The following is a 42,935-nucleotide window of genomic DNA, read 5'->3' as shown; positions in this document are numbered from 1 at the left end:
CGAGGCGGTGGTAAACATGAAAACTCTGACAGCCAGGCAATTGGCCACTGAAAAAATCCGCATCTGCCCGTACTCTAGGGGCCTTTGTTACCAGCGCCGGATTGTTCATGTCTTCTGTTGCCGATGGGTTGCCCTTCAATAAACGCCTGCCGGCCGTGATCGCTCTTTCTTTAGGGATCGGCATGGCGACCCTCGACACGGCCATCGTCAACACCGCGCTGCCCACATTGGCCGAAGGCATCGGCACCGACTCGGCCTCGGTGATCTGGGTGGTCAACGCCTACCAACTGGCGATTATCGCCACGGTGCTGCCATTCGCTTCGTTGAGTGATGTGTGGGGGCACCGTCGGGTATACCTCGGTGGGTTGCTGCTGTTTATTGTCTCGTCGCTGTTGTGCGGGCTGGCCGGGTCGTTGCTGACCCTGACGGCCGCGCGTGTGGCGCAAGGCCTGGGCGCGGCGGCGGTCATGAGCGTGAATACCGCGTTGCTGCGGCATATCTACCCGGCAAAAATGCTCGGGCGCGGCCTTGGCTATAACTCGCTGGTGGTGGGGCTGGCGTTCACCCTCGGGCCGACTGCCGCGTCGGCGATTCTGTCGGTGGCCAGCTGGCACTGGCTGTACCTGATCAACGTGCCGCTGGGCCTTTTGGCCCTGGGGCTGGGCCTGCGGTCATTGCCGACACTGCCCATGACCGGTCACGCGTTCGACCGCCTCGCCGCGCTGCTGTGTGCCGGATTGTTCGCCTTGCTGGTGCTTGGCCTGGGCACGGCGGTGCACGGCGTTCAGGGCGCATTGACCCTGGGCCTGATCGCCGTGGCGCTGGTCTGCGGTGCGTTACTGTTACGCCGCCAGGCTGGGCACCCGGCGCCGATGCTGGCCCTGGATCTGTTCAAGCGCCCGGTGTTTGCGCTGTCTTCCCTTACGGCGATCTGTGCGTTCAGCGCTCAAGGCCTGGCCTTTGTGTCATTGCCGTTTCTGCTGCAGGCGGTGCTTGGTCATAGCCAGGTGGAAACCGGTTTTCTGATGACGCCGTGGCCGGCCGTTGTTGCGGTCATGGCCCTGGTCGCAGGGCGCCTGGCAGACCGTGTGTCGCTGGGCGTGTTGTGCGGCATCGGCCTGTTGCTGCTCAGTGCGGGGATGGCGGCGCTGGCCACCCTGAGCAGCGGCGCGTCGGCCTTTGATATCGGCTGGCGCATGGCGCTGTGCGGCGCCGGGTTTGGCTTTTTTCAATCGCCCAACCTCAAGGCGATCATGACCAGCGCACCCTTGGCCCGCAGCGGCGGGGCCAGCGGCATCGTGGCGATCTCGCGGTTGCTGGGGCAAACGCTGGGGGCGTCATTGGTGGCGTTGTGTTTTCACCTGTCCCTGGGCAGTGGCCCGCAATACGCGCTGTGGCTGGGTTGCGTGTTTGCGTTGGTGGGCAGTGTGGCCAGCGGTTTGCGTTTGTTGCCCTATGGGAAAAAGGCGTGATTGGGCGTTGTAAAGTCCGCCATGGGAAGGCTAACGTGGCGGCCTGAATATTTCAGGATGTTTCAGATTTATGTCCAGCCTGGCCCAACGCACTGCCGATACCACGTCCCGACGCGCCGCGCTGACCCTCGCGTTATGCCTGCCCAGCGACGTGTTGCTGTACTTGCTGTTGCCGATGGAGTCCCAGGCCTTTGGCATCACGCTGGCGCAGGCCGGGGTGTTGTTGGCAGCCAACCGCCTGGTGCGGATTTTTGGCTATCGGCATGTGCTCAATTTCTATGCGCGCAACGGTGACCGGCTGACGTGCATGATTGCTGCCGGGGCGGCGACGGTGTGCGCCCTGGGCAATTCGCTGCTGTCGGGGTTCGCTGCGCTGCTGGGCCTGCGGCTGATCTGGGGCCTGTGTTTTGCCGCGCTGAACCTGTCGACCCAAGTGTTGGCAACGTCCGAGCCCGTTGGCGCAGCCCGCCGCGCGGGGCGTTCACGCGCGATGATCGCCCTCGGCCCGATGCTGGCGCTGCCGCTGGGTGGCTGGTTGACCTTATGGGCCGGCCCACGTCCGATCTTTGTGATGCTTGCCGGCTGCTGCCTGGCGGGCTTGTGGGTGGCGCGTGGCTTGCCCACTGCCGGGCATGATTTGCACAGCACCGGGCGGCGCTTCAAGTGGCCCGACAGTGTGGCGACCTGGTCGTTTATCGAGGGCGTGGCGCTGGACGGGCTGTTTATTTTTGGCCTGTCGATCCAGGCACAAAAGATTCTCGGCGGCGATGCGGTGCTGATCGCCGGCGGCTTGATGGCCCTGCGGTATGCCTCGGAAATGCTCCTGAGCCCCCTGGGCGGCCGGGCGGCGCAACGCTTTGGCGCCACGTCGATGCTGTTGCTGTTTTCATTCTTGAGTGCCCTGGCCCTGACGGCGTTCGGCAGTTATTGGGTGATTGTCGGCGCGGCGGCGGTATTGGTGCTGCGCGCGCTGCAACTGCCGCTGGTGACCACCCTGGTGGCCGAGCGCAACCCGGGCTCGATGCGCGTCTCGGCACTGGCCTCGAATGCGGTGTGGCGCGATGTCGGCGCGGGCCTCGGGCCGTTGCTGGCGGGCCTGTTGCTGCCGGTGGCGTCAGCGCCTTGGGTGTTCGGCCTGGCGGGCGCGGCCATCGCGGTGAGCGCGGTATTTTGCTGGCGCACCCAGGTTTCCAACTGACGCGGTGAGGGAGTGTGTGTCCCTTCAAGAAGCTTTCGTGCGGGGGCTGGATGAACAGCGCATCGGCGTGCTGGCTTAGGCGCTTTTAAGGCTGTCCAGCCATGCGGGGTCCAGGCGTGTTTGCTCGGTGTCGATGCCCAGTGCCTGCATCTTCGCCTGGTGGGCGTCGATCTCGCCGAGCAATTGCGCCTGGGCACTGGAGTTGGCGTCCAGCGCATGCATCTGCGTGAGCCCCAAGTGGTAAAAACGCAGCAGCTTGATCGCCGTCGGGTCGTTGGCTTGCACGCCTTCGGTGACCTTGTGCATCACGTTGGTGACGCTCATCAAACTGCGCTTGAGCTGCCAGCCATACACCGCCGGCGCGAGCCAGGGTTGGGTCCAGAACGGCCCGCGCACCAACGCGACGGTGATCAACACCCCGGCAAACACGCCGCCGACATTGAAGCGAAAGTTGTCACCGCCAGGTTCACCGAACAGCATGACTGCCAGGCTCGACAGCAGCATTGCCAGGGCCACGAACAGCACGGCAATGATCAGGGTGCTGCGGCGGGTCTGCTGGCGGAAGGTGGCGGGGTCGCAGGGTTTGAGCTCGAACATCCGGGTCTGGTCTCAAGAAGGGCGGGGTGGCATCTTCGCATGCTTTGCGCAATCAAGTTGAACGATGGCTTGCCGCGGTTTCTCTACATCTGTGTAGCCCCCGTGAGGTAAACCATCATGCCCGAATACAAACAGCCGCCGCCCGGCACCCCTGACCCTGATCGCACACCCGGTGAAGAGGAGCGCGATAACGATGCGTTACGCCCCAACGACCCGGCGCAGCGTCAGGACGACGATGTGGAACAGGTCGAGCAAGACCTCGAACACCTTCACGACAAAGCCCGCCCGCTTTAAAACCAGGAGGTCGCCGTGAGTAATCCCCCGAAAGGCCCGCGTTCAGACGAGCATGGCAGTGGCAAGGACGAGCTGGGTTTTGACCCGGATTCCCCGGATGTAGCCGACCCGCAAGTCGACCCCATCGGCCCTGCGATCGCGCCGTTGGACAAGGAAAAACAGCCGAAAAAAAAGCCGCCCTATGATCCGCTGGGCGACTTGAAAACTAACTAAAGAAACACAAAAAGCCCCGCCATTGCGGGGCTTTTGCTTATTTGGGCGGCACCCAGGTGACGTCGGTAATACCGAACTTTTCCGCCCAGGGCCGAGTGGTTTTTTTCACCTGTTCGTGACCCACACGCCCAATGCGGCTGACATGGGCGATGTCGGCATCCACCGCTGCCCAATGCCACGCCTCGGCGTTGTTCATCACCTCCGCGCGCACCACAAAGGACTTCGGTTGGCCGTGCAGTTGGTAATTAATGGTGTAGATTTTTGCGGTACTCATGTTGCCTCCCTGTCTTGTTATAGATGGATCGGTGAGTGTTCAAAAAGGTTCAGTCAAAATGACAAGTCGCACACTGGCCCTGCATAGTGAGCGCTTCGCCCCGCGCTCAAGGATCGCGCCATGCCCCGCTTGACTCATCGCCAGCTTTATCTGCAACGCCTGGGCTACGACACGCCGCCGCCGCCGACCCTGCAAACCCTGCAGCAATTGCAGCTGCGCCATGTGTGCACGTTCGCCTTTGAAAGCCTGTCGACGTTGCTGCGCTGCCCGGTGCCGATCGACTTGCCGAGCATCGAGCAAAAGGTTCTGCTCGATGGGCGTGGCGGGTATTGCTTCGAGTTGAACCACTTGTTTCTCGCGCTCTTGCAGGATTTGGGTTTCGAGGCGCGCGGTCTCACCGGCTGGGTAGTGATGGGCGGGCCGGTAGATGCGCGCACCGGGCGCACCCATCGCCTGAGCCTGGTCACCCTGGAAGGCGTGCGCTATGTCACCGACGTCGGCTTCGGCGGCATGGTGCCAAGCAGCCCCTTGCAGCTGGACACCGAGGCGACCCAGGCCACTGCCCATGAACCCTATCGGCTGACGTGCAATGGCGCCGATTACACCCTGTGGGCCAAGGTGGGCGAGGAGTGGCGAGGCTTGTATGTGTTTGACCTGCAGGTGCAGGCGGATAGGGACTATGAAATCGGCAACTGGTACGTGTCGACGCACCCGGATTCGGTGTTTGTCGGGCAATTGAAAGCTGCGCTGCTCGCGCCGGGTAAACGCTACACATTGAATAACGCCCACTACGCGGTCCACTGCCTGGATCAGCCCAGTGAAAAGCGCGCAATCGAGAGTGTCGATGAGCTGCTGGCAGTGCTGCATGGCACCTTGGGTATTCGTCTGCCGGCGCATCCACTTCTTCGCGAGAGCCTTAATGGCCTAGTGATAGCAGCTTCCAAAGAAGCTTGAGATAGAGCCTGCGCTGAACCGTTTTTTCTCCAAATCGACGCAAATTAATTCGAACCTTTCGCGAAAGCCGAGGTTCGAAGCGATTCCTGAATAATTTGCTCACCAGACAAGGAGATGTAAAACGATGTCCAAGCTATTCGGAAAATTCCTCAAGGGCTCCTCGCTGTTGGCGCTGGTCGCTGCGCCTGCCGTGGTGTTCGCCGCTGCACCGACGGGCCCGATTTCCGTTTTCGGTCTGCAGGGCAGCTACAACGACTTCAAGCTCGAAGGCGGCAGCGACAGCGACAAGGACCACATGCCTGAAGCGGGCCTGTTCTACAACTTCGGCAACAAGCTCACCGCTGAATCCGGCTTTATCTACCAGGCCGGGATCGAAGCCAAGTACGGCGAAAAGAGCGACAACAAACTCAAGGAAGGCCAGGCTGACCTGGACCTCGGCTGGCGTGCCGCGCTCGACGCGCGCAACTTTGTCGACGTGATTGTGGGTGGCGGCTACAGCTGGACCCGCTACGAGCCGGACACCAATGACTACGACGTCAAGCTCACCAACAAGTCGCCATTCGCCAAAGCTGCCCTGGGTTACAACCACCAGTTCGATGACATGACTCTGCGCGTCGAAGCCGGTGCCCGTCGTACCATCGACGGCCGTGCCAAGCTCAAAGTCGATGGCGTGGGCAGCGACACCGTGGACCTCAAGGACCGCACCAACCCTTACGCTGAAGTCAGCCTGCTGATGAACCAGAAAGGCGACCTGCCAGTGATGGCGGGCCTGTACTACACCCGTACCGAATACAAGCTTGACGACGACTCCTATGTCGCCGACAACACCAAGCTCAAGCGTGACGAATACGGTTTCAAGGTCGGTATCGCGTTCTAAGCGAACCGCTGGATGCGGGGTGGCCAACGCCCCGCATTCGACTGTCCCACCAAGCCCCCTTTGTGTCCGTCAAAACCCTCAACGCCGTGGCGTTGCTGCCTTAGTGTGCAAGCAGCTTCCACAGCCTAAAAAGAGAGGGTGGCCATGCGCTGCGTTGCTTTATTGCTGGCCGTCCTCGGCCTGCTGACCGCCTGTGACGACACGCCCAAACATCCCCCCCGAACGCGCCACTGCGGCCCACGCAGAGTGAGTATGTGCTGTTGCAGTTTGGGGACTTGCTGGCGGTGCGCGGCGCAAAGATAGTTGAGACTTGGCCAGTTCATGGCTGACTCAGGTGGCAGGCTTGCGCTGAGTACGGGTGCGTTGCTGCCCTGAGACAGGCACTCAAGCGCTCCCGACTGACGGCTATTGTCAGAGATTTCCTACAAGAGTACAAATGTACTCCATGACGACCCTGACCCCCCGCCGCACTGCCATCCTGACCTTCATCCGCGACCGTATCGCGCAGCAAGGCCAGCCCCCCAGCCTCGCCGAGATCGCCGAGGCGTTCGGTTTTGCCTCCCGCAGCGTTGCGCGCAAGCACGTGGTGGCCCTCACGGAAGCCGGTTACATCGAGGTCAACCCTAACCAGGCCCGGGGCATCCGCCTGCTCAACCAGCCGGCACGCCCCGAATGGCTGGATGTGCCCGTGCTCGGTCGCGTCGCCGCCGGTTTGCCGATTGGCGCCGACGCCGAAGTGCACAACCGCCTGCAACTGGACCCCGCCACCTTTGCGAAAACCCCGGATTACCTGTTGCGGGTGCAGGGCGATTCAATGATCGAAGACGGCATTCTCGACGGCGACCTGGTCGGCGTACGTCGCAGCGCCGAAGCCTTGAACGGCCAGATTGTGGTGGCGCGTCTGGACGGCGAGGTCACCATCAAACGCTTCGAGCGCCATGGCGAACATGTGCGCCTGCTGCCGCGTAACCCCGCGTATCAACCCATCGAGGTAGGCCCCGACCAGGACCTGGCCATCGAAGGAGTGTTCTGCGGCCTGGTGAGGCAAGGCTGATGGGCGCCGTCGTTGCTCTGGACTCGCTGTTCAATGGCGGCCGAGTCTGGAAGGGCCGACCGGTTGCGCCGCCGGCCAGCGTGCACCCCACCGGGCTGGCGGCGCTGGACGCGGTGCTGCCCAGCGGCGGCTGGCCGGAGGCGGCCCTGAGCGAAATCCTGATGGCCAAGGAAGGGGTCGGCGAGTTGCAATTGGTGTTGCCGACCCTGGCGCGCTTATCAACGGCAGGGGAGCGCATCGTGCTGGTCGCGCCGCCTTACACGCCGTACCCGCACGCCTGGCAGAACGCCGGGGTGGATTTGCGCCAGCTTTCGGTGATCCAGGCCGAGGAGCGCGATACCTTGTGGGCCGTCGAACAATGCCTGCGTTCCGGCAGTTGCGGCGCCGTGCTGTGCTGGCCGCGCAAGGCTGATGACCGCGCCTTGCGCCGTTTGCAGGTGGCGGCCGAAACCGGGCAGACCCTGGCGTTTGCCTGGCGCTCTTTACACGAGGCAATCAATGCCTCGCCCGCCGCCTTGCGCCTTGCCATTGAGGCAAAACCTGCGCAAGTGCGGGTGCTCAAATGCCGGGGCGGGCTGGCCCATCCGGCGCCGATTGCGCTGGCGGGGCACTGAGGTTGCCATGCGCTGGGTGTGTATTGTCTTCCCGCAATTGGCGCTGGACGGGGTGCAGCGTGTGCATCCCGAGCCCGATCAACCGCTGGTGCTGCTGGCCGGCACACCGCAGCGCCGCGTGTTGCAAACCGTCAATGCCGCCGCCCGCGCGCTGGGCCTGCGCCCCGGGCAATCGCTGACGGCTGCGCATGCGCTGGCCAAGACCTTCGCCAGCGCCGAATACGACCCCGCAGAAATCGAGCGCTGGCAGCAGTTTCTGGCGGCCTGGGCTTACCGTTTCAGTTCTCAGGTCAGTGTGTATTACCCGCGCGCCTTGCTGTTCGAGATCGAATCGAGCCTGGGCCTGTTCGGGCCGTGGCCGCAGTTCGAGGCGCGGTTGCGCAACGAGCTGACCGCGTTGGGGTTTCGCCACCGTATCGTCGCCGCGCCCAATCCGGCGGCGGCGCGGGTGCTGGCCAATATCTACGATGGCCTGGCCGTGGCCGATGATCACGCGCTGCACCAAGCCCTGGCGCCACTGCCTGTCGACCGTTCAGGCCTCGACCCGCAAGCCGCCACCGCCTTGTCACGCATGGGCCTGCGCACGCTGGCCCAGGTGCAGGCGTTGCCCCGCCACACGCTGGCGCGGCGCTTTGATGCCGGCTTGCTCAAGCACCTGGATGCGCTGAGCGGGCAGCGGCCGCTGCCACTGGCGTTCTATCAGCCACCGGAGCAGTTCGATGCACGCATCGAGCTGAATTTCGATGTGCAATCCCACCAGGCCTTACTGTTTCCGTTGCGCCGCCTGACCGGTGACCTGTCGGCCTTCCTCTGCGGTCGCGACAGCGGCGTGCAGCGTTTCGACCTGCACCTGGAACACGCCCAGGCGCCTGACAGCGTGATCAAGGTCGGCCTGCTCAGCGCCGAGCGCGAACCGGCGATGCTGTTCGAACTGGCCCGTGGCCGTCTGGAACAGGTGCAAGTCACCTCGCCGGTACGCGGCTTTCGCCTGGTGGCCCAGGACCTGCCGGTGTTCGTGCCGCAGCGCCAGGACTTGTTCGACGACCGCCCGCAACAGACGTTGCCCTGGGAACAACTGCGCGAACGCCTGCGCGCACGCCTGGGCGATGAAGCTGTGCAAGGCCTGCGCTTTCATGCCGACCACCGCCCCGAATGCGCCTGGCAAGCCGCCGCCGATAGCCGCGCGTGCCCCACCTTGAACAAGGTGCAACGCCCGGGCTGGTTGCTGCACGAGCCGACCTTGCTGGCCGAGCAGGGTGTACAGATTCTGATGGGCCCGGAACGCATCGAATCCGGTTGGTGGGATGGCGCCGATATTCGCCGCGACTATTACCTGATCCAGACCCGCGCCGGGCAGCAAGGCTGGGCCTATCGCACCGTCGGGCAAAGCGATGGGTTGTGGCTGCAAGGCTGGTTTGCATGAGCTACGCCGAGCTGCATTGCCTGTCCAATTTCAGTTTCCAGCGCGGCGCGTCGAGTGCGCTGGAGTTGTTCGAGCGCGCCAAGCGCCAAGGCTACAGCGCCTTGGCGATCACCGACGAATGCACCTTGTCGGGCATCGTGCGCGCCTGGCAGGCGGCGAAGGCGGTGGACATGCCGCTGATTATCGGCAGCGAGGTGCGCATCGAGAACGGCCCCAAACTGGTGTTGCTGGTAGAAGACCTCAGTGGCTACCAGCACTTGTGCCGGCTGATCACCCTGGCCCGACGCCGTGCCGAAAAAGGTCGTTATCGCCTGCTGCAGGAAGACTTCGACCAGCCTCTGCCTGGCCTGCTGGCGCTGTGGGTTGCCGAAGACAGCGACACCCAGGCCTCGATCCAGTGGCTGCGGCGTACCTTCGCCGATCGCCTGTGGCTGGCGGTGCACCTGCATTGCGGCCAGAACGATGCGCGCCACCTGGAGCAGCGCCTGGCCCTGGCCGCCAGCCTGCACATCAAGGCGGTGGCCTGCGGCGATGTGCACATGCATGCGCGCGGTCGCCGCGCCCTGCAAGACACCATGACCGCCATCCGCCATCACGTCACGGTGGCCGACGCCGGCACACGCCTGCACCCCAATGGCGAGCGGCACCTGCGCAGCCTCGACGCCCTCGGCGCGCTGTACCCGCAGGCCTTGCTCGATGAAACCCTGGCCATCGCGCGGCGCTGCACGTTCGACCTCAGCCAATTGCGTTACCACTACCCGCGCGAGCTGGTGCCCGCCGGCCAGAACGCGAAATCCTGGTTGCGCCAGCTCACCGAAGAAGGCATTGCCCAGCGCTGGCCTGAGGGTGTCGACGCCAAGACCTTGCAGCAGATCAACCATGAGTTGGCGCTGATCAGCGAGCTGGGTTACGAAAGTTATTTCCTCACCGTGCACGACATTGTGCGCTTTGCCCGCAGCCGTTCGATCCTGTGCCAGGGCCGGGGCTCGGCGGCCAACTCGGCGGTGTGTTTTGCCTTGGGCATCACCGAGATCAACCCGAGTCTGATGAGCATGCTGTTCGAGCGCTTCCTGTCCAAGGAGCGCAACGAGCCGCCGGATATCGACGTCGACTTCGAACACGAACGCCGCGAAGAAGTGCTGCAGTACGTGTTCCAGCGCTACGGCCGCACCCGGGCGGCCTTGACGGCGGTGGTCAGCAGCTACCACGCGGCCGGCGCAGTGCGCGATGTGGCCAAGGCCCTCGGCTTACCGCCGGACCAGATCAACGCCCTGGCCGAATGCTGTGGGCGCTGGAGTGACGATGCGCCGCCCCTGGAGCGCCTGCGCGAAGGCGGCTTCGACCCGCAAAGCCCGATCCTGCGCCGTGTGCTCACGCTGACGCAGCAGTTGATCGGCTTCCCCCGGCACTTGTCCCAGCACCCGGGCGGCTTCGTGATTTCCGAATACCCGCTGGACACGCTGGTGCCGGTGGAAAACGCCGCCATGGCCGAGCGCACCATCATCCAGTGGGACAAGGACGACCTCGATGCCGTCGGCCTGCTCAAGGTGGATATTCTGGCCCTGGGCATGCTCAGCGCGATCCGCCGCTGCTTCGATTTACTGCGCCGGCATCGCAACCTGGACCTGGCGCTGGCGACGATTCCCAAGGAAGACGCCGCCACCTACGCGATGATCAGCAAGGCCGACACCATTGGCGTGTTCCAGATCGAGTCGCGCGCGCAGATGTCGATGCTGCCCAGGCTCAAGCCGCAAAAATTCTATGACCTGGTGATCGAGGTCGCCATCGTGCGGCCGGGGCCGATCCAGGGCGGCATGGTGCACCCGTATTTGCGCAGGCGTAATAACGAAGAGCCGACGACGTATCCCTCACCGCAACTCAAGGCGGTGCTGGAACGCACCTTGGGCGTGCCGCTGTTTCAGGAACAGGTCATGCAGATCGCCATGGTCGCCGCCGACTATGGCCCCGGCGAGGCCGACCAGTTGCGCCGTTCCATGGCCGCCTGGAAACGCCACGGCGGGCTGGAACCGCATCAGGAGCGCCTGCGCACCGGCATGCTCAAGAACGGTTACAGCGAGGCATTTGCCGCGCAAATCTTCGAGCAGATCAAAGGCTTTGGCAGCTATGGTTTCCCCGAGTCCCACGCGGCCAGCTTTGCCTTGCTGACCTACGCCAGTTGCTGGCTCAAATGCCATGAGCCGGCGGCCTTTGCCTGTGCACTGATCAACAGCTGGCCCATGGGTTTCTACAGCCCGGACCAGATCCTGCAGGATGCGCGGCGTCATCGCTTGCAGATCCGCCCGGTGGATGTGCTGGCCAGTGACTGGGATTGCAGCCTGGAACCCATCGACGGCCAGCAACCGGCGATCCGCATGGGCTTGCGCATGATCTCGGGGTTTCGCGAGGAGGACGCGCGGTGCATCGAAGCGGCCCGCCAGCGCGGTACGTTCAGCGATATTGCCGACCTGGACGAACGCGCCGGGCTGGATGCTCGCGCCCAGGCGTTGCTGGCGGACTCGGGCGCCTTGCGCGCGTTGGCCGGCAACCGGCACACGGCGCGCTGGGAAGTGGCCGGTGTGCATAAACAGCTGGGGCTGTTCGCTGGCCTGCCCAGCCCCGACGAAGCGGCGGTGGCGCTGCCGGCACCAACGGTTGGCGAAGACCTGCAGGCCGACTACGCCACGGTCGGCACCACCCTTGGCCCGCATCCCTTGGCGTTGCTGCGTGATGAGCTGCGTAAACGCCGCTGTCGCAGTTCCCTCGAGCTGATGGCGGTGGCGCATGGGCGCAACGTCAGCGTCGCGGGGCTGGTCACTGGCCGGCAACGCCCGGGCACCGCCAGCGGGGTTACCTTCGTCACCCTGGAAGATGAGTTCGGCAACCTCAATGTGGTGGTCTGGCGTGACTTGGCCGAGCGTCAGCGTCAGGCGTTGGTCGGTTCGCGCCTGTTGAAAGTCGACGGGCGCTGGGAGGCGGTAGGCGAGGTGCGGCACTTGATTGCCGGGCGCCTGACCGATCTGACGCCGCTGCTGGATGGGATTAGTGTGCGCAGCCGGGATTTTCACTGACGGCAGTTGCTCAGTCCTTCTCGGATAAGCTATATGCAATGAAACGAATTATTGCAGGCAGGCTCCAAGTTTTTATCAGCGTAACTGCATCACTCATCCATCCTTCTCTTCGCCACGAGCCCATAGATGCAATTTTTATCCAACACCCATGGCTGCGAAGGCTGGGGCGGTGAAATGGCCCAGCGGATCCGCGCCTTCGACTGGTCGACCACTGACCTGGGCCCGATCCACGCCTGGCCGAAGAGTCTGGTCAGCGCCGTGCAGATGCTATTGGCATCCCCCATGCCGATGGTGATGCTGTGGGGGCGGCTTGGGTACATGATCTACAACGACAGCTACTCGATATTTGCCGGCGGCCGGCATCCGTTTCTGTTGGGCACGCCCGTGGAGCTGGGCTGGCCGGAAGTGGCCGAGTTCAACCGGCATGTCGTGGACACCTGCCTGGCGGGCGGCACGTTATCGTTCAACAACAAGGCACTGGTGCTGCTGCGCAATGGCAAGCCGGAAGATGTCTGGATGGATCTTTACTACAGCCCCGTCGCCGGCGATGACCAACAACCGGCCGGTGTGCTCGCGATTGTGGTAGAGACCACCGGTCACGTGAACTCCGAGCGCTTACGCCAGGAATTGACGCATAACCTGGAGCAACGCGTGGCGGCCGAAGTGCAGGCGCGCTCCTCGGCCGAAGCGCAATTGCGTCAGTCGCAAAAACTCGAAGCCATCGGCGGCCTGACCGGTGGCGTGGCCCACGACTTCAATAACCTGCTGCAAGTGATCGCCGGCAACCTGCACCTGCTGGCCCGGCACGAACCCGAGAATGCCCAGGTACAGCGCCGTGTCACGGCCGCCATCGCAGCGGTGGAGCGCGGCGCCAAACTGTCGTCGCAACTGCTGGCCTTTGCTCGACGCCAGCCGTTGTCGCCGGCTGTTTACAACCCCCAGCGCATCTATGCAGGTTTGGGTGAATTACTGCAGCGCGCGTTGGGCGAAACCATCCATATCGATGTGCAGTTGCCCCAGGATTCCTGGTGCATCAACGTCGACCGCAACCAGCTGGAAAACGCCTTGCTCAACCTGGCGATCAATGCCCGCGATGCCATGCAAGGCGAGGGCGTGATCCGCATCACCGGCGATAACATCATCCTCAACCCCGACGACTGTGCGGGCAAGAGCGTCCTGCCTGGCGAATATGTGCGCCTGGCCGTCACGGATATTGGCGTGGGCATGTCGTCGGCGGTCCTGGCGCGGGTGTTCGAACCGTTCTTTACCACCAAGCGTGAAGGCCATGGCACCGGCCTTGGCCTGAGCATGGTGTTTGGTTTCGTGCGGCAAAGCGGCGGCCATGTCGAGGTGTGGAGCGAGGAGGGCAAGGGCACGGTGGTGCAGATGTACTTTCCGCGCAGCCTCGGCGCCGAGGACCCGGACAGCCATCCCGTTGAGGCTGTGCCGCACGCGGGCGGCCAGGAAACCATTCTGGTGGTCGAGGACAACGTCGATGTACGGGTGACGGTGGTGGAATTGCTCGAGCAGTCGGGCTACACCGTGCTCACCGCCGAAGACGGCGACCGCGCGATGCAAGCGCTGCAGGGCGGCGTGCAGCCGGACCTGATTTTTACCGACGTGGTCATGCCCGGCCGGGTCAAAAGCACTGACTTGGCCGACTGGGCCCGCGCCCAGGTACCGCCGGTGGCGGTGCTGTTCACCTCCGGGCACACCCGCGACATTCTCTCCAGCAATCATCTGCTGAGCCCCGACATTCATCTGCTGAGCAAGCCCTACAGCCCCGAATCCCTGACACAACGGGTGCGCAGCGTGCTCACTGTCCGATAAGGTCTTTCATGACTTCACAGCGCAACATCCCTCCTGTCACCGGCCAGCACCTTGGCTTTGTGCGAGTGCGCGGCGCTCGCGAACATAACCTGCGTAACGTCGACGTCGACATTCCGCGGGACGCCCTGGTGGTGTTCACCGGCGTCTCGGGCTCCGGCAAATCATCCCTGGCGTTTTCCACGGTGTACGCCGAGGCCCAGCGTCGCTATTTCGAATCGGTAGCACCTTACGCACGGCGCCTGATCGATCAGGTCGGCGTGCCGGATGTGGATTCCATCGAAGGCCTGCCGCCGGCCGTGGCCCTGCAGCAGCAGCGCGGCACGCCGAGTGCGCGTTCTTCGGTGGGCAGCGTCACGACCTTGTCGAGCCTGATCCGCATGTTGTACTCGCGTGCCGGCAGTTATCCGCCGGGCCAGGCCATGCTGTACGCCGAGGACTTTTCGCCGAACCTGCCCCAGGGCGCGTGCCCGCAGTGCCATGGGCTGGGCCGGGTGTATGAGGTGACCGAGGCGCTGATGGTGCCCGATCCGTCGTTGACCATTCGCCAGCGTGCGGTGGCGTCGTGGCCGTTGGCGTGGCAAGGGCAGAACCTGCGCGACATCCTTGTGACGCTCGGCTATGACGTGGACATTCCCTGGCGCGACCTGCCGAAAAAGCAGCGCGACTGGATCCTGTTCACCGAAGAAACCCCGACCGTGCCGGTGTACGCAGGCTTCACGCCCGAACAGACCCGCGCGGCCTTGAAGCGCAAGCTCGAACCCAGCTACCAGGGCACCTTCAGTGGCGCGCGGCGTTATATCCTGCACACCTTCACCCACACCCAAAGTGCGCTGATGAAAAAGCGCGTCTCGCAGTTCATGCAGGGCAGCGCCTGCCCGTTGTGCGAGGGCAAACGCCTGACCCGCGCGGCGCTGTCGGTGAAGTTTGCCGGGGTGGATATCGGTGAGCTGTCGCAACTGTCGCTGTCGCAGTTGGCCGAGTTGCTGCGGCCGGTCGCGGCGGGGCAGGACAAGATGAAGCTGTCGGTGGAAAAACGCCTGGCCGCCCAGCGCATCGCCGAGGATTTGCTTGAGCGCGTGAGCACCCTGATCGAGCTGGGCCTGGGCTACCTGTCCCTGGAGCGCAGCACGCCGACGTTGTCATCCGGCGAGCTGCAGCGCCTGCGCCTGGCCACGCAATTGGGCTCGCAGTTGTTCGGCGTGATCTATGTGCTGGATGAACCATCGGCGGGTCTGCACCCGGCGGATGGCGAAGCGTTGTTCACTGCGCTGGAGCGTTTGAAAGCCGCAGGCAATTCGCTGTTTGTGGTTGAGCATGACCTGGAAACCATGCGTCGCGCCGACTGGCTGATCGACGTGGGGCCGGCTGCCGGCGAGCACGGCGGGCAAGTGCTGTACAGCGGCCCGCCAGCGGGCCTGGCGGATATCGAGGCGTCGCAGACGCGCGAATATCTGTTTGCCGAGCGGCGCCCACCGAGCCAGGCGCGCCGTGAGCCCACCGGTTGGTTGAAGCTCGAAGGCGTGACGCGCAACAACCTCAATGACCTGAGCGTGGACTTCCCACTGGGATGCTTCACGGCGGTGACGGGTATTTCTGGCTCGGGCAAATCCAGCCTGGTCAGCCAGGCGCTGCTGGAACTGGTGGGCGCGGGGTTGGGCCGTGTGGTGGAAGCCGACGAAGAGCCCAGCCTGGAAGACGACACCCCGCAAACCAGCGGCGGGCGTATCACTGCGGGCCTGGAGTCGATCCGGCGCCTGGTGCAGGTGGACCAGAAACCCATCGGCCGTACGCCGCGCTCCAACCTTGCGACCTACACCGGGCTGTTCGACAACGTGCGCAAACTGTTCGCCGCCACGCCGGCGGCGAAGAAGCGCCACTATGATGCCGGGCAGTTCTCCTTCAACGTCGCCAAGGGCCGCTGCCCCAATTGCGAGGGTGAGGGGTTTGTGAGTGTCGAGTTGCTGTTCATGCCGAGCGTGTACGCGCCGTGCCCGACATGTCACGGTGCGCGTTACAACCCTGAAACCCTGGCGATCAAATGGCAGGGGTTGAGCATTGCCCAAGTGCTGGGGCTGACAGTGGAGCAGGCGGTGGCGGTGTTTGCCGAGCAGCCCGGTGTGCTGCGCTCGTTGCAGGTGTTGCGCGATATTGGCCTGGGGTATTTGCGGTTGGGCCAGCCGGCCACCGAGCTGTCCGGCGGTGAGGCGCAGCGCATCAAGCTGGCGACCGAGCTGCAACGCAATGCGCGCGGCGCCACGTTGTATGTCCTGGACGAGCCTACCACCGGGTTACACCCACGCGATGTGGACCGCTTGCTCAGCCAGCTGAATCATCTGGTCGAGGCGGGGCATACGGTGGTGGTTGTGGAGCACGAGATGCGCGTCGTGGCGCAGAGTGACTGGGTGATCGATATCGGGCCGGGGGCCGGCATGCAAGGCGGGAAGGTGGTGGCCAGTGGCACGCCGCAGAAGGTGGCCAAAAGCAAGGTCAGCCGTACTGCGCCGTTTCTGGTGCGAGAACTGACTTAACTGCCAATCAGGTCAAAATGCGCAAGCGGGCCAGCCGCTTGCGCATTTTTTATCAGGCGTTAGCCATTTGCTCCTTGGCCAGCTTCACCACGTTCTCTGTGGTAAACCCAAACTTTTCCTGCAGCTTGGCCAAGGGTGCCGAGGCGCCAAAGGTGCTCATCACCACTTTGGCGCCGGTCTGCCCGACGTAACGGTCCCACCCCAGCGGGCCGGCTTGTTCCACGACGACCCGGGCTTTTACCGCCGGCGGCAACACGCTGTCGCGGTATGCCTGGTCCTGTTCTTCGAACAGTTCCCAGCTGGGCATCGACACCACCTGCGCGGCAATGCCTTCGCTTTTCAACTGCTCATAAGCCGCAACCGCCAGGCTGACTTCACTGCCCGTCGCTAGCAGCAGGACTTTGGGGTTATCCGCGCCCGCCAGGACATAAGCGCCCTTGGCCGCACCGGACGCCGCCGCGTATTTCGTACGGTCCAGGGTGGGCAGCGCTTGACGCGACAACACCACGCAACTTGGCCGATGGGTCTGCGCCAGCGCGACCTTCCACAGCTCCAGGGTTTCATTGGCGTCGCCGGGTCGCAGGGTCAGCAACCCCGGCGTCGCGCGCAGTTGCGTCAGGTGCTCGATGGGTTGGTGCGTCGGGCCATCTTCGCCGACGCCAATCGAGTCGTGGGTAAACACAAACACCACCGGCAATTCCATGATCGCCGCCAGGCGGATCGGCGGTTTCATGTAGTCGCTGAACACCAGGAAGGTCGAGGTGTAGGGTCGCAGGTACGACAGCGCCATGCCGTTGGCAATCGCGCCCATGGCGTGCTCGCGAATACCGAAGTGCAGGTTGCGCCCGCTGTAATCATCGGCACTGAACCGCCCGGCGCCATCAAAGGTCAGGTTGGTCTTGGTCGATGGCGACAAGTCTGCGGAGCCGCCGAGCAGCCACGGAACCTGTTGGGCAAAGGCATTCAATACCTCGCCACCGGCTGCGCGGCTGGCGACGCCTTTGGCGTCGGTGTCGAAGCTGGGCAGCTCATCCTGCCAATGCTCGGGCATTTCGCCTGCGCGCATGCGGCGCAGTTCATCGGCCAGTTCCGGTTCGTACTGTTCCAGCTGCGACACGTGGCGAGTCCATTCTTCATACTGCGGTTGGCTGCGTTCAAGCAGCGCATCGCGCAGCACGGTGCGGACCTCGTCGGGCACCAGGAAGCTGGAGTCTTCGGGCCAGCCGTAGGCAGCCTTGGTCAGACGGATCTCATCAGCGCCCAGCGGTTCGCCATGGGCGGCGGCGGTGTTGTGCTTGTGTGGCGAGCCGTAGCCGATCACGCTGTCGACCACAATCAGGGTCGGTGCGCCGGTGTTGGCCTTGAAGGTTTCCAGGGCGCTGCTCAAGGCCTGCAAATCATTGGCATCGGTGACGTGCAGGGTGTGCCAGCCGTAGGCCTGGAAGCGCTTGATCACATCTTCACTGAACGCCAGTTCGGTATGGCCCTCAATACTGATGGTGTTGTTGTCGTAGATCCAGCACAGGTTGTCCAGCTTCAGGTGCCCGGCAATCGAGGCCGCTTCGCTGCTGATGCCTTCCATCATGTCGCCGTCGCCGCACAGGTTGTAGACGCTGTAATCGAACAGCACGCTGCCGTCGCGGTTGAAACGCTGGCCCAGCCAACGCTCGGCCATGGCCATGCCGACACTGTTGGCGCACCCCTGGCCAAGGGGGCCGGTGGTGGTTTCAACGCCGGTGGTCATGCGGTACTCGGGATGGCCCGGGGTCTTGGAACTCATCTGCCGGAACTGCTTGATATCGTCCAGGCTGATTGCCGGCTGGCCGGAACGCTTGCCGTGAGCATCAATTTCCACCACGCCGGCCAGGTGCAGCAGCGAATACAGCAGCATCGACGCGTGCCCCACTGACAACACAAAACGGTCGCGGTTAGGCCAGTCGGGATGCTGCGGGTGATAACGCAGGAAGCGGCTCCACAACGTGTAGCCCACTGGCGCCAGGCCCATCGGCGTGCCGGGGTGGCCGGAGTTGGCCTTTTGCACGGCGTCCATGGCCAGGGTGCGAATCGTGTTGATGCATTGGGTGTCGACAGCAGTGGCAGCGTGTTTCATGAAACCGTTCTCCCTCGGGTGGCGATCTACAGTGGAGGGCAGGGCGTGGCAAAGGTTTGATCGCATCGCCCGCGTTACGACGAACGGGGATGTAATGACCCCGGACATGACAAGACCCCTCGCAATGGGCTAGCTTCAAACGCGTAGGCCATTGATCAACTTGCGGAGGTACTCCATGCCAGTGAAACACGACCTGTATCAGGATCTGGGTTTGACCAAGGAAGTCGTTCACGAACGCAGGAGGGGCGATGACCGTTTGAACACGCTGCTCGAGCAATACGACGCCGCCGACAAGGAGGTGCTGGCGTTCGAGTCTTCAGGCGGGGCTGATGAAGAACTGGAAAAATTGAAGAAGAAGCGCCTGCTGGTCAAAGACAAGATTGTGCAGCAGTTGGCGTAGTTGCAGTCCGCGCTCCTACAGGGCGCGGACATATTTGTTCAGAATTGTCTGAGGGACAGGGCGCTTTTCACTGTCTATCATGCGCACCGCCCACCCGGCTCTGGGGACTGTTGCGGCGCAAGGATTGCGCTGGTGAGCCGGGTGGGCACTCTCATTTCATGCCTGCAGCGCCTGGATGCATTCATCCATCGAGCGCTGTTGCGTCTCGCTGTACAGCTTCAGCTCATCAATCGTTCGGCAGCCCAGTGCTTTCTCGAATTCGGCCTGGTTCGAATTCGCCGCATAGTGACTCTGCGCCGCATCGCCAAGATTGGACTGAAAGATCCCCGCCGCACTCACCGGTAGAAAATCCTCATACACCAGCGGTTCCACGTCCACATGGCCGGCAGCAATGCGCGCCTGGAGTGTGGCCGGTTGATTGGCTTGGCCGCGCGCCGCCAGGCCTTGCTCAGTGACGAAATAGCGAAAGTACGCCAGCCCTTGCTCGCGCATCTGGGTGTGGTTGTCGGGGAAGGCCTCGAAGTGCTGCTCCATCAATTGCACATACCGCGCGGCGTTGGCCTCATTCGGGAAGGCGCCCAATTCGTCGCGCGCAGCGTTCAGCAACTGGTCGTACAGGGCGCGGCCTTTGGGGGTCAACGCGACGCCGCGTTGTTCGATTTCGCCGAAGCGCGCGCTGTGGCTGCCCTTCGCGTCGGTAAAGGCGATCGGCTCGTCCAGCGCCTTGAAGCTGGTCTGGCGGAGCAGGATCGGGCAGTGGCGACGCGGTGGCCCTTCGATCACGGCCTTGGGGGTGATGCCTTTGCCGGGCATGGCGGCCTGCACCTGGTCGATGTCCAGGGTGCGCGGGGTCAGGTGGTTGATGTGCGGGCCCTTGAACGCAACCACGTCGGCGATCAGGCGATGCTGGTCGCTCAGTTGCTGGTATTGCGCGCCGGTGACCGTGGCGGTGTGGTGCCAGCGAAAGGTTTCCAGGGCTTGGCGGATAAATGCATCGGCGTCTTGGGCGTCGAGGCCGCCGTCGCGCTCCGCTTGTTCGATCAACGCCATGGCGCCGGGGGTAAAAATGTTGCGTTTGGCCAGGGCGTTTTCGGCAAAGGCGCGCAGCTCAGGGTTTTCAATCAGTTCCAAACGCAGCAGTGAAGTAAAGACACGGAACGGGCTGGCTTGCAGTGAGCGTTCATGCACGGCGCGAAACGCAGTGGAATGCACCGGCACGCCCGCGGGCGTCAGGTCGTAGTAGCCCACCGGCTGCATGCCCATCACGGCAAACAGACGGCGGATGGTTGCCAGTTCCATGGCTGTGCCCAGGCGAATGGCGCCGTGGCGTTCCATGTCCAGACGCTCGATTTCACCCGTGCGCTGCAACTGCCGGGAAAGCCCCGAATCACCGGCCAACACCCAGCTATTGGTCTCGGCCACCAGGGCCATCAGCGCCCCGTACAGCGGAACTTCATCTCGGTACATGTCGGACATGGCTTTGGAAAAGCCTCTACGGATGTCGTCGGGGCTGACATGTGCGGTGGTGGGCATAGAAAAATTCCTGATGGCTAGGGGCGTGAACTTGGCCTATCGCTGGATTTTGTTGAGCTTGAGCCAGTGTTGCAAACGAAGAATCCTCTGGACTTCATTCTGCAAATGAATGAGATGACGTGAATATGACAAAAAAACCTGGCGGCGAAATTTCATTTTCACAGGCACTTTTCTAACAAATTCTTCACGAGGAGCGCTGCGGTGCTCATGAAACAATCGTCACGTTTGTAGGGATGAAAACGCCGTTTTGCACACAACGCACATAAAAAAATGTTTAGGGGCCGTCACGCATGAAAATTTCTACACTGGCGTTATCCATCACCGCTGCATTGCTCGCGCAACACGCCTGCGCGGATGACTTCGGGCTCGGTTCTCTGGGCACTGGCACAGGTCACAGTGGCTTTCTTGAAGACAGCCACGCCGCCATCAGTTCGCGGACCATGTACTACAGCGCAGACAACCGTTCGGGGACTAACAACGATCTGCGCGAAGCTGCGACACTGCTGCGCTTCGACTACAAATCCGGCTACACCCAAGGCACCCTTGGTGTCGGTTTCGACGTCATGGCGTTCGGCGCCTTGCGTCTTGATGGTGGCGACGGCCACGCCGCAGGCCCAGGCCTGGCGGGGAACGGCAACAGCTTCTTCCCGACCAAGAACAACGGCACAGAACCTGCCGACAGTTTCGGTCGCGCCGCCGGTAACGTGAAATTCCGTATTTCCCAGACCGAGTTGCACGTCGGCGGTGGTTTGGCGCCGGTGCTGCCTATTCTGGTCTCCAACGACAGCCGTGTTGCGCCACAGACCTTTGACGGCGGCATCCTCACCTCCAGCGACATTCCGAACGTAACCTTCACTGGCGGTGAGCTGAACAAGGCCGAAGGCCGTGCGTCCAGCAACTCCACGGGCCTGAGTGTGGCCGGCGGTACGCGTGACAGCGACAGCTTCAAGTTCGGTGGTGTGGACTACAAACCGTTCGGTTCGTCCGACAACGCCATCGCGAAAAACCTGACGCTGCAGTACTACTACGCCAACCTGCAAGACTTCTACAAACAGAACTATTTCGGCCTGGTCCATGTATTGCCGCTGGGCAATGACCAATCGTTCAAGACTGACCTGCGCTACTTCGACAGCACCAGCGATGGCAAGAATGGCGAAAGCGGCTATGCGTTCAACAACAACGGTGGCTACGCCAAGCACGCCGGTGAAGTGGACAACAAAACCTACAGCGCCGCGTTCACTTACCAACTGGGCGGCAGCAGCCTGATGCTTGGCCACATCGGCGTGAGCGACGACGGCGGCTTCGTCTGGGTCAACCAGGGCAGCCTCGCCGACCCACAGCAACAAGGCGCGGGCGGCAGCGACTTCTACCTGTTCACCGACGCCGTGGTTGGCCAGTTCTCCCGTGCGGGCGAGCAAGTCAACTTCGGTCAGTACTCGTATGACTTCAAGGCCTACGTACCCGGCCTGAAAGCTTCCGTGGCTTACCTGGACGGTACGGACATCAAGTCCAAAGTCGCTGGCGGCCCTGACCAGAAAGAAAACGAAACCGACTTCCGCCTGGATTACGTCGTGCAGGCAGGCCCGCTCAAAGGCTTCGGCACCACCTTCCGGACCGGTACTTATCACGGTCACAACACCGGCACTGCGGATCAGGATCAAACCCGCCTGATCTTCAACTACACCTACGCGATCTTCTAAGCACGCTCGCACTTTTACCGCGTTGAAAAAACCGAGGCCGCCTGATCAGCGGCCTCTTTTTTTGCCTGGGTGGACGAGACTTCATGTGCATCCGAGCGTGGATGGGTTCTACACTGCCCGTCACTGTGTCAGTGATGGAGGACCCAATGACGGCCGCACCCGTAACCAACATCCTTGAAACGATTGAAGGCCAGCGCCTGGCGACGCCAGAGGCCGAGCGTTGGCGCGAGTGGGGCCCGTACTTGAGTGAACGCCAATGGGGCACGGTGCGCGAAGACTACAGCGCAGATGGCGATGCCTGGGCCTACTTCCCGCATGACCACGCGCGCAGCCGCGCCTATCGCTGGGGCGAAGATGGCCTGGCCGGTTTCAGCGACAAGGCGCAACGCTGGTGCCTGGGCCTGGCGCTGTGGAACGAGCGCGACGCAATCCTCAAGGAGCGGTTGTTCGGCTTGAATAACGCCGAGGGCAACCACGGTGAAGACGTCAAGGAACTGTACTTTTTCGTCGACGGTGTACCCAGCCATGCCTACATGCGCATGCTCTACAAATACCCGCATGCGGCCTTTCCCTACGCCGACCTGACCACCGAGAACGCGCGCCGTGGGCTTGCGGATGCCGAGTACGAAATCCTCGACACGGGCGTGTTCGAAGACAACCGCTACTGCGATGTCAGCGTTGAATACGCCAAGCATCAGCCCGACGATATTTTCATGCGCGTCACCGTGCATAACCGCTCGGACCAGCCGACGCGCCTGCAGGTGCTGCCCCAGGTGTGGGCGCGCAATGACTGGAGCTGGACCCTGGATGCGCCCAAGCCGCAGTTGCGCCTGGACGGCGAACAGGTGCTGGCCCGTCATCACGAGCTTTCCGATCGCCACCTCAGCGCCTGGGGCCAGGACGGCGTGGAGTGGCTGTTCTGCGAAAACGAGAGCAACTATCAGCGCCTGGACGGGCAGCCGGCACCCGGGCCGTTCAAGGATGGCATCAACGATTACGTGGTGGCTGGCGTGCAGTCGGCGATTCGCCGCGATGCGGGCACCAAGGTCGCCGCACGTTTCATCCTCGAACTGGCGGGCCTGGAAAGCAAAATCCTGTACCTGCGGTTTGCGCCCACCGATGCGCCGCAGATCAACGCGCGCAAGCTGTTCGAACAGCGCCGCGAGGAGGCCGATCAGTTCTACGCGGCCTTGCAACACGGCATCTCCGATGCGGACGCGCGCAATGTGCAGCGCCAGGCCCTGGCAGGTTTGCTGTGGTCCAAACAGCTCTACTATTTCGACGTGAACCAATGGCTCGACGGCGACCCTGCCCAACCGGCGCCACCGCCGGAGCGCCTGCACATCCGCAATACCCATTGGCGGCACCTGTCCAACTTCGACATCCTCTCCATGCCCGACACCTGGGAATACCCGTGGTACGCCTCCTGGGACCAGGGCTTCCAGGCGGTGGCGATTGCGCTGATTGATCCTGGGTATGCCAAGCAGCAGTTGCTGCTGTTGGTGAAGGACCGCTTCATGCACCCCAACGGCCAACTGCCGGCGTATGAATGGCGTTTTGACGATGCCAACCCGCCGGTGCATGCCTGGGCCAGTTGGCGGGTGTATCAGCAGGACAAGGCGTTGACGGGTGTCGGCGACATGGATTTTCTTGAGCGGATTTTCCACAAGCTGCTGCTGAATTTTTCCTGGTGGGTCAACCGCAAGGATGCCGAGGGCCGCAATCTGTTCCAGGGCGGGTTCCTGGGCCTGGACAACATTGCCTTGTTCGACCGCTCGGCGACCTTGCCGCCGGGTTACCAGCTGGATCAGGCCGACGGCACGGCGTGGGTCGCGGCCTACGCGCTGGACCTGATGCGGATCGGGCTGGAGCTGGCAAAGCGCAATGTCGTGTACGTCGATATTGCGGTGAAGTTTTTCGAGCACTTCCTGTACATCGCCGGCGCCATCAACCGCGTCGACGACAGCGCCGAAGGGCTGTGGGATGAGCAGGATCTGTTCTTCTACGATGTGCTGCACCGCCCCGACGGCCAGAACGAGCCAGTGCGCTTGCGTTCCATCGTCGGCCTGATGCCCTTGTTTGCCGTGCTGGTGCTGGAGCAGCGCGAACATGAAGGCCTGGAAGGCTTGCGTGAGCGGCTGCTGGGGTTCATGCATCACCGACCGGACTTGGCCAAGTTGGTGTCGCGCTGGAACGAGCCGGGGCAGGGCAATCGCCTGTTGCTGGCGCTGTTGCGTGGCGAACGGACCAAGGATTTGTTGCGCCGCATGCTGGATGACCAGGAGTTTCTGTCAGGCTTTGGTGTGCGGTCCTTGTCCAAGGCGTTTGCCCAGGAGCCACTGGCGCTGAAGATGAACGGCGACACCTTGTGCGCGCGTTACCAGCCGGGCGAGTCGGACTCACGGTTGTACGGCGGCAATTCGAATTGGCGCGGGCCCTTGTGGATGCCGGTGAACTACATGCTGATCGAATCGTTGCGCGAGTTTCATCGGTACTACGCGGACAACTTCTCGGTGGAGTACCCGACGGGGAGTGGTTATCTGGCGTCCCTCGAAGAAGTCGCAGACGGCCTCAGTCAGCGTCTGACGCGATTGTTCCTGAGGGATGAGGACGGGCTGCGTCCATCGATGGCGGGGTATGCGCAGCTGGAAGCGGACCCGGCCAGTCGTGATCTGGTGCTGTTTCATGAGTATTTTCACGGGGAAACCGGGCGCGGCCTGGGCGCCTCGCACCAGACGGGCTGGAGTGCGTTGGTGGCGCTGCTGTTGCAGCCTCGTTAGGGCAGGCCGCCTCGGCTGGGCGGGTGATCTTGAGCTTAGGTGGCCTCTGCTCAACAAGCGGGTTTACCCAACGACCCCGACGCCTCACAGGGCAAACGGAATCGTCAGCTTGGCCTACAGCATGTCGCAACTGCGTGGGTGGATTGATTCGTTGGCCCTCGCGAGCCACTCGCTGTTCTGGACTGAGGGTTCACCGCGCGTGGCGCCATCGGTGTGGGTGGGTTGAGGGGTTGCCGGGCAGCGAGACCGTTGCCGAGATGCTTGGCGGCCGCTAGATACTAGCCAACCGCCCCGAACCTGTCGGAGCTTGATTTGTCAGCCTAGCGCAGCGAGGTGCGCCACTGTTTCCGGAAACCGTGCAACCAGGCGAATCAAGGTAGCGGCCTGGGCATTCGGCCTGGCTCGGCCTTGCTCCCAGCTCTCCAGGGTGCGCAGGTTGGTGCGCAGGTACATGGCGAACACCGAGCGGGAGAGGTTGAGCTGTTGGCGTATGGCAACCACTTCTTCGGCCGTCAGCGGGGCCAGGTTGGCGAGGTGGACCTTGTGGGTGCGCAGGGTGACTTTGCCTTGGCGTTCTTCAGCCAGCGCGTCGAAGCCCTCGACCAGTTCGGAAAAGATTTCACGTTTCATGGTGTGTTCTCGCTTTGATTTCCCTGTCCAGCATGTGTTTTAGGGCTTTTTTGTGGTGAGGTGCCAGATCGTCCTGTTCGTGCTTGCCGTACAGGGTGGACAGCCAGAATTGCGTGCCGCCCGACCACCCTTAGTAAATGACCTGCAGGCCACCGCGTTTGCCTTTGTGACGTCGCTCATCCACGAAGCGAACCTTGCGTAGCCCACCGGTTCCTTCGATCACGTCTCCGGCTTCCGGGTTTTTCATCAACGCCTGTTGAAAACCTTGGAAAAGCTCGTCACTCAGATAGTCCTTGCGATGCCGCTCGAAGGCCGGCAGTTCGGTAAATAGAGCATCCATGTTCTGTACGTAGTCTGCGTATAGTTTGTTGGCCCGCGCGCACTCGGTCGAGTGACCTGGCTGTGGGAACTTTCCTAAAACGCAACCACCATACGGCGGCCCTTAGCGGTGAGATGCCGGACGCGGCGGCAAACGAAAGCGGAATTTTCCGTGATTGGAAGAGGATAAAAGCACTGCAAGCGAGCAGGGCAAAAGCACCTCTACCTGATGTACTGAAATCCAAATGTGGGAGCGGGCTTGCTCGCGAAAGCGGTGGCTCAGCCAGCTCATGTGTCACTGACACAACGCCTTCGCGAGCAAGCCCGCTCCCACAATTCAACCAAGTGCATCTGCCAGCACCGCACTGCTTTGCTTTTCTGTGGGAGCTGGCTTGCCTGCGATGCAGACAACTCGGTGTATCAGGCATTACCAGTAGATGCCATCGCAGGCAAGCCAGCTCCCACATTTGATTGAGTTCGGCCTCCAGGATCAGGTCGGCTGCCAGGCCGTCTCGGCCTTGCTTTTGATCTAACCACTCCAACCAAGTACATCTGCCAGCACCGTACTGCTTTGCTTTTCTGTGGGAGCTGGCTTGCCTGCGATGCAGACAACTCGGTGTATCAGGTATAACCAGTAGATGCCATCGCAGGCAAGCCAGCTCCCACATTTGATTGAGTTCGGCCTCCAGGATCAGGTCGGCTGCCAGGCCGTCTCGGCCTTGCTTTTGATCTAACCACTCCAACCGAGTACATCTGCCAGCACCGCACTGCTTTGCTTTTCTGTGGGAGCTGGCTTGCCTGCGATGCAGACAACTCGGTGTATCAGGCATAACCAGTAGATGCCATCGCAGGCAAGCCAGCTCCCACATTGGAATTGGGTTCAGCTTCAAGGATCAGGTCGGCTGTCAGGCCGCCGTGCTCTGCTTTTGATCTTGATCTGCTTTTGACTTTGATCTTAGGCGCCCCGTTAAACCACGCTGGCCGAACGCAGGTAGTACGGAGCGGGTAAACCGGCAGGACGCCGGTTTAGCCGCGACCGGCCCTAACCCAAATAACGGATAGGTACCAAGAGACACCTTGCCCAATACATTCCCCCAGAACGCAAAAACGGCGCCCGAAGGCGCCGTTCTGTTTACTGCATAGTCCTAAGCGATCAAACGCCCAGTACCGCGTGCTGCACCAGGGTGAGCAATGGTTGTGGGTACACACCCAGAAAGAACGCGAGCAGGGCGATGGCCAGCAGCATCACGCCACCGGCTTTCTGTTCCCAGTGCAGCTCGGCGTCCACACGGCGCAGGTTTGGCTCGATCAGGTACAGGGTGACCATCACGCGCAGGTAGTAGAACACGCCGATGGCGCTACCCAGCACGAGGGACGCCACCAACCACCATTCGTGGGCTTGGACACCGGTCGCGACGATGTAGAACTTACCGATAAAGCCTGCGGTCAGCGGGATACCGGCCAGCGACAGCATCATCACGGTGAGCACGGCAGTCAGGTACGGACGGCGCCAGAACAGGCCGCGGTATTCGTACAGGGCATCGGCATCACGGCCTTTGTACGGCGAGGACATCAGTGTGATCACACCGAACGCGCCGAGGCTGGTGATGACGTAGGTGACCAGGTACACGCCGATGGCTTCCACGGCCAGGCCTTTGCTCGCCACCAGGGCGATCAGCAGGTAGCCGAAGTGGGCGATGGACGAATAACCGAGCAGACGCTTGAGGTTGTTCTGGGTCAGGGCCAGCAGGTTACCGAACAGGATCGACGCAATGGCGATCACGGTCAGCACGTTGCTCAGCACGCCGGTGTTGGCAGCAGGCGAGATCTGGAACAGACGCACCATCACCGCAAACACCGCAACCTTGGAGGCCGTGGCCAGGAACGCCGCCACCGGCGCCGGGGCGCCTTCGTACACGTCCGGGGTCCACAGGTGGAAAGGCACCAAGGACAGCTTGAACGCCAGGCCGATCAGCATCATCGCCAGGCCCAGTTGGGCGATCGGCGCCGGGCTGTTGCTGGCGGCCAGGGCGTGACCGATACCGGTGAAGCTCAGGCTGCCGGCTTCTGCGTAGAGCAGGGCCATACCGAACAACAGGAACGCGGAACCGGCGGCCGACAGCACCATGTACTTGATGCCGGCTTCCAGGGAGCGCTTGTTGAAGAAGGCGTAGGCCACCAGACCGTAAGTCGGGATCGACAGCAGCTCCAGGCCGATGAACAAACCGGCCAGGTGCTGCGCGCTGACCAGCACGATACCGCCGGCCGCAGCCAGCAGGATCAGCAGGTACAGCTCTTCCTTGTTGCCCGGGTAGCCCGTGCCGCCTTCGCCGAGGTAGGCGTGGGCGAGGGTCACGCACGCCAGGGTGGCGACGAGGATCAACGCGATATACAGCAGCGCGAAGTCATCGATCATCATCAGCGGGGTGACCGCCAGTGGCGCAACCTTGAGTGCCGGGATAATCGACAGCAGGGCCAGGTTCAAACCGGCACAGGACAGCAGGAACGTTTGCGAGTGATTGCGGCGCCAGGCGATCGCCAGCATCACCACCACAATGGTGAGGCTGGTGATCAGCAGCGGCGCAAGCGCGATAAAGTGTTGGATCGTGAATTCCATAGCGCTCTTACCGTGCCGAAGCGAGTTGAGTGAAGGCGGTGCCGAACCACTGCTGCACGCCATGCATCGTCGCGGCAGAAGTGTCCAGGAACGGTTGCGGGTACACGCCGATGTAGATCAGCAGCACCGCAAGGCCGAGCACCATGATCAGTTCGCGAGCATCCATGCCGTGCAGGACGGTGTCGGACTTGGCCGGACCGAAGTACGCACGGTGGATCATGATCAGCGAGTAGACCGAACCGAATACCAGGCCGGAGGTAGCGATGGCGCTGATCCACGGCGTGTGCACGAACGAACCCATCAGGATCAGGAACTCGCCGATGAAGTTACCGGTGCCCGGCAGGCCCAGGGACGCGGCGGCAAAGAACAGGCTGATCGCCGGCAGGTACGCGATGCGCGACCACACGCCACCCATTTCACGCATGTCACGGGTGTGCAGGCGCTCGTACAGCTGACCACTCAGGATAAAGAGGGCAGCGGCCGAAACACCGTGGGCCAACATCTGGATCACTGCGCCTTGCAGCGCCAGTTGGCTGCCGGAGTAGATGCCGATCAGTACGAAACCCATGTGGGAAACGGACGAGAAGGCAATCAGACGCTTGATGTCGGTTTGTGCGAAGGCCAGGAACGCGCCGTAGAAGATCCCGATCAGACCCAGGGTCATGGCGATCGGCGCAAACTCGGCCGAAGCATTCGGGAACAGCGGCAGGGCGAAACGCAACAGGCCGTACGCAGCGGTTTTCAGCAGGATACCGGCCAGGTCCACAGAACCTGCGGTCGGCGCCTGGGCGTGAGCGTCAGGCAGCCAGGAGTGGAACGGCACCACCGGCAGCTTCACCGCGAACGCGATGAAGAAGCCCAGCATCAGGATGTACTCGGTGGTCAGCGACATCTTGGTTTTCAACAGGTCGGCGTAGTTGAAGGTAATCACGCCGGTGTTGTTGAAGTTGACCAGTACCAGACCCAGGATCGCCACCAACATGATCAGGCCGGAAGCCTGAGTGAAGATGAAGAACTTGGTCGCCGCGTAGATCCGGGTTTTCTTGCCGTCCGAAGAACTGTGACCCCAGAGCGCGATGAGGAAGTACATCGGCACCAGCATCATTTCCCAGAAGAAGAAGAACATGAACAGGTCCAGCGCCAGGAACACGCCGACAACGCCGCCCAGAATCCACATCAGGTTCAGGTGGAAGAAGCCCACGTGACGCTGAATTTCTTTCCAGGAGCAGAGTACCGAGAGGATACCCAGCAGGCCGGTCAGCAGGATCATCAACAGCGACAGGCCGTCGAGGGCCAGGTGCACGTTGATGCCGAAGCGCTGGATCCACACGTGCTTGAATTCAAGCGCGAAGGTGGGATCGACACCCGGTGCCGGAGCAAATGAATAGTCGCCATGCGCCCACAGCCAGAGGCCGAGTGCGAGTTCCAGGGACATGGTCAGCAACGCAATCCAGCGGGGGAGGGTGGCGCCGAAGCGTTCACCCATCCAGCAGAGCAGGCCGCCGATAAAGGGGATCAGGATTAGCCAGGGCAGAATCATGACGGGCTCGTTTCCTTTCGCAAGTTCGCAAAGTACGCAATGTTCATAGTCAGACCGCTACCACAACGATGGCGCCGATCACCAGCACGGCACCGACGGCCATGGAAGCTGCATACCAACGCAGTTGGCCAGTCTCGCTGCGGCTCAGGGCGGTGTGACCGGCCTTGGCGGCACGCGGGATCAAACCGATGGTCTGGTCGAGCGGGTCTTTGCGCAGAATGTGGCTGATAGCAAGGTATGGCTTGACGAACAGCTTGTCGTAGATCCAATCGAAGCCCCAGGCGGCGAACCACCAGGCCGACAGAAAACGGCCAATGCCGCTGTTGGCAACCGCTGTCACGAAACGACGCTTGCCCAGGAACAGCAGCGCCGCCAGCAGGATACCGGCGATGGCGATGGCGCCCGAGGCGATTTCCAGGCTGTGCTTGGCTGCGCCGCCGGCATGGCCAGCGCTTTGCGGCAGTACGCCGGCCAGTGGCGGGGTGATCATGGCGCCGATGAAGGTCGACAGGATGATCAGCACCGACAGTGGCAACCAGTGGGAGATGCCGTGGCCTGCGTGTGCTTCGGTCTTGGCTTCACCGTGGAAGGTGATGAAGATCAGGCGGAAGGTGTACAGCGAGGTCATGAAGGCACCGACCAGGCCTGCGTACAGCAGGTTCTGGTTACCGCTGGCAAAAGCTTCCCAGAGGATTTCGTCTTTGGAGTAGAAACCTGCGGTCACCAACGGCAGCGCAGCCAGAGCGGCACCGCCGACGATGAAGCTGGCGTAGGCCAACGGCAGTTTCTTCCACAGGCCGCCCATCTTGAAGATGTTCTGCTCGTGGTGGCAGGCAACGATCACCGCACCGGAGGCAAGGAACAGCAGCGCCTTGAAGAAGGCGTGGGTCATCAGGTGGAAGATCGCCGCGTCCCAGGCACCAACGCCCAGGGCCAGGAACATGTAGCCGATCTGGCTCATGGTCGAGTAGGCGAGGATACGCTTGATGTCGGTCTGCACCAGCGCGGCGAAGCCGGCCAGTACCAGCGTCACGCCGCCCACCAGGCCCACCAGGTGCAGGATTTCCGGCGCCAGGGTGAACAGGCCGTGGGTACGGGCAATCAGGTAGACGCCGGCGGTTACCATGGTTGCCGCGTGGATCAGTGCAGACACCGGAGTCGGACCGGCCATCGCATCCGCCAGCCAGGTTTGCAGTGGCAGCTGCGCAGATTTACCGACCGCGCCGCCCAGCAGCATCAGGGTCGCCAGGGTGATCCAGAAATCACCGACCTGGAATTTCTGCGGCGCCAGCACCAGCAGTTCCTGGATGTTCAGCGTGCCCACTTGTTGGAACAGGATGAACAGGCCGATGGCCATGAACACGTCGCCAATACGGGTAACGATGAACGCCTTGAGTGCCGCGTTACCGTTGTTGCGGTTGCTGTAGTAGAAACCGATCAACAGGTACGAGCACAGGCCCACGCCTTCCCAACCGAAGTACAGGAACAACAGGTTATCGCCCAGCACCAGGAACAGCATGCTGGCGATAAACAGGTTGGTGTACGAGAAGAAGCGCGAGTAGCCCGCTTCGCCGCGCATGTACCAGGACGCGAACAGGTGGATCAGGAAGCCCACACCCACCACCACGCCGAGCATGGTGATCGACAGGCCGTCGATGTAGATCGCGAAGTTGGGCTTGAAGCCCTCAACCGACATCCACTGCCACAGTACCAGGGTGTAGTGGCCGCCTTCGGGCGGTGCCACGTTGAATTGCCAGATGACGTAGGCGGCGACAATTGCCGACAGGCCAATGGAACCCACACCGATCAGGGCAGACAGGTTTTCCGACCAGCGTCCACGGGAGAACGACAGCAGCAGGAAACCGATCAGGGGAAATACGAAAGTCAGAAAGATCATGTTCATCCGCGCATCTCACTGGCAGCGTCGATATCAAGCGTGTGGAAGCGACGATACAGTTGCAGCAGGATCGCCAGGCCAATACTGGCCTCGGCGGCTGCCAGGCTGATCACCAGAATGAACATGACTTGTCCATCCGGCTGGCCCCAACGGCTACCCGCGACGATGAAGGCCAGTGCCGCAGCGTTCATCATGATTTCCAGGCTCATCAACACGAACAAAATGTTACGGCGAACCATCAGGCCGACCAGGCCAAGGCAGAACAGGATGCCGGCGACCGCCAGACCATGCTCCAAAGGGATAGCAGGCATCGTCATTGCTCCTTGGCTTCGTTGCGGCCCAAGTGGAAGGCGGTGATGGCTGCAGCGAGCAGCAGCATCGAAGCCAGTTCGACCACCAGCAGGTACGGGCCGAACAGGCTGACGCCCACGGCTTTGGCGTCTACGGTGGTGTGGCCGATGGCCTGGCCGCTCTGGTGAGCGAACAAGACATACAGCAGTTCACCCAGCAGCAGCGCTGCGAGGATGACCGGGCCAAGCCAGATGCCGGGCTTGAGCCAGACGCGTTCCTGCGCGACCGAAGCCGGCCCCAGGTTGAGCATCATCACCACAAACACGAACAGCACCATGATGGCGCCGGCGTAGGCGATCACTTCCAGGACACCGGCGAACGGCGCGCCGAGGCTGAAGAAGGTCATGGCCACGGCGATCAGCGAAATGATCAGGTAGAGCAGGGCGTGCACGGGGTTGGTGTTGGTGATCACGCGAAGCGTGGACACCACTGCAATACCCGACGCGAAATAGAAAGCGAATTCCATCTTTCTTCCTTAAGGCAGCAAGCTCTTCACGTTGATCGGCTCGGCTTCGTTTTGTGCGGCGCCTTTCGGCTTACCGGCAACGGCCATACCTGCAACACGATAGAAGTTGTAATCAGGGTTTTTACCGGGACCAGAGATCAGCAGATCTTCTTTCTCGTACACCAGGTCCTGACGTTTGAACTCGGCCATCTCGAAATCCGGTGTCAGCTGGATCGCGGTGGTCGGGCAAGCTTCCTCGCAGAGGCCGCAGAAAATGCAGCGCGAGAAGTTGATGCGGAAGAAGTCCGGGTACCAGCGACCGTCTTCGGTTTCAGCTTTCTGCAGGGAGATGCAACCCACCGGGCACGCCACGGCGCACAGGTTGCAGGCTACGCAACGCTCTTCGCCATCGGGGTCGCGGGTCAGCACGATACGGCCGCGATAGCGCGGCGGCAGGTACACCGCTTCTTCCGGGTATTGCAGGGTGTCGCGTTTGCGAAAGCCGTGGCCGAAAACCATCACCAGGCTTCGCAACTGGGTACCGGTACCCTTAACGATGTCGCCAATATATTTGAACATGGGTCAAATCCTCACTGAACCGCGCCGGCTGGCGTGTTCAACAACACAACAGCAGCCGTCACCAGCAAATTGATCAGGGTCAGCGGCAGGCAGAATCTCCAGCTGAAATCCATCACCTGGTCATAGCGTGGGCGCGGAATAGAAGCGCGCAGCAGGATGAACAGCATGATGAAGAACGCCGTCTTCAAGAAGAACCAGAAGAACGCCAGTTGCGGCAGGATGTTGAACGGGCCGTGCCAGCCGCCGAAGAACAGCGTGACCAGCAGTGCCGAGATCAAGATGATGCCGATGTATTCACCGACGAAGAACATGCCCCATTTCATGCCGGCGTATTCAATGTGGTAACCGTCGGCCAGTTCCTGTTCCGCTTCCGGCTGGTCGAACGGGTGACGGTGAGTCACGGCGACGCCAGCGATGAAGAAGGTACAGAAGCCAAAGAACTGCGGAATGATGAACCACAGGTTCTGCGCCTGGTACTCGACGATGTCGCGCATGTTGAACGAGCCGACCTGCACCACGATGCCCATCAGCGCCAGGCCCATGAACACTTCGTAAGACACGGTCTGGGCCGAAGCCCGCAAGCTGCCCAGCAGGGCGAACTTGTTGTTACTCGACCAACCGGCGAACAGCACCGCGTAGACCGACAGACCGGCCATGGCGAAGAAGAACAGCAAACCGATGTTCAGGTCCGCCACGCCCCAGGTCGGGGTGATCGGGATAACGGCGAAGGCAATCAGCAAGGCGCTCATGGCCACGACCGGTGCCAGGGTGAAGATCACCTTGTCGGCAAACGGCGGGGTCCAGTCTTCCTTGAAGAACATTTTGAGCATGTCGGCAGCGATCTGGAACATGCCGAATGGGCCAACGCGGTTAGGACCGTAACGGTCCTGCCACCAGCCCAGCAGGCGACGTTCGACGAAGCTGAGCAGGGCGCCCGCAACGACCACGGCCAACAGGATCACGATGGCCTTGACGACCGAGATGATCACGTCGATCACTTCAGGGGTGAACCAGGTCATTGCGCTGCCTCCTGCAGACCGTCAACGGTTTGGCCAAAGATCGCAGGCGGAATGCCGGCAAGGCCTTTAGGCAGTGCAACCAGGCCCGCGCCCAACTCGTCATTGATGCGCAGCGGCAGACGCAGAGTCTTGCCACCGACGTTCAGGCTGAGCAGGGCACCGTCGTTGACGCCCAGGCGGTCGGCTTCGGACTTGGCCACGGACACATAAGCGGCCGGGATGCGCTCTTGAACCGGCGCGGCTTTGGAAGAGGTCTCTTCGCTGCCGAACAGGTGGAAGAACGGCACAACCTGCCAGGTGCCCTGGGCCGGGTTGAACGGACGCGGTACGGCAGTGAACCAGTTCAGCGAGTCACCGGTGCTTTCGATCAGGCGCGTGCCCGGGTCGCCAGCACGGATGTGACCACCGACTTCGTCCTGGAACTTGTTCCAGGCCTGTGGCGAGTTCCAGCCCGGCGACCAGGCAAACGGCACCTGCTGACGTGGCTCGACCGAACCCGAGTAACCCTCCATCGAGAAGGCGAACGCGGTGTCAGGGTCTTGCGGTGTACGCGGTTCGTGCACGCTGATGTCGGCGCGCATGGCGGTACGACCGGAGTAACGCAGCGGTTCACGGGCCAGTTTCAAGCCCTTGATGCGGAACGAGGCAGACGGTGCAGCATCAACGATACGTGCCAGCTGCGGGCCGCTTGCGGCGGCCGCTGCGGTGACGTGGTCAAGCTGGGTCCAGTCGATCGGCTGGTTCAGCAGGGTAGCGCGCAGGGCATGCAGCCAGCGCCAGCCTTCGTGAACCAGGATGCTGGCGTCCATGTACTTCGGATCGAACACCTGGAAGAAGCGCTGGGCGCGGCCTTCTTGGCTGACCAGCGTACCGTCGCCTTCGGCGAAGGTGGCGGCGGGCAGCACCAGGTCGGCACGTTCGCTGGTGGCGGTCTTCTGGTGGTCGGCAACGATCAGCACTTTGGCAGCATCCAGCGCGGCGTCGACCTTGGCCGAATCCGTGCGGGTGTACAGGTCGTTTTCCAGTACCACGATGGCGTCGGCTTGACCGTCAGTCACGGCTTGCAGCGCGGCGTCCAGGGATTCGCCGCCGAGCATGGCCAGGCCGAGGCTGTTGGCTTCCGGCACGACCAGGCTGATGGAACCGTTCTTGTCGCGCAGCTTCAAGGCTTTGGCGATGTTGGCAGCCGCTTCGATCAGTGCTTTGGAACCCAGCGAGGTGCCGGCAATGATCAATGGACGCTTGGCCGCCAGCAGGGCGTCGGCGATGCGCTGGGCCAGTTCACCGGCTTCAGTGTCCAGGCCTTCAACGGCAGGCGCGCTGGCGTCCAGGGCGTGAGCCACGGCGAAACCGATGCGGGCCAGGTCGTCAGGTGCGGCGTGGACGCATTCTTCAGCGATGTCGTCGAGCTTGGTTTCAGCCAGGCTGGCGATAAACAGCGGGTTCAGCGCGTGCTGGCCGATGTTTTTCACCGCAGCGTCGAGCCAAGGCTGAACGCGCATGGCGTCGGCCATGTCTTCGGCTTTGCCTTTGACCGACTGACGCAGCGACAGCGCGATACGCGCGGCGGTCTGGGTCAGGTCTTCACCGAGCACGAAGATCGCGTCGTGGTCTTCGATGTCACGCATGTTCGGCACCGGCAACGGGCTGTCGTTCAGCACTTGCAGGACCAGGCGAATGCGCTCCAGCTCAGCGGCTTCGATACCGGAGTAGAAGTGCTCGGCGCCGACCAGCTCGCGCAACGCGTAGTTGCTTTCGAGGCTGGCGCGTGGCGAACCGATACCGACGATGTTGCGGCCGCGCAGCAGCTCGGCGGCTTTATCCAGCGCGTCGTCCAGGCTCAGCTTGGCGCCATCGGCCAGCAGTGGCTGGCGCGGGCGGTCTTCGCGGTTGACGTAGCCATAGCCGAAACGGCCACGGTCACACAGGAAGTACTGGTTGACCGAACCGTTGAAGCGGTTTTCGATGCGACGCAGTTCGCCGTAACGCTCGCCCGGGGAAATGTTGCAACCGCTGGAGCAGCCATGGCAGATGCTCGGCGAGAATTGCATGTCCCACTTACGGTTGTAGCGCTCGGAGTGAGTCTTGTCGGTGAACACACCGGTCGGGCAGACCTCGGTGAGGTTGCCGGAGAACTCGCTTTCGAGCACGCCGTCTTCAACGCGACCGAAGTACACGTTGTCGTGAGCGCCGAATACGCCCAGGTCGGTGCCGCCGGCGTAGTCTTTATAGAAGCGTACGCACCGGTAGCAGGCGATGCAGCGGTTCATTTCGTGGGAAATGAACGGGCCGAGGTCCTGGTTCTGGTGGGTACGCTTGGTGAAGCGATAACGGCGCTCGTTGTGGCCGGTCATCACCGTCATGTCTTGCAGGTGGCAGTGACCGCCTTCCTCACAGACCGGGCAGTCGTGGGGGTGGTTGGTCATCAGCCATTCGACAACGCTGGCGCGGAACGCCTTGGATTCTTCATCTTCGATGGAGATCCAGGTGTTGTCGGTGGCTGGCGTCATGCAGGACATGACGATACGACCACGGGTGTCGTTCTCGTCGGTGTACTGCTTGACCGCACACTGGCGGCAAGCACCAACGCTACCAAGGGCTGGGTGCCAGCAGAAATAAGGGATGTCGAGGCCTAGTGAGAGACATGCCTGTAACAGGTTGTCTGCCCCATCGACTTCGAGCGCTTTGCCGTCTACGTGGATAGTGGCCATGGTTCAAAGTTCTTCGTTGGCCCGTTGTCAGCGGGCGTGGCTAATGGAATCTTGTTATTCATGTGCATCTACACAGCCATAAAGGCGTCAGCACATGAGAAAGCGAAGCGCACGGGCCCTTCGCCTTTTTAAGCGTTACGCACCGACCATGGTCGGTGTGACCACCTGATTCAGATCGCCGGCGCGCGCAGGTGCGATGCCAGCCTCGAATTCAGAGCGGAAGTATTTGATTGCGCTGCCCAATGGTTCCACGGCGCCCGGTGCGTGAGCACAGAAGGTCTTGCCTGGGCCGAGGAAACCGACCAGACCCAGCAAGGTCTCGATGTCGCCTGGCTGGCCTTCGCCTTTCTCGATTGCCATCAAGAGCTTCACGCTCCAGGGCAAACCGTCACGGCATGGGGTGCAGAAACCGCAGGATTCGCGGGAGAAGAACTGCTCCATGTTGCGCAGCAGCGAGACCATGTTCACGGTGTTGTCCACCGCCATCGCCAGGCCGGTCCCCATACGGGTGCCGACCTTGCCGATGCCGCCGGCATACATTTGTGCGTCCAGGTGCTCAGGCAGCAGGAAACCGGTGCCGGCGCCGCCTGGCTGCCAGGCTTTCAAGGTGTAGCCGTCGCGCATGCCGCCGGCGTAGTCCTCGAACAGCTCGCGTGCGGTCACGCCGAACGGCAGCTCCCACAGGCCAGGGTTCTTGACCTTGCCGGAGAAGCCCATGAGCTTGGTGCCCATGTCTTCACTGCCTTCGCGGGCCAACGATTTATACCAGTCCACGCCGTCGGCGATGATCGCCGGCACGTTGCACAGGGTTTCCACGTTGTTTACGCAGGTCGGCTTGCCCCACACGCCTACGGCGGCAGGGAAGGGCGGCTTGGAGCGCGGGTTGGCGCGGCGGCCTTCGAGGGAGTTGATCAGTGCGGTTTCTTCACCGCAGATGTAACGCCCGGCGCCGGTGTGCACGAACAGTTCGAAGTCAAAACCGGAACCCAGGATGTTCTTGCCCAACAGGCCAGCAGCCTTGGCTTCTTCCACGGCACGGGTGAGGTGCTTGGCGGCGGTGGTGTATTCGCCACGCAGGAAGATGTAGCCCCGGTAGGTTTTCAGCGCACGGGCGCTGATCAGCATGCCTTCGATCAGCAGATGGGGCAGTTGCTCCATCAGCATGCGGTCTTTCCAGGTGTTGGGCTCCATTTCATCCGCGTTGCACAGCAGGTAGCGGATGTTGATGGATTCGTCTTTGGGCATCAGGCCCCACTTAACGCCCGTGGGGAAGCCTGCACCGCCGCGGCCTTTAAGGCCGGCGTCTTTCACGGTCTGGACAATGTCGTCCTGAGCCATGTCGGCGAAGGCTTTGCGCGCGGCGGCGTAACCGTTCTTGGCCTGGTACTCGTCGAGCCATACAGGCTCGCCGTCGTCACGCAGGCGCCAGGTCAGCGGGTGAGTCTCGGCCGAACGCTTGATCAGGTTGGCCGGGCCGAAAGATGTAAGGGTCATGGGTAGCCCTCGAGCAATTGGGTCACGCCAGCAGGCTGCACGTCACCGAATGTGTCGTCGTCGATCATCAACGCCGGCGCCTTGTCGCAGTTGCCCAGGCAGCACACCGGCAGCAGCGTGAAGCGCCCGTCCGCGGTGGTTTGGCCGAGGCCGATGCCCAGTTTGTTCTGGATCTCGCTGACCACTGACTCGTGGCCACCGATGTAGCAGACCATGCTGTCGCACACGCGAATGATGTGGCGGCCCACCGGCTGACGGAAGATCTGGCTGTAGAACGTGGCCACGCCTTCAACGTCGCTGGCCGGGATGCCGAGGATCTCGCCGATGGCGTAGAGGGCGCCGTCCGGCACCCAGCCACGTTCCTTCTGGACGATCTTCAAGGCTTCGATCGACGCCGCGCGCGGGTCTTCGTAGTGATGCAGCTCGTGCTCGATGGCCGAGCGCTCGGTTTCACTCAGGGTGAAACGATCTGTTTGGATAAGCGTGCTGTTCATGCTTAGCGGTCCACGTCGGCCATAACGAAATCGATACTACCCAGGTACGCAATCAAGTCCGCGACCATCTCGCCTTTGATCACCGAAGGGATCTGCTGCAAGTGCGCGAAGCTTGGGGTACGAATCCGGGTGCGGTAGCTCATGGTGCCGCCATCGCTCGTCAGGTAATAACTGTTGATACCCTTGGTCGCTTCAATCATCTGGAAGGATTCGTTGGCCGGCATGACCGGGCCCCACGAAACTTGCAGGAAGTGCGTGATCAGGGTTTCGATGTGCTGCAGCGTGCGTTCTTTCGGCGGCGGCGTGGTCAGCGGGTGATCCGCCTTGTACGGACCTGCCGGCATGTTGCGCATGCACTGCTCGATGATCTTCAGGCTCTGGCGCATTTCTTCGACGCGCACGATGCAACGGTCGTAGGCATCGCCGTTGGCCGCCAGCGGTACTTCGAATTCGAAGTTCTCGTAGCCGGAGTACGGGCGTGCTTTACGCAGGTCGAAGTCGCAGCCGGTGGAACGCAGGCCGGCACCGGTGACGCCCCATTCCAGGGCCTCTTTGGTGTTGTACTGCGCGACGCCGATGGTGCGACCCTTGAGGATGCTGTTGTCCAGCGCGGCTTTCTGGTACTCGTCCAGACGCTTGGGCATCCAGTCGATGAATTCCTTGACCAGGCGCTCCCAGCCGTTTGGCAGGTCGTGCGCCACGCCGCCGATGCGGTACCAGGCCGGGTGCAGACGGAAACCGGTGATGGCTTCGATAACCTTGTAGGCGCGCTGACGGTCGGTGAAGGTGAAGAACACCGGGGTCATGGCGCCAACGTCCTGGATGTAGGTACCCAGGAACAGCAGGTGGCTGGTGATCCGGAAGAACTCGGCCATCATGATGCGGATGGTGTCGACGCGGTCCGGCACCTTGATGCCGGCCAGCTTCTCGACCGAGAGCACGTACGGCAGGTTGTTCATCACGCCGCCGAGGTAGTCGATACGGTCGGTGTACGGAATGAAGCTGTGCCAGGACTGACGTTCGGCCATCTTCTCGGCACCACGGTGGTGGTAGCCGATGTCCGGCACGCAGTCGACGATTTCTTCGCCGTCCAGTTGCAGGATGATACGGAAGGCACCGTGGGCCGAAGGGTGGTTCGGGCCCAGGTTGAGGAACATGTAGTCCTCGTTGGTGCCGGAGCGTTTCATGCCCCAGTCTTCCGGACGGAAGCGTGCAGCCTCTTCTTCCAGCTGCTGCTTGGCGAGCGTCAGGCTGAACGGATCGAATTCGGTAGCGCGCGCAGGGTAGTCCTTGCGCAGCGGGTGACCTTCCCAGGTGGGCGGCATCATGATGCGCGTCAGGTGCGGGTGGCCCGGGAAGTCGATGCCGAACATGTCCCAGACTTCGCGCTCATACCAGCTGGCGTTCGGCCAGATGCCGGTGATGGTCGGAATGCTCAGGTCGCTTTCGGACAGGGCAACCTTGATCATCACGTCGCTGTTACGCTCCAGCGACATCAAGTGATAGAACACGGTGAAATCGGCGCCGCTCGGCAGCCCCTGGCGCTTGGTGCGCAGACGCTCGTCCACGCCATGCAGGTCATAGAGCATGACGTACGGCTTGGGCAGGTTGCGCAGGAAAGTCAGGACTTCGACGAGCTTGGCACGCGCCACCCACAGCACCGGCATACCGGTGCGTGTGGCCTGGGCGGTGAAGGCGTCAGGGCCAAAACGGTTATTGAGTTCGACAACCACATCCTGGTCGTCTGCCTTATAAGGCGGGATGCGTCGAGCACTGCCTGTAGTCATGGTTTTTTATCGCTTTCGGTCAACGTAAAGAATGAAGCCAGGTTTTCGTTCTATAAAAGAAGCGGTGCTGGATCAGACTTCGTCGGGGCTGCGCAGGTTGGTGACTGCGATTCGCTGTTCGCGGCGCTGTTCCTTTTGTGACGGCATCTCGGCGCGATACACGCCTTGATCGCCGACAACCCAGGAAAGTGGGCGACGCTCCTTGCCAATCGATTCCTGCAACAGCATCAAGCCTTGCAGAAATGCTTCGGGGCGGGGCGGGCAGCCAGGCACGTAGACGTCCACGGGCAGGAACTTGTCCACCCCTTGAACGACGGAGTAGATGTCGTACATGCCACCGGAGTTGGCGCACGAACCCATGGAGATAACCCACTTTGGCTCGAGCATTTGCTCGTAGAGACGCTGAATGATCGGCGCCATCTTGATAAAGCAGGTGCCGGCGATAACCATGAAATCCGCCTGGCGCGGTGATGCCCGAATAACTTCGGCGCCAAAGCGCGCGATGTCGTGGGGCGCCGTGAAGGCGGTGGTCATTTCCACGTAGCAGCACGAAAGACCGAAGTTGTACGGCCACAGGGAGTTCTTACGCCCCCAGTTGACCGCGCCACTCAGCACGTCTTCGAGCTTGCCCATGTAGATGTTTTTGTGGACTTGGTCTTCTAACGGGTCGGAAACGGTTTCGCGTTCGCCGATTGGGTACTGCTCGTTAGGAGCATCCGGGTCGATCCTGGTGAGATTGTATTGCATCGCCAAAGCCTCATTGTTTCAGCTTCGCTTGCCGCTTGCGACGAGCTTCCGGAGCCCAGTCAAGGGCGCCCACTCGAAATAGGTAGACAAGGCCTGCCAACAGAATTGCTATGAAAACGAGGGCTTCGACGAATCCGGTCCAGCCGCTTTCGCGGACGGACACAGACCAGGCAAAGAGAAAGAGGGCTTCGATATCGAAGATCACGAACAGCATCGCGACCAGATAGAATTTGGCTGAGAGCCGCAAGCGGGCGCCACCTGTAGGCAGCATGCCGGACTCGAACGGTTCATTTTTGCTGCGGCCCCAGGCTTTTGACCCGAGGAGGCTGGAGACACCAAGCATGAAGGCGCAAAGGCCGACAACACCGAGGAGGAAAATGGCAAAGCCCCAGTTGTGGGCCATGAGTCCTGTCGCTTCGGTCATGCTGGAAATCCTTAACAGAGAGCAAAGGTCTCTGAGCTCGAAAAAGTAACGATGCAGTGACGATATGTCGCACTGCAATCAATCGCGGTGATTTTATGGCTAAACACCGGGCAAGTAAAATTCCGATAGCGAAATTATTCGATGGAATAAGCACATAGTGCACCTTCTTGGGGCTGTAACCCTTGTGGGGCGGGGATTAGCGGGCATTTAATCAATTCTGTTTTGTTTAACGGGTAACGAAGTTTTCATGCGCTAAATGATAATGAATATTGTTTGCGCAGGGTTTAAGCGAATGTTTCTCGTGTGGCGGGGGAAGTTGCCGTTACTTGCTTGATTGGTGCTTAGTTGCAGGTGGGGATCTTTTAACTGATTTGATTCGGGCAAACACCGCTCTGGATCAATGTTTTGCGCAAAACCTTCAGGTTGCATGCATTCCCACATTTTTAATCTCCTGTGTCTCAGGGCGTTTTTTCCGGGCAAAAAAACGCCCCGAACCAGTCGGGGCGTGATTGCTGTGCGGCAATGCGGTTAGGTCTTCCATGGGGCCGCAATGGCCGTGTACTCGCTACTTAGTGGAACTGCTCTTCTTCGGTCGAACCGGTCAACGCGGTCACGGACGAGGTGCCGCCCTGGATCACGGTGGTCATGTCGTCGAAGTAGCCCGTGCCGACTTCCTGCTGGTGCGCCACAAAGGTGTAACCCTTGGCTGCGTCAGCGAATTCCTGCTCCTGCAGCTTCACGTAGGCGGTCATGTCGTTGCGGGCGTAGTCATGCGCCAGGTTGAACATGCTGTGCCACATGTTGTGAATGCCGGCCAGGGTGATGAACTGGTGCTTGTAACCCATGGCGGACAGTTCGCGCTGGAACTTGGCGATGGTCGCGTCGTCCAGGTTCTTCTTCCAGTTGAAAGAAGGCGAGCAGTTGTAGGACAGCAGCTGGTCCGGGTATTCCTTCTTGATCGCT

General features: G+C 61.8%; 34 protein-coding genes and 2 pseudogenes (1 of these 36 cut by a window edge). 16 read left to right on the top strand and 20 right to left on the bottom strand.

Translation table 11 applies throughout. The features are described 5' to 3' along the window. Positions 1–107 precede the first annotated feature (107 nt). Both NTD89_RS10190 and NTD89_RS10185 read left to right on the top strand, forming a co-directional pair. On the top strand, positions 108–1,472 hold the full coding sequence (locus NTD89_RS10190; protein ID WP_262207395.1) for an MFS transporter: 1,365 nt from the start codon (positions 108–110) through the stop codon (positions 1,470–1,472). Positions 1,473–1,542: 70 nt separating this feature from the next. Continuing rightward, the gene (locus NTD89_RS10185; RefSeq protein ID WP_262207393.1) at positions 1,543–2,670 is read left to right on the top strand and encodes an MFS transporter; all 1,128 of its coding nucleotides are present in this window, start codon (positions 1,543–1,545) and stop codon (positions 2,668–2,670) included. A 75-nt stretch (positions 2,671–2,745) separates the two neighbouring features. Here NTD89_RS10185 and NTD89_RS10180 read toward each other — a convergent pair whose 3' ends face one another. Continuing rightward, the gene (locus NTD89_RS10180; protein WP_242199441.1) at positions 2,746–3,267 is read right to left on the bottom strand and encodes a DUF3087 domain-containing protein; all 522 of its coding nucleotides are present in this window, start codon (positions 3,265–3,267) and stop codon (positions 2,746–2,748) included. A 117-nt stretch (positions 3,268–3,384) separates the two neighbouring features. On the opposite strand from NTD89_RS10180, the gene NTD89_RS10175 reads away from it, so the two are divergent. Together NTD89_RS10175 and NTD89_RS10170 are read left to right on the top strand one after the other, a co-directional pair. Then, entirely contained in the window at positions 3,385–3,561 is a 177-nt protein-coding gene (locus NTD89_RS10175; RefSeq protein WP_178119767.1) for a hypothetical protein, read from the top strand. A 15-nt stretch (positions 3,562–3,576) separates the two neighbouring features. Next, positions 3,577–3,774 carry a DUF6021 family protein gene (locus NTD89_RS10170; protein WP_242199442.1) on the top strand — a complete coding sequence of 66 codons (198 nt, stop codon included), beginning with the start codon at positions 3,577–3,579 and terminating at the stop codon, positions 3,772–3,774. Between the two features lie 37 nt (positions 3,775–3,811). Here the strand turns inward: NTD89_RS10170 and NTD89_RS10165 are convergent, their stop codons facing one another. After that, positions 3,812–4,048, bottom strand: coding sequence for a DUF6555 family protein (locus tag NTD89_RS10165; protein WP_106579910.1), 237 nt, complete (start codon positions 4,046–4,048; stop codon positions 3,812–3,814). 120 nt (positions 4,049–4,168) lie between these two features. Here NTD89_RS10165 and NTD89_RS10160 point away from each other — a divergent pair, with 120 nt between their 5' ends. The 9 genes and pseudogenes from NTD89_RS10160 to uvrA all read left to right on the top strand — a co-directional run bounded on the left by NTD89_RS10160 (position 4,169) and on the right by uvrA (position 16,396). After that, entirely contained in the window at positions 4,169–5,002 is an 834-nt protein-coding gene (locus NTD89_RS10160) for an arylamine N-acetyltransferase family protein (protein ID WP_262207392.1), read from the top strand. Between the two features lie 124 nt (positions 5,003–5,126). Next, positions 5,127–5,879, top strand: a complete 753-nt coding sequence (locus tag NTD89_RS10155) for an outer membrane beta-barrel protein (protein WP_145166135.1) — start codon at positions 5,127–5,129, stop codon at positions 5,877–5,879. A 230-nt stretch (positions 5,880–6,109) separates the two neighbouring features. After that, positions 6,110–6,208 (top strand): annotated as a pseudogene (locus NTD89_RS10150) (hypothetical protein); the annotation flags it as partial. A 107-nt stretch (positions 6,209–6,315) separates the two neighbouring features. After that, positions 6,316–6,933 carry a transcriptional repressor LexA gene (gene lexA / locus NTD89_RS10145; RefSeq protein WP_106579904.1) on the top strand — a complete coding sequence of 206 codons (618 nt, stop codon included), beginning with the start codon at positions 6,316–6,318 and terminating at the stop codon, positions 6,931–6,933. After that, a complete protein-coding gene (imuA, locus tag NTD89_RS10140) occupies positions 6,933–7,547 on the top strand; it encodes a translesion DNA synthesis-associated protein ImuA (RefSeq protein WP_262207389.1) in 615 nt (204 codons plus the stop codon). Before lexA ends, imuA begins: the two co-directional genes overlap by 1 nt. 7 nt (positions 7,548–7,554) lie before the next feature. Then, the gene (locus tag NTD89_RS10135; RefSeq protein ID WP_262207387.1) at positions 7,555–8,970 is read left to right on the top strand and encodes a Y-family DNA polymerase; all 1,416 of its coding nucleotides are present in this window, start codon (positions 7,555–7,557) and stop codon (positions 8,968–8,970) included. Further along, positions 8,946–12,038, top strand: coding sequence for an error-prone DNA polymerase (locus NTD89_RS10130; RefSeq protein WP_262207386.1), 3,093 nt, complete (start codon positions 8,946–8,948; stop codon positions 12,036–12,038). The genes NTD89_RS10135 and NTD89_RS10130 overlap by 25 nt, the downstream gene beginning before the upstream one ends. A 126-nt stretch (positions 12,039–12,164) precedes the next feature. Next, entirely contained in the window at positions 12,165–13,868 is a 1,704-nt protein-coding gene (locus tag NTD89_RS10125) for an ATP-binding protein (protein ID WP_262207385.1), read from the top strand. An 8-nt stretch (positions 13,869–13,876) separates the two neighbouring features. Continuing rightward, positions 13,877–16,396: an excinuclease ABC subunit UvrA gene (gene uvrA / locus NTD89_RS10120; RefSeq protein ID WP_262207383.1), complete on the top strand. Its 2,520-nt coding sequence runs from the start codon at positions 13,877–13,879 to the stop codon at positions 16,394–16,396. Between the two features lie 52 nt (positions 16,397–16,448). On the opposite strand, the gene tkt is transcribed toward uvrA, so the two are convergent. Then, positions 16,449–18,506, bottom strand: a complete 2,058-nt coding sequence (gene tkt, locus NTD89_RS10115; protein ID WP_262207381.1) for a transketolase — start codon at positions 18,504–18,506, stop codon at positions 16,449–16,451. 175 nt (positions 18,507–18,681) lie between these two features. Between tkt and NTD89_RS10110 the strand changes: the two genes are divergently transcribed. After that, positions 18,682–18,906, top strand: coding sequence for a DUF465 domain-containing protein (locus tag NTD89_RS10110; RefSeq protein WP_145166142.1), 225 nt, complete (start codon positions 18,682–18,684; stop codon positions 18,904–18,906). A 156-nt stretch (positions 18,907–19,062) separates the two neighbouring features. Here the strand turns inward: NTD89_RS10110 and NTD89_RS10105 are convergent, their stop codons facing one another. Continuing rightward, positions 19,063–20,439, bottom strand: coding sequence for a VOC family protein (locus NTD89_RS10105; RefSeq protein ID WP_262207379.1), 1,377 nt, complete (start codon positions 20,437–20,439; stop codon positions 19,063–19,065). 290 nt (positions 20,440–20,729) lie between these two features. Between NTD89_RS10105 and NTD89_RS10100 the strand changes: the two genes are divergently transcribed. Both NTD89_RS10100 and NTD89_RS10095 read left to right on the top strand, forming a co-directional pair. Then, on the top strand, positions 20,730–22,139 hold the full coding sequence (locus tag NTD89_RS10100) for an OprD family outer membrane porin (RefSeq protein ID WP_145166144.1): 1,410 nt from the start codon (positions 20,730–20,732) through the stop codon (positions 22,137–22,139). A 146-nt stretch (positions 22,140–22,285) separates the two neighbouring features. Next, positions 22,286–24,919, top strand: a complete 2,634-nt coding sequence (locus NTD89_RS10095; protein WP_145166145.1) for an MGH1-like glycoside hydrolase domain-containing protein — start codon at positions 22,286–22,288, stop codon at positions 24,917–24,919. A 315-nt stretch (positions 24,920–25,234) separates the two neighbouring features. Here the strand turns inward: NTD89_RS10095 and NTD89_RS10090 are convergent, their stop codons facing one another. The 16 genes and pseudogenes from NTD89_RS10090 to aceA form a co-directional block, all read right to left on the bottom strand. Then, on the bottom strand, positions 25,235–25,549 hold the full coding sequence (locus tag NTD89_RS10090) for a helix-turn-helix domain-containing protein (protein ID WP_262207376.1): 315 nt from the start codon (positions 25,547–25,549) through the stop codon (positions 25,235–25,237). Then, positions 25,539–25,889 (bottom strand): annotated as a pseudogene (locus tag NTD89_RS10085) (toxin). Before NTD89_RS10085 ends, NTD89_RS10090 begins: the two are co-directional and overlap by 11 nt. A 1,131-nt stretch (positions 25,890–27,020) precedes the next feature. Then, positions 27,021–28,484: an NADH-quinone oxidoreductase subunit NuoN gene (gene nuoN / locus NTD89_RS10080; RefSeq protein WP_145164678.1), complete on the bottom strand. Its 1,464-nt coding sequence runs from the start codon at positions 28,482–28,484 to the stop codon at positions 27,021–27,023. A gap of 7 nt (positions 28,485–28,491) precedes the next feature. Further along, positions 28,492–30,024: an NADH-quinone oxidoreductase subunit M gene (gene nuoM, locus NTD89_RS10075; protein ID WP_106579875.1), complete on the bottom strand. Its 1,533-nt coding sequence runs from the start codon at positions 30,022–30,024 to the stop codon at positions 28,492–28,494. 49 nt (positions 30,025–30,073) lie between these two features. Further along, positions 30,074–31,927 carry an NADH-quinone oxidoreductase subunit L gene (nuoL, locus tag NTD89_RS10070; protein WP_145164680.1) on the bottom strand — a complete coding sequence of 618 codons (1,854 nt, stop codon included), beginning with the start codon at positions 31,925–31,927 and terminating at the stop codon, positions 30,074–30,076. Next, positions 31,924–32,232, bottom strand: a complete 309-nt coding sequence (gene nuoK, locus NTD89_RS10065) for an NADH-quinone oxidoreductase subunit NuoK (protein WP_003219560.1) — start codon at positions 32,230–32,232, stop codon at positions 31,924–31,926. The genes nuoL and nuoK overlap by 4 nt, the downstream gene beginning before the upstream one ends. Before the next feature lie 2 nt (positions 32,233–32,234). Continuing rightward, positions 32,235–32,738: an NADH-quinone oxidoreductase subunit J gene (nuoJ, locus tag NTD89_RS10060; RefSeq protein WP_017137519.1), complete on the bottom strand. Its 504-nt coding sequence runs from the start codon at positions 32,736–32,738 to the stop codon at positions 32,235–32,237. A 9-nt stretch (positions 32,739–32,747) separates the two neighbouring features. Beyond that, on the bottom strand, positions 32,748–33,296 hold the full coding sequence (gene nuoI, locus NTD89_RS10055; protein WP_003174725.1) for an NADH-quinone oxidoreductase subunit NuoI: 549 nt from the start codon (positions 33,294–33,296) through the stop codon (positions 32,748–32,750). Between the two features lie 11 nt (positions 33,297–33,307). Beyond that, entirely contained in the window at positions 33,308–34,315 is a 1,008-nt protein-coding gene (gene nuoH / locus NTD89_RS10050) for an NADH-quinone oxidoreductase subunit NuoH (protein WP_053256843.1), read from the bottom strand. Further along, the gene (gene nuoG / locus NTD89_RS10045) at positions 34,312–37,026 is read right to left on the bottom strand and encodes an NADH-quinone oxidoreductase subunit NuoG (RefSeq protein ID WP_262207371.1); all 2,715 of its coding nucleotides are present in this window, start codon (positions 37,024–37,026) and stop codon (positions 34,312–34,314) included. The genes nuoH and nuoG overlap by 4 nt, the downstream gene beginning before the upstream one ends. A 135-nt stretch (positions 37,027–37,161) precedes the next feature. Next, complete coding sequence (gene nuoF, locus NTD89_RS10040) at positions 37,162–38,520, bottom strand: NADH-quinone oxidoreductase subunit NuoF (protein ID WP_106579872.1); 1,359 nt, start codon at positions 38,518–38,520, stop codon at positions 37,162–37,164. Then, on the bottom strand, positions 38,517–39,014 hold the full coding sequence (gene nuoE / locus NTD89_RS10035; RefSeq protein ID WP_056861694.1) for an NADH-quinone oxidoreductase subunit NuoE: 498 nt from the start codon (positions 39,012–39,014) through the stop codon (positions 38,517–38,519). The genes nuoF and nuoE overlap by 4 nt, the downstream gene beginning before the upstream one ends. A 2-nt stretch (positions 39,015–39,016) precedes the next feature. Then, on the bottom strand, positions 39,017–40,801 hold the full coding sequence (gene nuoC / locus NTD89_RS10030) for an NADH-quinone oxidoreductase subunit C/D (RefSeq protein WP_106579871.1): 1,785 nt from the start codon (positions 40,799–40,801) through the stop codon (positions 39,017–39,019). 72 nt (positions 40,802–40,873) lie between these two features. Then, positions 40,874–41,548, bottom strand: a complete 675-nt coding sequence (locus NTD89_RS10025) for a NuoB/complex I 20 kDa subunit family protein (RefSeq protein ID WP_003174719.1) — start codon at positions 41,546–41,548, stop codon at positions 40,874–40,876. 10 nt (positions 41,549–41,558) lie between these two features. Next, complete coding sequence (locus tag NTD89_RS10020) at positions 41,559–41,972, bottom strand: NADH-quinone oxidoreductase subunit A (RefSeq protein ID WP_003219575.1); 414 nt, start codon at positions 41,970–41,972, stop codon at positions 41,559–41,561. Between the two features lie 569 nt (positions 41,973–42,541). Next, positions 42,542–42,935, bottom strand: the 3' end of a protein-coding gene (aceA, locus tag NTD89_RS10015) for an isocitrate lyase (protein ID WP_003219577.1). The gene runs 932 nt beyond the window's last position; only the last 394 of its 1,326 coding nucleotides appear in the window; the start codon falls outside the window, past its right edge; it ends in the stop codon at positions 42,542–42,544.

The organism is Pseudomonas sp. 14P_5.3_Bac1, from assembly GCF_025466135.1.
In the GTDB taxonomy this organism is placed as follows: domain Bacteria; phylum Pseudomonadota; class Gammaproteobacteria; order Pseudomonadales; family Pseudomonadaceae; genus Aquipseudomonas.
The sequence above is the reverse complement of the archived record's forward strand: the minus strand, read 5'-3'. Positions and strand labels throughout refer to the sequence as shown.

Coding starts and splice junctions, on each gene's coding strand:
- NTD89_RS10190 (WP_262207395.1), top strand. CDS start 108: ATGTCTTCTGTTGCCGATGGGTTGCCCTTCAATAAACGCCTGCCGGCC.
- NTD89_RS10185 (WP_262207393.1), top strand. CDS start 1,543: ATGTCCAGCCTGGCCCAACGCACTGCCGATACCACGTCCCGACGCGCC.
- NTD89_RS10180 (WP_242199441.1), bottom strand. CDS start 3,267: ATGTTCGAGCTCAAACCCTGCGACCCCGCCACCTTCCGCCAGCAGACC.
- NTD89_RS10175 (WP_178119767.1), top strand. CDS start 3,385: ATGCCCGAATACAAACAGCCGCCGCCCGGCACCCCTGACCCTGATCGC.
- NTD89_RS10165 (WP_106579910.1), bottom strand. CDS start 4,048: ATGAGTACCGCAAAAATCTACACCATTAATTACCAACTGCACGGCCAA.
- NTD89_RS10160 (WP_262207392.1), top strand. CDS start 4,169: ATGCCCCGCTTGACTCATCGCCAGCTTTATCTGCAACGCCTGGGCTAC.
- NTD89_RS10155 (WP_145166135.1), top strand. CDS start 5,127: ATGTCCAAGCTATTCGGAAAATTCCTCAAGGGCTCCTCGCTGTTGGCG.
- lexA (WP_106579904.1), top strand. CDS start 6,316: ATGTACTCCATGACGACCCTGACCCCCCGCCGCACTGCCATCCTGACC.
- imuA (WP_262207389.1), top strand. CDS start 6,933: ATGGGCGCCGTCGTTGCTCTGGACTCGCTGTTCAATGGCGGCCGAGTC.
- NTD89_RS10135 (WP_262207387.1), top strand. CDS start 7,555: ATGCGCTGGGTGTGTATTGTCTTCCCGCAATTGGCGCTGGACGGGGTG.
- NTD89_RS10125 (WP_262207385.1), top strand. CDS start 12,165: ATGCAATTTTTATCCAACACCCATGGCTGCGAAGGCTGGGGCGGTGAA.
- uvrA (WP_262207383.1), top strand. CDS start 13,877: ATGACTTCACAGCGCAACATCCCTCCTGTCACCGGCCAGCACCTTGGC.
- tkt (WP_262207381.1), bottom strand. CDS start 18,506: ATGAAACACGCTGCCACTGCTGTCGACACCCAATGCATCAACACGATT.
- NTD89_RS10110 (WP_145166142.1), top strand. CDS start 18,682: ATGCCAGTGAAACACGACCTGTATCAGGATCTGGGTTTGACCAAGGAA.
- NTD89_RS10105 (WP_262207379.1), bottom strand. CDS start 20,439: ATGCCCACCACCGCACATGTCAGCCCCGACGACATCCGTAGAGGCTTT.
- NTD89_RS10100 (WP_145166144.1), top strand. CDS start 20,730: ATGAAAATTTCTACACTGGCGTTATCCATCACCGCTGCATTGCTCGCG.
- NTD89_RS10095 (WP_145166145.1), top strand. CDS start 22,286: ATGACGGCCGCACCCGTAACCAACATCCTTGAAACGATTGAAGGCCAG.
- NTD89_RS10090 (WP_262207376.1), bottom strand. CDS start 25,549: ATGAAACGTGAAATCTTTTCCGAACTGGTCGAGGGCTTCGACGCGCTG.
- nuoN (WP_145164678.1), bottom strand. CDS start 28,484: ATGGAATTCACGATCCAACACTTTATCGCGCTTGCGCCGCTGCTGATC.
- nuoM (WP_106579875.1), bottom strand. CDS start 30,024: ATGATTCTGCCCTGGCTAATCCTGATCCCCTTTATCGGCGGCCTGCTC.
- nuoL (WP_145164680.1), bottom strand. CDS start 31,927: ATGAACATGATCTTTCTGACTTTCGTATTTCCCCTGATCGGTTTCCTG.
- nuoK (WP_003219560.1), bottom strand. CDS start 32,232: ATGCCTGCTATCCCTTTGGAGCATGGTCTGGCGGTCGCCGGCATCCTG.
- nuoJ (WP_017137519.1), bottom strand. CDS start 32,738: ATGGAATTCGCTTTCTATTTCGCGTCGGGTATTGCAGTGGTGTCCACG.
- nuoI (WP_003174725.1), bottom strand. CDS start 33,296: ATGTTCAAATATATTGGCGACATCGTTAAGGGTACCGGTACCCAGTTG.
- nuoH (WP_053256843.1), bottom strand. CDS start 34,315: ATGACCTGGTTCACCCCTGAAGTGATCGACGTGATCATCTCGGTCGTC.
- nuoG (WP_262207371.1), bottom strand. CDS start 37,026: ATGGCCACTATCCACGTAGACGGCAAAGCGCTCGAAGTCGATGGGGCA.
- nuoF (WP_106579872.1), bottom strand. CDS start 38,520: ATGACCCTTACATCTTTCGGCCCGGCCAACCTGATCAAGCGTTCGGCC.
- nuoE (WP_056861694.1), bottom strand. CDS start 39,014: ATGAACAGCACGCTTATCCAAACAGATCGTTTCACCCTGAGTGAAACC.
- nuoC (WP_106579871.1), bottom strand. CDS start 40,801: ATGACTACAGGCAGTGCTCGACGCATCCCGCCTTATAAGGCAGACGAC.
- NTD89_RS10025 (WP_003174719.1), bottom strand. CDS start 41,548: ATGCAATACAATCTCACCAGGATCGACCCGGATGCTCCTAACGAGCAG.
- NTD89_RS10020 (WP_003219575.1), bottom strand. CDS start 41,972: ATGACCGAAGCGACAGGACTCATGGCCCACAACTGGGGCTTTGCCATT.